This is a genomic window from Rhodoferax sp. GT1R46 (genome assembly GCF_056521285.1).
Genome location: NZ_JBWMBC010000014.1, coordinates 1 through 47,174 on the forward strand (window position 1 = coordinate 1; position 47,174 = coordinate 47,174).

45 protein-coding genes and 3 pseudogenes are annotated in these 47,174 nt (G+C 58.1%); 19 read left to right on the forward strand and 29 right to left on the reverse strand.

The genetic code is table 11. The annotated features are described in order from the left end of the window. Window positions 1–142 precede the first annotated feature (142 nt). Window positions 143–445 carry a DUF2007 domain-containing protein gene (locus AC097W_RS20205; RefSeq protein ID WP_479604438.1) on the forward strand — a complete coding sequence of 101 codons (303 nt, stop codon included), beginning with the start codon at window positions 143–145 and terminating at the stop codon, window positions 443–445. A gap of 76 nt (window positions 446–521) precedes the next feature. Further along, a complete protein-coding gene (locus tag AC097W_RS20210; RefSeq protein ID WP_479604439.1) occupies window positions 522–1,094 on the forward strand; it encodes a DUF427 domain-containing protein in 573 nt (190 codons plus the stop codon). Window positions 1,095–1,219: 125 nt separating this feature from the next. On the opposite strand, the gene AC097W_RS20215 is transcribed toward AC097W_RS20210, so the two are convergent. Both AC097W_RS20215 and AC097W_RS20220 read right to left on the reverse strand, forming a co-directional pair. Further along, window positions 1,220–1,441, reverse strand: coding sequence for a TIGR02450 family Trp-rich protein (locus AC097W_RS20215; RefSeq protein ID WP_479604440.1), 222 nt, complete (start codon window positions 1,439–1,441; stop codon window positions 1,220–1,222). Window positions 1,442–1,501: 60 nt separating this feature from the next. Next, window positions 1,502–2,152, reverse strand: coding sequence for a hypothetical protein (locus tag AC097W_RS20220; RefSeq protein WP_479604441.1), 651 nt, complete (start codon window positions 2,150–2,152; stop codon window positions 1,502–1,504). A 211-nt stretch (window positions 2,153–2,363) separates the two neighbouring features. Here AC097W_RS20220 and AC097W_RS20225 point away from each other — a divergent pair, with 211 nt between their 5' ends. After that, a complete protein-coding gene (locus AC097W_RS20225; protein WP_479604442.1) occupies window positions 2,364–2,840 on the forward strand; it encodes a DUF2244 domain-containing protein in 477 nt (158 codons plus the stop codon). A gap of 427 nt (window positions 2,841–3,267) precedes the next feature. On the opposite strand, the gene AC097W_RS20230 is transcribed toward AC097W_RS20225, so the two are convergent. Beyond that, window positions 3,268–3,789 (reverse strand): histidine phosphatase family protein, encoded by a 522-nt coding sequence (locus AC097W_RS20230; RefSeq protein WP_479604443.1) that lies wholly within the window; start codon window positions 3,787–3,789, stop codon window positions 3,268–3,270. A 366-nt stretch (window positions 3,790–4,155) separates the two neighbouring features. On the opposite strand from AC097W_RS20230, the gene groES reads away from it, so the two are divergent. Together groES and groL are read left to right on the forward strand one after the other, a co-directional pair. Further along, entirely contained in the window at window positions 4,156–4,446 is a 291-nt protein-coding gene (groES, locus tag AC097W_RS20235; protein WP_479604444.1) for a co-chaperone GroES, read from the forward strand. Window positions 4,447–4,474: 28 nt separating this feature from the next. Further along, entirely contained in the window at window positions 4,475–6,127 is a 1,653-nt protein-coding gene (gene groL, locus AC097W_RS20240; RefSeq protein ID WP_479604445.1) for a chaperonin GroEL, read from the forward strand. 124 nt (window positions 6,128–6,251) lie between these two features. On the opposite strand, the gene pgi is transcribed toward groL, so the two are convergent. Both pgi and tal read right to left on the reverse strand, forming a co-directional pair. Further along, the gene (pgi, locus tag AC097W_RS20245) at window positions 6,252–7,847 is read right to left on the reverse strand and encodes a glucose-6-phosphate isomerase (RefSeq protein WP_479604446.1); all 1,596 of its coding nucleotides are present in this window, start codon (window positions 7,845–7,847) and stop codon (window positions 6,252–6,254) included. 5 nt (window positions 7,848–7,852) lie between these two features. After that, window positions 7,853–8,800, reverse strand: a complete 948-nt coding sequence (gene tal / locus AC097W_RS20250) for a transaldolase (protein ID WP_479604447.1) — start codon at window positions 8,798–8,800, stop codon at window positions 7,853–7,855. Window positions 8,801–8,897: 97 nt separating this feature from the next. Here tal and zwf point away from each other — a divergent pair, with 97 nt between their 5' ends. Further along, window positions 8,898–10,364, forward strand: a complete 1,467-nt coding sequence (gene zwf, locus AC097W_RS20255) for a glucose-6-phosphate dehydrogenase (RefSeq protein WP_479604448.1) — start codon at window positions 8,898–8,900, stop codon at window positions 10,362–10,364. Window positions 10,365–10,366: 2 nt separating this feature from the next. Beyond that, window positions 10,367–11,215 (forward strand): MurR/RpiR family transcriptional regulator, encoded by an 849-nt coding sequence (locus tag AC097W_RS20260; protein ID WP_479604449.1) that lies wholly within the window; start codon window positions 10,367–10,369, stop codon window positions 11,213–11,215. A 68-nt stretch (window positions 11,216–11,283) separates the two neighbouring features. Here AC097W_RS20260 and AC097W_RS20265 read toward each other — a convergent pair whose 3' ends face one another. From AC097W_RS20265 to AC097W_RS20280, 4 genes are all read right to left on the reverse strand, one after another. After that, window positions 11,284–12,453 (reverse strand): porin, encoded by a 1,170-nt coding sequence (locus AC097W_RS20265; RefSeq protein ID WP_479604450.1) that lies wholly within the window; start codon window positions 12,451–12,453, stop codon window positions 11,284–11,286. A 261-nt stretch (window positions 12,454–12,714) separates the two neighbouring features. Then, on the reverse strand, window positions 12,715–13,698 hold the full coding sequence (locus AC097W_RS20270) for a porin (RefSeq protein ID WP_479604451.1): 984 nt from the start codon (window positions 13,696–13,698) through the stop codon (window positions 12,715–12,717). A gap of 243 nt (window positions 13,699–13,941) precedes the next feature. Next, window positions 13,942–14,928 (reverse strand): porin, encoded by a 987-nt coding sequence (locus tag AC097W_RS20275; protein ID WP_479604452.1) that lies wholly within the window; start codon window positions 14,926–14,928, stop codon window positions 13,942–13,944. A gap of 240 nt (window positions 14,929–15,168) precedes the next feature. After that, window positions 15,169–16,212, reverse strand: a complete 1,044-nt coding sequence (locus AC097W_RS20280; RefSeq protein WP_479604453.1) for a porin — start codon at window positions 16,210–16,212, stop codon at window positions 15,169–15,171. Between the two features lie 238 nt (window positions 16,213–16,450). On the opposite strand from AC097W_RS20280, the gene coq7 reads away from it, so the two are divergent. Next, complete coding sequence (gene coq7 / locus AC097W_RS20285) at window positions 16,451–17,068, forward strand: 2-polyprenyl-3-methyl-6-methoxy-1,4-benzoquinone monooxygenase (protein WP_479604454.1); 618 nt, start codon at window positions 16,451–16,453, stop codon at window positions 17,066–17,068. On the opposite strand, the gene AC097W_RS20290 is transcribed toward coq7, so the two are convergent. Then, window positions 17,065–18,102 (reverse strand): GSU2403 family nucleotidyltransferase fold protein, encoded by a 1,038-nt coding sequence (locus AC097W_RS20290; RefSeq protein WP_479604455.1) that lies wholly within the window; start codon window positions 18,100–18,102, stop codon window positions 17,065–17,067. The two genes, coq7 and AC097W_RS20290, sit on opposite strands and share 4 nt — an antisense overlap. A gap of 79 nt (window positions 18,103–18,181) precedes the next feature. Further along, complete coding sequence (locus tag AC097W_RS20295) at window positions 18,182–18,631, reverse strand: OsmC family protein (RefSeq protein ID WP_479604456.1); 450 nt, start codon at window positions 18,629–18,631, stop codon at window positions 18,182–18,184. A gap of 114 nt (window positions 18,632–18,745) precedes the next feature. Between AC097W_RS20295 and ilvA the strand changes: the two genes are divergently transcribed. The 5 genes from ilvA (at window position 18,746) to AC097W_RS20320 (ending at window position 26,199) form a co-directional block, all read left to right on the forward strand. Then, a complete protein-coding gene (gene ilvA, locus AC097W_RS20300) occupies window positions 18,746–20,386 on the forward strand; it encodes a threonine ammonia-lyase, biosynthetic (RefSeq protein ID WP_479604457.1) in 1,641 nt (546 codons plus the stop codon). A 17-nt stretch (window positions 20,387–20,403) separates the two neighbouring features. After that, entirely contained in the window at window positions 20,404–21,297 is an 894-nt protein-coding gene (locus AC097W_RS20305; protein ID WP_479604458.1) for a 5'-nucleotidase, read from the forward strand. Between the two features lie 337 nt (window positions 21,298–21,634). After that, window positions 21,635–23,089 carry a DUF1800 domain-containing protein gene (locus tag AC097W_RS20310; protein WP_479604459.1) on the forward strand — a complete coding sequence of 485 codons (1,455 nt, stop codon included), beginning with the start codon at window positions 21,635–21,637 and terminating at the stop codon, window positions 23,087–23,089. Between the two features lie 12 nt (window positions 23,090–23,101). Continuing rightward, entirely contained in the window at window positions 23,102–24,436 is a 1,335-nt protein-coding gene (locus AC097W_RS20315) for a DUF1501 domain-containing protein (RefSeq protein WP_479604460.1), read from the forward strand. Continuing rightward, a complete protein-coding gene (locus AC097W_RS20320; protein WP_479604461.1) occupies window positions 24,433–26,199 on the forward strand; it encodes an ABC transporter ATP-binding protein/permease in 1,767 nt (588 codons plus the stop codon). Before AC097W_RS20315 ends, AC097W_RS20320 begins: the two co-directional genes overlap by 4 nt. On the opposite strand, the gene queC is transcribed toward AC097W_RS20320, so the two are convergent. From queC to AC097W_RS20340, 4 genes are all read right to left on the reverse strand, one after another. Then, complete coding sequence (gene queC, locus AC097W_RS20325) at window positions 26,181–26,882, reverse strand: 7-cyano-7-deazaguanine synthase QueC (protein WP_479604462.1); 702 nt, start codon at window positions 26,880–26,882, stop codon at window positions 26,181–26,183. The two genes, AC097W_RS20320 and queC, sit on opposite strands and share 19 nt — an antisense overlap. A 74-nt stretch (window positions 26,883–26,956) precedes the next feature. Further along, window positions 26,957–27,454 carry a hypothetical protein gene (locus AC097W_RS20330; RefSeq protein WP_479604463.1) on the reverse strand — a complete coding sequence of 166 codons (498 nt, stop codon included), beginning with the start codon at window positions 27,452–27,454 and terminating at the stop codon, window positions 26,957–26,959. A gap of 172 nt (window positions 27,455–27,626) precedes the next feature. Further along, on the reverse strand, window positions 27,627–29,366 hold the full coding sequence (locus AC097W_RS20335) for a diguanylate cyclase domain-containing protein (protein ID WP_479604464.1): 1,740 nt from the start codon (window positions 29,364–29,366) through the stop codon (window positions 27,627–27,629). A gap of 342 nt (window positions 29,367–29,708) precedes the next feature. Beyond that, the gene (locus tag AC097W_RS20340) at window positions 29,709–30,737 is read right to left on the reverse strand and encodes an HD-GYP domain-containing protein (protein WP_479604465.1); all 1,029 of its coding nucleotides are present in this window, start codon (window positions 30,735–30,737) and stop codon (window positions 29,709–29,711) included. 92 nt (window positions 30,738–30,829) lie between these two features. Here AC097W_RS20340 and AC097W_RS20345 point away from each other — a divergent pair, with 92 nt between their 5' ends. Further along, the gene (locus AC097W_RS20345; RefSeq protein ID WP_479604466.1) at window positions 30,830–31,141 is read left to right on the forward strand and encodes a putative quinol monooxygenase; all 312 of its coding nucleotides are present in this window, start codon (window positions 30,830–30,832) and stop codon (window positions 31,139–31,141) included. An 18-nt stretch (window positions 31,142–31,159) separates the two neighbouring features. Here AC097W_RS20345 and AC097W_RS20350 read toward each other — a convergent pair whose 3' ends face one another. After that, window positions 31,160–31,444 carry a DUF5710 domain-containing protein gene (locus AC097W_RS20350; RefSeq protein WP_479604467.1) on the reverse strand — a complete coding sequence of 95 codons (285 nt, stop codon included), beginning with the start codon at window positions 31,442–31,444 and terminating at the stop codon, window positions 31,160–31,162. Then, on the reverse strand, window positions 31,434–31,997 hold the full coding sequence (locus tag AC097W_RS20355) for an ankyrin repeat domain-containing protein (RefSeq protein WP_479604468.1): 564 nt from the start codon (window positions 31,995–31,997) through the stop codon (window positions 31,434–31,436). Before AC097W_RS20355 ends, AC097W_RS20350 begins: the two co-directional genes overlap by 11 nt. Before the next feature lie 413 nt (window positions 31,998–32,410). On the opposite strand from AC097W_RS20355, the gene AC097W_RS20360 reads away from it, so the two are divergent. Further along, entirely contained in the window at window positions 32,411–32,680 is a 270-nt protein-coding gene (locus tag AC097W_RS20360; RefSeq protein WP_479604469.1) for a DUF2934 domain-containing protein, read from the forward strand. A 25-nt stretch (window positions 32,681–32,705) separates the two neighbouring features. Here AC097W_RS20360 and AC097W_RS20365 read toward each other — a convergent pair whose 3' ends face one another. The 4 genes from AC097W_RS20365 to AC097W_RS20380 form a co-directional block, all read right to left on the reverse strand. Then, a complete protein-coding gene (locus tag AC097W_RS20365) occupies window positions 32,706–33,176 on the reverse strand; it encodes an RES family NAD+ phosphorylase (protein ID WP_479604470.1) in 471 nt (156 codons plus the stop codon). Further along, window positions 33,173–33,673 (reverse strand): antitoxin Xre/MbcA/ParS toxin-binding domain-containing protein, encoded by a 501-nt coding sequence (locus AC097W_RS20370; protein ID WP_479604471.1) that lies wholly within the window; start codon window positions 33,671–33,673, stop codon window positions 33,173–33,175. Before AC097W_RS20370 ends, AC097W_RS20365 begins: the two co-directional genes overlap by 4 nt. Before the next feature lie 93 nt (window positions 33,674–33,766). Next, window positions 33,767–34,012, reverse strand: coding sequence for a hypothetical protein (locus AC097W_RS20375; RefSeq protein ID WP_479604472.1), 246 nt, complete (start codon window positions 34,010–34,012; stop codon window positions 33,767–33,769). A gap of 86 nt (window positions 34,013–34,098) precedes the next feature. Next, a complete protein-coding gene (locus tag AC097W_RS20380; protein ID WP_479604473.1) occupies window positions 34,099–34,668 on the reverse strand; it encodes a cytochrome b in 570 nt (189 codons plus the stop codon). Window positions 34,669–34,805: 137 nt separating this feature from the next. Here AC097W_RS20380 and AC097W_RS20385 point away from each other — a divergent pair, with 137 nt between their 5' ends. Together AC097W_RS20385 and AC097W_RS20390 are read left to right on the forward strand one after the other, a co-directional pair. Further along, window positions 34,806–36,104, forward strand: coding sequence for a lytic murein transglycosylase (locus AC097W_RS20385; RefSeq protein ID WP_479604474.1), 1,299 nt, complete (start codon window positions 34,806–34,808; stop codon window positions 36,102–36,104). 202 nt (window positions 36,105–36,306) lie between these two features. Next, window positions 36,307–36,696 (forward strand): GNAT family N-acetyltransferase, encoded by a 390-nt coding sequence (locus tag AC097W_RS20390; protein ID WP_479604475.1) that lies wholly within the window; start codon window positions 36,307–36,309, stop codon window positions 36,694–36,696. Between the two features lie 114 nt (window positions 36,697–36,810). Here the strand turns inward: AC097W_RS20390 and AC097W_RS20395 are convergent, their stop codons facing one another. Further along, window positions 36,811–37,041, reverse strand: a complete 231-nt coding sequence (locus AC097W_RS20395; RefSeq protein WP_479604476.1) for a c-type cytochrome — start codon at window positions 37,039–37,041, stop codon at window positions 36,811–36,813. A gap of 618 nt (window positions 37,042–37,659) precedes the next feature. Here AC097W_RS20395 and AC097W_RS20400 point away from each other — a divergent pair. Beyond that, window positions 37,660–38,580, forward strand: coding sequence for a diguanylate cyclase (locus AC097W_RS20400; RefSeq protein ID WP_479604482.1), 921 nt, complete (start codon window positions 37,660–37,662; stop codon window positions 38,578–38,580). A gap of 98 nt (window positions 38,581–38,678) precedes the next feature. Here the strand turns inward: AC097W_RS20400 and AC097W_RS20405 are convergent. The 3 genes and pseudogenes from AC097W_RS20405 to AC097W_RS20415 form a co-directional block, all read right to left on the reverse strand. Then, window positions 38,679–39,114, reverse strand: a pseudogene (locus AC097W_RS20405) (IS3 family transposase); the annotation flags it as partial. A gap of 92 nt (window positions 39,115–39,206) precedes the next feature. Next, window positions 39,207–40,046, reverse strand: a complete 840-nt coding sequence (locus AC097W_RS20410) for a carbon-nitrogen hydrolase family protein (RefSeq protein WP_479604477.1) — start codon at window positions 40,044–40,046, stop codon at window positions 39,207–39,209. A gap of 26 nt (window positions 40,047–40,072) precedes the next feature. Further along, a complete protein-coding gene (locus AC097W_RS20415; RefSeq protein WP_479604478.1) occupies window positions 40,073–41,773 on the reverse strand; it encodes a flavin monoamine oxidase family protein in 1,701 nt (566 codons plus the stop codon). A gap of 150 nt (window positions 41,774–41,923) precedes the next feature. On the opposite strand from AC097W_RS20415, the gene AC097W_RS20420 reads away from it, so the two are divergent. Then, window positions 41,924–42,373, forward strand: a complete 450-nt coding sequence (locus AC097W_RS20420) for an Lrp/AsnC family transcriptional regulator (RefSeq protein WP_479604479.1) — start codon at window positions 41,924–41,926, stop codon at window positions 42,371–42,373. A 294-nt stretch (window positions 42,374–42,667) separates the two neighbouring features. Here the strand turns inward: AC097W_RS20420 and AC097W_RS20425 are convergent, their stop codons facing one another. The 4 genes and pseudogenes from AC097W_RS20425 to AC097W_RS20440 all read right to left on the reverse strand — a co-directional run. Beyond that, window positions 42,668–43,327, reverse strand: coding sequence for a hypothetical protein (locus tag AC097W_RS20425; protein WP_479604480.1), 660 nt, complete (start codon window positions 43,325–43,327; stop codon window positions 42,668–42,670). A 610-nt stretch (window positions 43,328–43,937) separates the two neighbouring features. Beyond that, window positions 43,938–45,851, reverse strand: coding sequence for a diguanylate cyclase (locus AC097W_RS20430; protein ID WP_479604481.1), 1,914 nt, complete (start codon window positions 45,849–45,851; stop codon window positions 43,938–43,940). Between the two features lie 676 nt (window positions 45,852–46,527). Further along, window positions 46,528–47,055, reverse strand: a pseudogene (locus tag AC097W_RS20435) (IS91 family transposase); the annotation flags it as partial. Between the two features lie 4 nt (window positions 47,056–47,059). Then, window positions 47,060–47,174, reverse strand: a pseudogene (locus AC097W_RS20440) (IS1595 family transposase); the annotation flags it as partial.

Sequence of the window (47,174 nt, forward strand, 5' to 3'; positions counted from 1 at the left end):
AAGGGGCGTTTAGCGTTTCGTCTCGTCGATGGGTGAACTTTAAAATTTCTACAGACAAAGAGAAATAGCCTTTTCAGCATCGATACATTGCGGAATTAGAAACAATAGGGCAGCCTGCTGGATATGGGGTAACCTGAGCACCATGCTGCGTATCACCCAAGCTCCCACACTGGCCATGGCGACACTGTGGACGGATGTACTCAAAGGCGAGGGCATTGATGCCAATGTTCAACGTCAATACCTGGGTAGCGCTTCTGGCGAGTTGCCGCCCGATCAGTGTCTGCCGGAGGTCTGGATCAAACATCCGGAACAGGAGACGCGAGCCCGCCAGGTGCTTTTTGACTTTCAGCATGTGCGCCAGCGACGCTGGACTTGCGCATGCGGCGAAATCGTGGAAGGCGGATTTGAGGAATGCTGGAGTTGCTCCACCCCCATGCCGCAGTAGACAGCATGCCGAGGCCGCCTAAGCCCAACGGTTAGACAATGGCTGCTTCAACTGCAACTAGAAAGCGTGGCTTCTTATGGCTGATAGCTCCACGGTTACCCCAACCCCCAACTGGCTCCAATCCGCCCGCGACCACTGGCAGTGGCGCGGCCAAGCCCGCCCACCATTTGCGCAGACGCCTCGGCCCGGTCAAACCTCCGTATGGGACTTTCCCCGACCACCGCAGCTCGCGCCTGACACGCGGGAAGTGGTCATCCGCTGGGGCGAGCTCGAGGTTGCCCGCACCCGCCGCGCAATCAAAGTGTTGGAGACATCCCACCCACCCAGTTTCTATCTGCCTTGGGCGGATGTGGCTGAACACCTGCTGCAGCAACAGTCCGGTAGCTCTTTTTGCGAGTGGAAGGGGCCTGCGCAGTATTGGTCGCTGGTCAATGGCAACAATCGCCTGGACGGCGTCGCTTGGAGCTACCCGCGCCCGCTGGCAGGCGCTGAGGCGTTGGCAGCTTGCGTCGCTTTTTACCCTGGTAGTTTGAGTTGCACGGTAGACGGGGCGGTGGTGCGGCCACAACCCGGCGGCTTCTATGGCGGCTGGATTACGCCGGACTTGGCGGGACCGTTTAAGGGCGACCCCGCAAGCAGTGCCTGGTAGCGGTCCCTGGATAGACACATCTCGCTTCGACCGTCGGCGTCTGAAACACGACGTTTGAAGGTCGATAAACCACTTGGCTGCCATACCCGCGATAGTGCAGAAGAACGACCAGCGGGGTCAGGCCATCAAACCCAGCCGCGAAGCCACTGGGTTTCATCCTGAAGTTCTCGCCATTTGATCCGGCGTGTCAATCTGGAGTGAACAGCCTCCAAGTCAATCCACTCGAACTTTTCTCCATCGAGTTCAGGTTCGACCACTTTTGAAACCAGAAAGTGCTTTTCCTTTGCGACTGGCTTCACTGCAGTCCACTTCGACAGCAGCAATTTGTTTGATTGCAAAATATTCATTTATAAGTGATCGGGTGTCGATTGGAATGGGTGGTGGATTTCGCTGGAATCTGCACTTGGTCAGGGCAATAAACGGTAGCGTCCCTGGTCTCCCTTGCTGACCAACCCATGCGCAACCAGCCTATTCAAAGACACTCCAACGCTGCCCAGAGCCATACCAGCGCCCCGGGCAATCGTGGAGCCAGTCAATTTCGTCCAATGATCTGCACGCAATGATTTTTGCAAGTACCGCAGCAGCGTGTTGTCGTTTGCGGTCAGGTGCTGCGCTTTGTCTGGCTTGGACACTTTGCGCTTGCCGTTGCTCTTGACCTTTCGTGTTGTTGCCACCTTCACCACGGCATCTTCGGCTTCCTGAATTTGATTCGCAGCGGCAGATGAGGTTTTTTCAACCATCTGCACCTTTTTGCGGCCGCGACCAGTTGGGTCCGGCAAGGCCACCAAGACATCCAGATCTTGTGATACCAGCTCTGAGGCGGTGTTGTACAGGGTGCGCAACTGCTCTTCCAATGACTGAAGGTCATGTGCTAGTTTCGCCAACGCCCGGAATCTCGCGAAAGCCCTGTCGCTATCAGAATGGAATGGCTGATTGGCGATGGTGGCCACCATGCGCTTAGCACCGTCACGCACGCTGTCGCCGACCGCGAGCGTTGCATCGTGCAGGGCTTGACCCGCTTGTTGGATGGAAGAAAGAGTGGCAGGGGAAAGAGACATAACAACTCCGACGACTTTGTTGCAAAACCGTATTTGACCCACACGCTTGCAGTTTACAGACGAGGTGTCAGTTTAGGCTAACGCCGTTGGATGCGCTATGTCCTACCGCCAGGCAGGGTGAGGTCGTTTGACTAAAATCCGCGATCAAGACCATGGCATATCCCTGGGTCTGTTAAACGCCCGGCGGGTTAGGGCGATGCAGGTAAGACGCATGACAAATCTGGTTTTCCGGTTTGCAACCGTTCAGGGGCACCACGTTCAGTGGTTTTTACGGCGCAACTGCGCAGTTACGCCGGCACAGCTTGGTGCCGTATTTTTGTCACTCTCTGCCATATCCCTGGGTATTTCAGGATTTTTTTGGTCCCAGGGTGCCACGTTGATCTTCCCTTTCGCACTGTTGGAGCTGCTGGTTTTGGCAGTGTCCTTTGTGATGGTGGTACGTCACGCAACCGATGGTGAAACCATTGTGTTGCACGATGGTCGACTGGTGGTCGAGTTGGAGCGTGGAGGTAAGTTGGAGCGATCGGAGTTCCACAGCAGTTGGGTGCGCGTAGAGCCCGGGGCCTGCGAGCGGTCTTTGATCCAGTTGTCGGGCCAAGGCAAGACCGTCAGGATAGGTCGTTATGTGCGGCCCGAGCTGCGGCAGGTGCTGGCACGCGAGATTCGAATGGCGTTGCGCACGACTTGAATGCGGGACGGACTTGTCCTGCCAACGCATGAAACTGATCGACAAATGCTACACAACCAGCGCGTTAACGTATTGCTGGTGTGATGCCAGGTTGATTGAAGACAAAATCGGGCTATAGCCCCCGTGCAATATGCGTAAGACGCTATCTAATGAATAGCGAAAAGCGCAGATAGTATGCCTCGCAGTCGTCCGTGTGGCGTCGCGCATGGATGAGCGAAACATCCCATCGGTATGCAGCCCCTCAGTCACAACGCTTCGCGGCATGTTCTGGCATGAACGAAGTTTTACCCATCTCCGCGTCTGCACCCCGCACTACAACCACTGGGACTATTCCTTCTGTAACAAGAGGGCAGGGCATGCCCCATTGGCAGAGGTTCCGTCGTGGGCGTGTGGTGGGCAAAACGGATGTGAGTTGTCCGGATGCGCGCTAAGGTGAAATGCGCCCCACGGTCGCCCAGGCGCCGGCTTGTCGGCGAAGCACCACCGCCTCGCCGGACGCTGGAACGACGCCGGTTAAGGCAGTAATGTTCACTTGGTGGGTTACCACCACCAAAAGCCCGTCGCCACGCCACGCGTCCAGCAGGGCCCGCGCCTCGCGCGTTTGGGCAGGCGCGGCATCGGGCTCTCCGAAGAATGAATTGAAGGCGGCTTGGTCTACCCGTTTTCCGGGGAAGGCCAGGTCTGCCGTTTCCCGGGTTCGGCACCATTGCGACGACCAGACCCCACTCACCGGCACGCCTTGTTGCCGAAAAAATGCGCCAATTCGCTGCGCTTGCGCGCGTCCCTCTTCGCTCAGGTTGCGCTGGGTACGGCAATCATTGAGGTCCAGATGCTCGGGGTCGCCAACCCCGGGTGCCAAGGCATGGCGCAACAAGATGACGCTACCGGACGAAAGGCGGGCCTCGACGCTCTGGGCAACGACGGGCAGAGCGCCCACAATACCCAACATAAAAGTGGCCAAGCAGCGAAGCAATGGGTGATAAATAGTCATCCCCGCATTTTTTCAGAGCTGGAAAGGGCTGCTTCTGCAGGGGTCTATTCCCCTTCAAAAATACTTTGAGTCAACGCGGCGCCGCGGATGCGGTGGTCAATCGTGGCGTGGCGGTGTCGAACAAGCTGTTCTGACTGCTGGGGGCGTCCAGCCTTTCGCAGTGGCTCGCAGCGACAACCGCCAGGGACTTGAAATCGCCTGAAAAGGCCTTATCATTAGCACTCGTAGGAGTTGAGTGCTAACAGCGCTTGGCCCCACAAGTTAATGTGCACCAACTTCTTCAGGTTGGCGCGCGACCCCTGTTTTAAACCAAGGAGATTCCTCATGAAACTGCGCCCTCTGGCAGACCGCGTGATTGTCAAACGCGTCGAAAACGAAACTAAAACTGCCTCTGGCATCGTCATTCCTGACAGCGCTGCTGAAAAGCCTGATCAAGGTGAAGTCTTGGCTGTTGGCCCAGGCAAGAAGAACGACAAGGGTGACCTGATTGCCATGAACGTCAAGGTCGGTGACCGCGTTTTGTTCGGCAAATACAGCGGCCAGACCGTCAAGGTCGACGGCGACGAGTTGTTGGTCATGAAAGAAGACGACCTTTTTGCAGTGGTCGAGAAGTAATTAATTAACTGAATTCGGAGTCATAAACATGGCAGCAAAAGACGTAATTTTCGGCGGCGAAGCCCGCGCACGCATGGTTGAAGGCGTGAACATTTTGGCCAACGCGGTCAAAGTGACCCTGGGCCCTAAAGGCCGTAACGTGGTTCTGGAGCGCTCGTTCGGCGCCCCTACCGTGACCAAGGACGGTGTGTCCGTTGCCAAAGAAATCGAACTCAAAGACAAGCTGCAAAACATGGGTGCGCAGATGGTCAAGGAAGTTGCTTCCAAGACATCCGACATCGCTGGTGACGGCACTACCACTGCTACCGTGCTGGCCCAGGCCATCGTGCACGAAGGCATGAAGTACGTGGCTGCTGGCATGAACCCCATGGACCTGAAGCGCGGTATCGACAAAGCGGTTACCGTTCTGGTTGCCGAGTTGAAGAAGGCTTCCAAAGCCACCACCACGTCCAAAGAAATCGCGCAAGTTGGCTCCATCTCCGCTAACAGCGACGAGACCATCGGCAAGATCATTGCTGACGCAATGGACAAAGTCGGCAAAGAAGGCGTTATTACCGTTGAAGACGGCAAGTCGCTGGAATCCGAACTCGAAGTGGTTGAAGGCATGCAGTTTGACCGCGGCTACCTGTCGCCTTACTTCATCAACAACCCAGAAAAGCAAGCCGCTTTGCTGGACAACCCGTTTGTTCTGTTGTTCGACAAGAAGATCAGCAACATCCGTGACCTGCTGCCTACCCTGGAGCAAGTTGCCAAGGCTGGTCGTCCCCTGCTGATCATTGCTGAAGATGTCGATGGCGAAGCCCTCGCAACTTTGGTCGTGAACACCTTGCGCGGTATCCTGAAGGTTGTGGCTGTCAAGGCTCCAGGCTTCGGCGATCGTCGCAAGGCCATGCTGGAAGACATCGCCATCCTGACTGGCGGCAAGGTTATTGCTGAAGAAATCGGCCTGTCGCTGGAAAAAGTGACTTTGGCTGACCTCGGCTCTGCCAAGCGTATCGAAGTGGGCAAAGAAAACACCATCATCATCGACGGTGCTGGCGCTGCTGCTGACATCGAAGCCCGCGTGAAGCAAGTTCGCGTGCAAATCGAAGAAGCGACTTCCGACTACGACCGTGAAAAACTGCAAGAGCGCGTGGCCAAGTTGGCTGGCGGTGTTGCCGTGATCAAGGTTGGCGCTGCCACCGAAGTCGAAATGAAAGAGAAGAAAGCCCGCGTTGAAGACGCCCTGCACGCTACCCGCGCTGCAGTGGAAGAAGGCATTGTTGCCGGCGGCGGCGTGGCTCTGTTGCGCGCCAAGCAGACTGCTGGCGTGATCAAGGGTTCCAACTCGGACCAGGACCACGGCATTGCACTGGTGTTGAAAGCCATCGAAGCGCCACTGCGCGAGATCGTGTTCAATGCTGGCGGCGAAGCGTCTGTGGTGGTGAACGCTGTGATGGCCGGCAAGGGCAACTACGGCTTCAATGCGGCCAACGACACCTACGGCGACATGATCGAAATGGGTATTTTGGACCCCACCAAAGTGACCCGCACGGCTCTGCAAAACGCAGCGTCTGTGGCCTCTTTGATGTTGACCACCGAGTGCATGGTTGCTGAAGCCCCAAAGGCTGAAGGAGCTGGCGGCGGCATGGGTGGTGGCGATATGGGTGGAATGGGCGGCATGGGCGGCATGGGCATGTAATTGCTTCTTGCCTGAGGGCGCGAGCCCTCATGCCAAAAAAAAACCCGCAAGGTGCGAACCTTGCGGGTTTTTTATTGCTCTCTTTTTTATAGCTGCCTGCGCATATTCCGCGGGGGCTAGCGGCCTATTTGGCTCTTAATTTCGCCAGCAAACCGGCGGTGGAGCCGTCCAGCCCTGCTGCGTCACCACTGACAAGCCGGGCTTCCACATCCTTGGCCAGCACCTTTCCCAGCTCAACCCCCCACTGGTCAAAGCTGTTGATACCCCAGATGGCACCGCTCACAAACACGCGGTGCTCCTGCAGGGCGATCAGCGCGCCCAGGCTGGCGGGTGTCAGATCGTCGAGCAACAAGAAGGTGCTGGGGCGGTTGCCGGTAAAACGCCGAGGGCCTTCGCCGCCCCCCTCACCCACCGTATCCGGGTCACTCTGGCCCACCATCAGTGCCTGTGCCTGCGCCAGCACGTTGGCCAGCAGCAGGGTGTGGTGCCCGGGCAGATCGTGCCGGGGTTTCTTCACGGCAACAAACTCTACCGGGACCACGTCGGTGCCCTGATGCAGCATTTGAAAGTAGGCGTGCTGTCCGTTGGTACCGGGCTCGCCCCACAACACAGGCGACGTGCCATACGGGAGCGGCTGGCCTTGGGTATCCACCCGCTTGCCGTTGCTTTCCATCTCCAGTTGCTGCAGATAGGCCGGCAGGCGGCGCAAGGCGCTGTGGTACGGCGCAATGCTGCGGCTGGTAAAGCCATGAAAGTTGCGGTACCAGACGTCGATGAGCGCCAGGCGCACGGGCAGGTTGCTCTCCAGTGGCGCCGTGCGGAAGTGCTGGTCCATGTCGTGCGCGCCGCCCAGAAATTCGCGAAACCCTTGCGCTCCAATGGCAATGGCCAGTGGCAGGCCAATGGCCGACCACAGCGAGTAACGCCCGCCCACCCAATCCCAAAAACCAAAGGTCGTGGTAATGCCAAATACATTGGCCGCCGCCACATTGGTGGTCAGCGCGGCAAAGTGCCGTGCCGTATCGGTGCCGCCATTCGCCGCAAACCACGCCTTGGCGGACTGCGCGTTGGTCATGGTCTCGATGGTGGTGAATGTCTTGCTGGCAATCAGGAACAGCGTGCTCTCGGGCTTGACGCGCTTCAAAGTGGCGGCCAGTTCGTGCCCGTCCACATTCGAGACAAAGTGAAAACGCTTTCCAGCAATCGCAAATGCGTCCAGCGCCAGCACCGCCATTTGCGGCCCCAGGTCGGAGCCGCCAATGCCGATGTTCACCACGTCGGTGATGGCGTCGTCGGCGCGCACCTGCTCGGCATAGGCCAGCATCGCGTCCAGCGTGGCATGCACCTGCGACAACTGCGGTGCTACGGTTTTAATAGCTGACTGCGCAATATCTGCGGGGGCTACAGCCGGATAACGCAACAACCAGTGCATGACGGCGCGTTGCTCGGTGGTGTTGATGGCTTCACCCGCAAACAGGGCATCGCGGTGCGCTTCAACGCCGCACTCGCGTGCCAGTTGCAAGAGCAGTTCTTGTGTTGCCGCATCGACCCGGTTTTTGGACAGGTCGGCAAACACATGGGGGGCGCTTTGGCTGAAGCGCTCGAAACGGGTTGCGTCGCCCGCAAAGGCGGTGCGCAGGTCAAATGCCTGGCCCTGGGCGTCAAACGCAGCCTGGAGTTTGCCCCAGGCAGGGGTACGGTCACAACGGGTACGTGTCATGGCGTTCAGACCCCCCGCATCAATTGTTCCAGCTTCACCGCATCGGCGCAAAATGCGCGAATGCCTTCAGCCAGTTTTTCGGTAGCCATAGCGTCTTCATTCAGGGCCAGTCGGAAGGCGCTTTCATCGAAATAGACGTGCTCCAGCGTGCTCTGCTGCGCGGCTGCACTGCTCAAAGCGCGTTGCAGCGGTGCATCGGAGGCGGCCAGCGTGGCCAGCAGATCCGGGCTGATGGTGAGCAGGTCGCAGCCGGCCAGTGCCGTGATCTGGCCTGCGTTGCGAAAGCTTGCACCCATGACCTCGGTAGCGATGCCGAACTTCTTGTAGTAGTTGTAGATGTGCTTGACCGACTTCACCCCGGGGTCATTGGCCAGTGCGTTGTCGGCCTCCACCCAAGCCGGCCCGGCTGATTTCTTGTACCAGTCGTAAATGCGGCCCACAAAAGGCGAGATGAGCCGCACATTGGCCTGACCGCAGGCCACCGCCTGGCAAAAAGAGAACAGGAGCGTCAAATTGGTGTGAATGCCCTTGCGCTCCAACTGCTCTGCCGCTTGAATGCCCTCCCAGGTCGCCGCGACCTTGATCAGGACCCGGTCAATGTGGATATCCTGCGCCTGGTACAGCTCAATCAACCGCTCGCCTCGTGCTACGGTTGCACTGGTATTGAAGCTCAAGCGCGCGTCCACTTCGGTGGAGACACGCCCGGGAATCAGCGCCAATATTTCACAGCCAAAGCGCACCAGCAGCCGGTCCATCACCTCGTCCATTGGACGACCCCGAAACTGGTCGACAGTGTCACGGAGCAAAGGCGCGTAGTCCAGCTTTTGCACCGCCTTCAGGATCAGCGACGGGTTCGTCGTAGCGTCCGTTGGTTGGAATTGGGCCAGCTGCTTGAAGTCGCCTGTATCGGCCACCACGGTGGTGAATTGTTTGAGTGCGTCGAGTTGGTTCATGTGGGCAGCGCCAGACAGTCGAAGTTAAAAATGGAACTTGAATTATCGATGAAACAAAGTTACATTACAACGACCTTTTTTATGTAACTATGAAACCATGAGCTTTGATCTTGTCTTGTTTGGTGGTACCGGTGACCTGGCGTGGCGCAAATTGATGCCCGCGCTGTTTCAGGCCTTTCGCCATGGCTCACTGCCTGAAGGCGGCCGCATTATCGGCGTGGGCCGCGACGACCTGAGCGACGACCAGTACCGCACGCTCATGCAGTCCCGCTTCGACAAGGTGGAGCTGGCCAAGCGCCCCAGCAGCGAGGAATTCGCCCGCTTTGCGGCGCTGATCGAGTTTGTTCGCATGGACCTCTCCAAGCCCGACGACTACACCCGCCTGGCCACCCGTCTGCAAGCCCGCAATGCCGATACTGTGGTCATGTACCTGGCCACTGCGCCCGCTTTGTTCACCACCATATGCGAGCAGTTGGCCGCCTCGGGGCTGAACACACCCAAGACCCGTATCGTTCTGGAAAAACCCTTGGGCCACGACCTGGCCTCCAACCGGGCCATCAACCGCACGGTGCGCCAGTTTTTTGAAGAGAAGCAGGTCTTCCGCATCGACCATTACCTGGGCAAACCAGCCGTTCAAAACCTGTTTGCGCTGCGTTTTGGCAATGCTTTGTTCGAACCCCTGTGGCGGCGCGAACACATTGCCAATATTCAAATCACGATTGCCGAAGACCTGGGTGTGGAGAGCCGCGGCGCCTTCTACGAAACCACTGGCGCCCTGCGGGACATGGTGCAAAACCACGCATTGCAATTGCTCTGCGCCATTGGCATGGAACCGCCCATCAACTCGCATGCGGACGCCATTCGCGACGAGAAGCTCAAGGTGTTGCGCTCGCTTAAGCCGTGGACCCAGGAATCGCTTGCGCAGGATGTTATCCGGGGCCAGTACACCAGCGGAACCAGCGGTGGCATCAAGGTGCCCGCCTACAAGGAGGAACCGGGCGTCAATCCCCAGAGCCATACCGAAACCTTTGTTGCGCTGCGTACGGAGATTGCCAATTGGCGCTGGGCCGGTGTACCGTTCTACATCCGCACGGGCAAGCGACTGGCGGGCCGCGACGCGCGCATTGTGGTGAACTTTCGGCCCACGCCACACGCAATTTTCAACTCGAATATCGATGTCGCCAATCGCCTGGTCATCAACCTGCAACCCAAAGACGGGCTGGAGCTGCACCTGCTGGCGCAAGGTCAAACCAACCGCCAGAGCCGCCCTGCGGCAGCGCAGTCACTCGCTCCGGTGCAACTGGACCTGGACTTTGACAAACGCTTTGGCTCGGAACGTGTAGGCGCCTATGAGCGCCTGCTGCTGGACGTGATTGACGGCCGCCTGAACCTGTTTGTGCGCAGCGACGAGCAGGAAGAAGCCTGGCGTTGGGTGGAACCCATACTGGATTACTGGGCCAACGATGCACAAGGCCCACGCCCCTACGCGGCCGGCACCTGGGGGCCAAGTGCTTCCAGCGCCATGATTGCACGCGATGGTTTTTGCTGGTCGGAAGAAAATTAACCATGTTGGACCGAATCCAGGCCGCGCTGCCATCCCTTGCCCCTGCCGAGCAACGCGTGGGCAGGCTGTGTCTGGCCGACCCGCGTGCTTTTGCCAAACTGCCGGTGAGTGAACTGGCGGACCGGTCGCATGTGAGCAAGCCAACCGTGGTGCGCTTTTGTCGCAGCGTGGGCTACGACGGCCTGTCAGACTTCAAACGCAAGCTGGCCGGCACGGTGAACGAAGGTGTGCCGTTCATACACCGCAGCGTGGATGTGGATGACAAAACCAGCGACATCATGGTCAAGGTTATCGACAACACCGTGGCGGCCTTCTTGAAGTACCGCAACGATGCCAGCAGCGTGTCAATTGAAAAAGCCGCAGCCGCACTGGTGGCGGCCTACCAGGCCAAAAAACAGATCCAGTTTTTTGGGGTGGGTAACTCGGGCATCGTGGCGCAAGACGCGCAACACAAGTTTTTTCGCCTGGGCATCAACGCCAACGCCTACAGCGACGGCCACATGCAGGTGATGAGCGCATCCATTCTGGGGCCCGGTGACTGCGTGGTCGTCATCAGCAACTCCGGGCGCACGCGTGACCTGATGGACGCCTGCGATATTGCCCGCAAGAACGGCGCAACCACCATCGTCATTACCGCCAGCGGCTCACCACTGGCCAGCGCTGGAAATATTCACCTCAGCGCAGACCACCCGGAAGGCTTTGACAAATACAGCCCCATGGTTTCGCGCCTGCTGCACCTGCTGATCATCGACATTCTGGCCACCTGCGTAGCGCTGCGCATTGGTAGTGCTACTCTGCAGCCGTTTTTGAGCGAGATGAAGCACAACTTGCGCAACAAGCGGTACGCATAAAAAAAGCCCGGACCGTTTTCGGTCAGGGCTTTTTCGCTGTCACATGCTGGCACAAGCCAGCGGCGGTGTTAGAAGGAGTGCGACAGCAAAATGCTGGCTTCGTTCGCATTGGCTGTGTAACCGAACTCACCCAGATTGCCAGTCTTGCCAAACGCTTCAAACTGCTCATATCCGCTACGCGTCCACGTGGCGTAGCGCATGGTCAGATTGGTACGCTTGCTAAAGTCATACTTGGCCCCGACGCTCATGCTGCTCGCGGTTCCGTCCGCCAGTTGCATAAATGACTTGATACTTGCCTGACTCAAGAATTGGGCGGGGGCAGATGGAAACACAGTCGTTGCAGCGTCAGCAACGCCAGAGGCTGTAGCCCGTCCCAAAGTCATACCCAATGTCCAGGCGCCCACCGGCACCGAAACGCCCAGCAGCATGTCCGCAACTTTGGGACCGATTGAAGCGGTTGCGTAGTTATAGCCAAACCCAAACTTGGCAACGCCGGCATCGTAACCCGCCTGAAAAACATACACCGTGTCTTTGGTCAGCCCATCCGCAGACGCGATGGTTGCAGAGTTGCGGTTGTCATATGAGCGGTAGGCTCCCACCAATTGCAGAGGACCTTTGCCATAGACCAAAGCAAAATCGCTGGAGCGCTGGCCAACCGGGTTTCCCGCTGTTCCGCTGGTGCCTAGGCCAAGCCCAATGCCTTTAGACGATTCAGCGAGTTTGTAAACAAAAATGACGGGGCCAATCGGCGCTGCGTAGCTGATGTAGTCGCTGCTGGTGCGTATTTCGAACAGCTTGCCATCCATATCGATCACCGGCGCGCCCGCAGAGGGAATGCCACTGTGAATCGCCGCGGCCATGGTGGTACCCATTTGGATACGGCCAAAGGAATTATTGGTGTACGACAGGGTCGCGTCGCGGCCAGTCACATTTCCATTGCCTGATTCGCCACTGCGATCAGCACCCGCAAATGCCAGCTTGGCCTCAATTTTCTGCCCGCCGCCCAAATCCTCGTTAACCGTGAAGTCGATTTCGGAGGTGTCAACACCCAGGCCGGAAGCATCTACACCTGAAGTTGCGGCGTTGATCACCACAGGAAAGAGTGGATGAACGACACGGCTGGTACCGCTGGAGGTGGTGGCCTTGTAACCCATGACCAGCGTACCTGAAATGGTGACCTGCGCAAAGGAAGCGCCAGAAAGCGCCATGACAGCTAGCGCGGTGAGTGTTTTTTTCATATCAGTTTTCGCAAAATGGAAGTTCGGGAATCACAAAACAAAGCAGCAGAAAACTGCTTCGCTTGGGGCCAGGTGCATTCTCCCGGTGTACTAGCCAAATCGCATTGGGGTAAGTGTGGATGACGTTAAAAATCTGCACTGCAAGTTGCTGCTGAACAACGATCTTTTCTTCATGTTGTCCACCATGAAAAAAAGCCCCGCTGCATTGCTGCAGCGGGGCTTTTAGATCTAGTCGACAAGCTAGCTTACGCTAGCGTCAGATTAGAAGTTGTGGATAACCAGAACGCTGGCTTCGGTCGAAGCGGAAGCAGCAGCAGGCACGTCCCAACGAGCATACATGCCAACGATGCTGGTGCGCTTGCTCAGTGCGTACGCTGCATTCAGGCCTGAGCCGTTAAAAGTTCCATTTGGAATCGCAGCTGTTGTTGAATCATCAACTTTGCGCTGACCCCACTGCGCGCCAAGTGTCACAGCACCCAAAGGCACGGACACGCCAACCAAGGCTTCTTTGGCAGTTCCGCCATTAGAGTAATTGGCTTGGGAGTAGCCCAGACCCAGCTTGGCCATGCCGAAGTCGTAGTTACCGTTAGCACGTGTCACGTAATCAGCTGTAGTGCTACCAACGCCGTTGATGCGGTTGTCATACGACAGATACTGGATGTTCGCAGCCAACTTGCCAGGAGCGTAGGTGGCGCTGATGACATTCAGGCGCTGAGCGGAAGAACCAGTAGCACCGATGCCCAGACCACCAGAACCGGGGGTGGTAGCGATGTTGTTCTCTTGGTGTTGCAGAGTCAGGCTGACAGGACCAACTGGCACAGAGTAGCTGATGGCGTCAGCACTACGGCGAGCGCCAAAGACTTTTTCGTCAAAGCCAATGCCAGCCACGCCGGACAGGCCGCCAGACAGGTAGTCAGCGGAACGAGTAGCTGTCAGCGCAACTGCACCAAAACCACCGGTCAAGACCAAGCTGGCATCACGGCCACCAACGGTACCGTTGCCGGACTCACCGCTACGGTCAGCGCCAGCCAAGCCCATCTTTGCAGTGGCCTTCATGCCGCCGCCGAGGTCTTCGGTAGCCATGAAGTCGATTTCGGAAGTATCAACACCAAGACCAGATTTGTCACCAGCAGCTGATGATGTAGTGGCTTTGTAACCCATGGCCAAAGAGCCAGTGATGGTCACTTGAGCGAAGGAAGCGCCGGAAGCAGCCAGAACGGCCAAAGCGATTAGTGTCTTTTTCATTTAAAAATACTCCAAGGTTAAACAAAGGGCTCCGGTACGAAGTGTTCGGGACCCCGGGCCAACCTCCTAGTTCAGGAAGTTAGGTGTATTGCAACAGACGTCTTGGGGTTTGGCAAAGGAAAGCCCTACGCAAACGCAAAAAAGGGACGCAAGCGCCCCTTTTTCGTTGTCCAAATGCAACAATTTGTTAACCTGTCCTCGGTAGCCATGCCTGCCCACGCAGGTCCTGGCTACGCGTCGTCTTTAGAACGAGTGCGACAACAGCACTTGAGCTTGGGTAGATGCGTCGTTGCCGTTAACAGCAGTCCAACGAGCGTAGTTAGCAATCACCTTGGTGCGCTTGCTCAAAGCGTAGTCAGCTTCGATAGCGGTACCAGTGATGGTGCCTGTACCTTGGCCAGTGAACGCGTTGTCGTCGATCTTGCGCGACACGAACTGTGCACCCAAAGTCACAGCGCCCAAAGGAGCCGACACGCCCAACAGGTAATCGGTAGCTTTGCCACCAGCATTCAGACCAGAGTTGGTAACAACAGCACCCAAGCCGACCTTGGCAACGCCGAAGTCATAAGAACCAGACGCGCGGGTCTCGTCCTTGTACTTGGCGTTGGCATTGGCGCTGTACGACAGGTATTTGATGTTCGCAGCGATAGGACCCTGGCTGTAAGTGCCAGACAGGCTCGAACGGCTTTGGCCAGTGATGGCTGCGTCGCCCGTGGTGCCCAAGCCAAGGCCGAGACCGGTTGCGGCTTCTTCGTAAGCAGCAGCCAGAGTGAATGCGCCAACTGGGACTGCGAAGGTCACGGAATCACGGCTGCTGCGTGCATTCAGAACCTTACCGTCAAAACCGGAGTAGTACGCGCCCACACCAGCAATGCCGGCCGACAGGTAATCAGCACCTTTGGCAGTAGCCAAAGTGAATGTGCCAACGCTGGAAGACAGAGCCAGGGAAGCGTCACGACCAGTAGCCGTACCGTTGCCGGACTCACCGCTGCGATCAGCACCGGCCAGAGCCATCTTGGCAGTGGCTTTCATGCCGCCGCCGAGGTCTTCAGTAGCCATGAAGTCGATTTCGGAAGTATCAACACCGAAACCAGCGGAGTCGGTAGAAGAATTCACACCACCAGTGGTGTTGGCTTGGTAGCCCATGGTCAGGTTACCAGTGATGGTGACTTGAGCGAAAGAAGCGCCAGAAGCAGCCAGAACGGCCAGGGCGATAAGTGTCTTTTTCATTTGAAAATACTCCAAGGTTAAACAAAGGGCTCCGGTACGAAGTATTCGGGACCCCGGGCCAACCTCCCTGTTGAGGAAGTTAGGCCTATTGAACCAGACCCGACTTAATTTTCAAAGCAAACACTATGAAAAAATGCAAAAGAATAGGTGTAAACCCGTTTTTGTAGCTAAAAAGTAACACCCATCGTCTTATTCAAGCTAGCTCGGCCTGCCCACGCAGGTCCAGGCTACGCGCGGTGCTTAGAACGTGTGCGCCAACAGCAACGCAAAGGATGTGGACGGATTGGCCATGCCCACCGTGCTGCTTGCACCAATGGTCTGGGCTACGGAAGCTGCGTCCCAACGAGCGTACTGACCAATGATGCTGGTGCGTTTGCTAAGGGCATAATTGGCGCCCAAGATGTAACCGTTGCGGGTTCCGTTGTTGGCAACTGTCGTGTAGTCGTCTGACTTGCGGACACCCCAGTTAGCACCCAACTGCAGGCTACCCAACGGCACGCTCACACCCAACAGAGTCTGGGTGTCTTTTGCGCCGGCAGTGCCATCACTGGAGGTGACCTGGTAGCCCAAACCGACTTTGGCCATGCCGAAGTCGTACGCACCTTCCAGACGGGTCTGGTCTTTGGCGGTAGCTTGCGTGCCATCCCGGTTGTCGTAAGTGGAATAGGTCAGGTTGCCCGCAATCGCGCCAGCCTTGTAGGCTGCGTTGTAAATGTTGGCGCGTTGACCTTTGGAACCAGTAGCGCCAATACCAAGACCGTCCGCTTTGGGTTCCCCGTGCGCCACTCCCAGTGTCACAGGGCCCATAGGTAAAGCGTAAGACACGACGTCGCGTGTGGCGCGCTTGTAGAAAAGACCGTCGGTTATTGCGTTGGCGTTGTCACTCAGGTCATCAAACTGCCAGTAGGTCGCGCCAACGCTGGCAATGCCATTGGCCAGATCGCCCAGCTTGATAGCGCCCAAAGTCAACACACCGTAACCGTTTGTAGTCAAACGCAGAAAAGCGTCTTTGCCGACCACAGCACCGACAGTAGCACCGCCGTTGCTGCGATCCGCGCCATCAATACGCATTTGCGCATCCAGCTTCATGCCGCCACCGAGATCTTCCGTGGTGTTGAAGTTGATTTGCGATGTTTCCACGCCAAAACCGGAAGTATCTGCAGTGGTTGCGCCACCCTTGCTGTAGGCCAAATAACCCATAGTCAAATTGCCGCTGATGGTTGCTTGTGCAAAAGAAGCGCCAGAAGCAGCCAGAACGGCCAAGGCGATGAGGGTCTTTTTCATTGTGAAGTTACTCCAAGGACAAATTAAAGGCTCCGGGTCGAACAACTCGACGCATCGGGCCAACTTCCCAGTCTGGGAAGGTGTAAGGAGTAAACCCATATTTGATGTCATTTCTATGACGAAAAAAAGCCAATCCAGAAAAACCCGCGGTTGTTGTTTTGTTACTACAATCCACAAGCCATCCAATGACAATCCGGCTGGAACTAGACTGCGAACAAGCCAAAACGGGAAATCTTTAATGGATGCACTGCTCACCTCATTCGACACCGCCCTGCGCACGCTGTTTGCCAAGCCCCACGCCGCACAGGCGTGTCCTACGCTGCCAGACCTGCCCACCGAGTTGACCGCGGAGGAAAAACGCCACTCGGCCGGACTGATGCGGGTGAACCACGTGGGCGAGGTGTGCGCGCAGGCGCTCTACACCGCGCAAGCGCTGGCAACGCCCAACCCGGCGTTGCGCAAGCACTTTACCGAGGCGTGTACCGAAGAAACCGACCATCTGGCGTGGACGGCACAACGACTCGAAGAGTTGGGTGAACGCCCCTCCCTGCTGAACCCGCTGTGGTATGCCGGCGCCTTTGGGCTGGGCCTGCTGGCCGGCCGCTTGGGTGACAAAGTCAGTCTCGGCTTTGTGGTGGAAACCGAGCGCCAGGTGGGCGCGCACCTGCAAAGCCACCTGGACACGCTACCCGAAGGCGATCACGCCTCTCGCGCCATCGTGGCGGAGATGCGTGACGACGAGTTGCGCCATGCAGAAGCGGCACAAGCTGCCGGTGCCATGGAGCTACCTCGGCCCGTCAAAGACCTGATGCGCGCCGCGGCCCGGGTGATGACGACTGTGGCGCAGCGGGTTTAATTGAGCGCAACTTCCAGACGTTGAGCGAATTCTTGTTCGGGAAAACTCCCGACCAAAGCATCCCAGCCTTTCTTCAGGCGGCTATTCCAGCCTGGCCCTCGGGACAAGACGTCTTGCCATGATTCCTTGACAAGATCCGCGTCGTTTTCCATCAGATAGTCCAACAGGCATGCGGCCTGAACCAGGTCTTTATTGGCCTTGACCCGCTGATCCCTGGGCCGCTCGCCATGCACTATCAGCTTGTGCAATGCAAAACGCTGTGGCCGCGGAATATTGACCACCAATGGACCGTTACGCAAGAGCAGCGTGGCCTTCATGGGATCTTCCAGTGAGAGTTCCAGGAATTTAAGCGGTTGGAGCGTCAAATTCAGCGCAGGCAAATAAACGGGCTTATCGCCACTGCGCCCGTAGGTCGTCAAAAAATCAAGGTCGAAATCAGGCTCATCGGGCTTTTTGAAAGTGGTCTTGCTCATAACAGGGATGAACCCCATCTCAAGAGAGTCAATCGCTTTGACGGCATCCATTTGAATGTTTGACGCAATGGCCAAGGACAGATTTTTCCCGGCATGGGCAAAGTAAGGGTCCACCGTGAAGGCGCCAGCATCCCAGCGCACCCCAAACATATTCTGGTACGCCAGAAACGCATGCGTTCCCACGAGTAGGCCACCCGCTTTAAAAAAGCCGTGGTCGAGCAAGCGACCTATCACCCGACCGTGCTTCAAAGGGATGTCGGCACAACCCAACTCCAGCGCAGCGCGGGTGAGTTTTTGAAGGGACTCCTTGGCATTTTCCGCGGAATGCCGAAGAATCAACGCGCGGGTGGGTGCGTCGTCTGGCCCCACGAAGATTTGCTGCGGCGCGCCACCCGGACTTTTTATCTGGTAGTACCAATACCCTTTGCCTTTGACTTGTTTGGAAGTAAACCCGCCAGGCAGGTTAGCGATGCTTCTTCGAATTTCAGCATCTTTGGCTGCAATGTCCAGTCCGGCATAAGACGCCTGAGCCGCTAGCGAAAGGTCGGTGTAGAGCGCCACTATACTTCCTTTTTCAAATAGGTAGTATAACCAACCTCGATATCAATCGCACGGAACGAGCCGGGCGTTTCATGGATTTTCAGGCCTCCACCAGCTCAAAACTGGTCGTCATTTCCGCCGTTTTGGCCAGCATGATGCTGGCGGAGCAGTATTTCTCGTGGCTCATGGCGATGGCGCGCTCCACAGCGGTGGCGGGAACGCCCTTGCCGGTTACCGTGAAGTGCATGTGGATTTTGGTGAACACCTTGGGGTCCACCTCGGCACGATCGGCCGTTAGCTTGACGGTACAGCCTTGCACCGCGTGGCGGCCACGCTTCAAAATCAGCACCACGTCATAGGCCGTGCAGCCACCAGTGCCCGCCAGCACCACTTCCATCGGACGGGGAGCCAGGTTTTGCCCTCCGTTTTCAGGCTTGGCCGCATCGGGGGCGCCGTCCATCATCAAGGTGTGGCCGCTGCCGGTTTCGGCCACAAAACCCATACCGGATAGGGTGTTCAATCCGCCGGTCCAACTGACTGTGCATTCCATATTCAACCTTTTCTTGGTGCTCCGCGCGGGGCCAAAACCCGTGCGCTTACAATGTGTCTTCGTTACTCCGCGCGGAGTAAATTATTTGAAGCTTGCCAACCCGAGTGTAGCCCCATGAGCCCCAAACCGTCTTCCTCCATCCGCCCAGCCCTCAGCCCGGAGGATTACCTGAAGAAGATTCTGACCGCGCGCGTGTACGACGTGGCCGTGGAGACCGCACTGGAGCCCGCACGCGTGTTGAGCCGCCGGCTTCACAACACGGTATTGCTCAAGCGCGAAGACCAGCAGCAGGTGCGCAGTTTCAAGTTGCGCGGTGCCTACAACAAGATGGCGCACCTCACCCCCGAGCAGCTCAAAAAAGGGGTGATTTGCGCCTCGGCTGGCAACCACGCGCAAGGTGTCGCCCTGAGCGCCAGCAAGCTGGGCACCCGCGCCGTAATCGTCATGCCCACCACCACCCCGCAGGTCAAGGTGGATGCGGTACGCGGCTTTGGTGGCGAAGTGGTGCTGTTTGGCGAGAGCTATTCCGACGCCTACAACCACTCGCTGCTACTGCAGAAAAAGGAAGGTCTGACTTTTGTGCACCCCTTTGATGACCCGGACGTCATCGCAGGGCAAGGCACCGTGGCCATGGAAATGCTGCGCCAGGTGCAAACCCTGGGTGCCGACAAGGCGGCCAAGTCGGGGCAAAAATCCGGCAACATCCAGGGCCCCCGGCTCGACGCCGTGTTTGTGGCCATTGGCGGTGGCGGCCTGGTGGCGGGTGTGGCTAATTACATCAAGGCGGTGGACCCGCGCATCAAGGTCATCGGTGTGCAGATGAATGATTCCGACGCCATGATCCAGTCGGTAGCCGCCCACCAGCGCGTCACACTGCCCGACGTGGGCCTGTTCTCCGACGGAACTGCCGTCAAGCTGGTAGGGGAAGAAACTTTCCGCATTGCGAGCGACCTGGTGGACGAGTTCATGACCGTGGATACCGACGCTGTGTGCGCCGCCATCAAGGACATCTTTGTGGACACCCGCAGCATTGTGGAGCCCGCTGGTGCGCTGGCCGTTGCCGCCATCAAGCAGTATGTGGCTAAAAACAAGACCAAGGGCGAAACGTACGCGGCCATTTTGTGCGGTGCCAACATGAACTTTGACCGCCTGCGTTTTGTGGCCGAGCGGGCCGAAGTGGGCGAAGAGCGAGAAGCCCTGTTTGCGGTCACCATCCCCGAAGAGCGCGGCAGCTTCAAGCGCTTTTGCGAGCTGATTGGTGAACTGCCTGCATTCGGAGGCGGTGCAGGCCCGCGCAACGTAACCGAGTTCAACTACCGCATCAGCGACGCCGCGCTGGCGCATGTGTTTGTGGGACTGACCACGCAAGCCAAGGGTGAATCCGAAAAGGTCGCCAAAAACTTCAACAAGCATGGTTTCAAGACCCTGGACCTGACCCACGATGAACTGGCCAAAGAGCACATTCGCCACATGGTGGGTGGTATCTCCGCACTGGCGCAGGACGAACGGCTGCTGCGTTTTGTGTTCCCTGAACGCCCCGGCGCGCTGATGAAGTTCCTGAGCCTGATGCGCCCGGGCTGGAACATCTCTTTGTTTCACTACCGCAACCAGGGCGCCGACTACGGCCGCATTCTGGTCGGACTGCAAGTACCGCAAGCCGACGACAAGGCCTTTGCCCAATTTTTACAGACGCTGGACTACCCGTATGTGGAGGAAACGGCCAATCCGGTGTACCGTCTGTTTTTGCAGCGATAGTTTCTTAAAAGGCAGCCATGAGCGTTTCTCTGGACGGTAAATTGGTGGTGGCCATCTCCAGCCGGGCCCTGTTCGACTTTGAAGAAGAAAACGAAGTCTTTGAGCAGGGTGATGACACAGCTTACATGCGCTTGCAGCTGGAGCGTCTGGACGTTCCCGCCAAACCGGGCGTGGCGTTTTCCATGGTGCAGAAGCTGCTGGCCTTCAACACCGAAGCCTCGCAGAACGTGGAGGTGGTCATCCTCTCCCGCAATGACCCGGTCAGCGGCCTGCGCGTGATGAAGTCGGCCGCGCACTACGCGCTGCCTATCATCCGGTGCTCGTTCACCCGGGGCGAGGCGCCCTGGCGCTACTTGAAGCCCTTGCGCGCCAACCTGTTTTTAAGTACGCATTTGAGCGACGTGCGCGCCGCACTGGAAGCAGGCGTACCCGCCGCACAGGTGTACCCCCAGTCGGCCCATGCCAGCGACGCGCACCCCACCGAAGTGCGCATTGCGTTTGACGGGGATGCGGTGTTGTTCAGCGACGAAGCGGAGCGCGTGTACCAGTCGCAGGGTTTGACGGCTTTCCAGCAGCATGAGATTGACAAGGTGGCGCTGCCACTGCCGGACGGCCCTTTCAAACCGTTGCTGGTGGCGTTGCACCGCCTGCAGCAGGCCGCCACACCCCGGATGCGCATTCGCACGGCGCTGGTGACGGCCCGCAGCGCCCCGGCCCACGAGCGCGCCATTCGCACGCTGATGAACTGGAACATTGAGGTGGACGAGGCCATGTTCCTGGGCGGGCTGGACAAGGGCGAGTTTTTGCGCGAGTTTGAGCCCGATTTTTTCTTTGACGACCAGACGGGGCACATTGAATCGGCCGCGCGGCATGTGCCTTCGGGGCACGTGGCCAGCGGCGTGCGCAACTAGGCTTGCAGCGGTGTGGTGGTCGTGGGCGGCTGGGGTGGGCTAAATCGCTCGTGTCCTCCGGCCTGCGGCCTCCTCCTTTACCTCGCCATTTTTCCCACCCCAGCCGCCCGCCGCCCCGGCTCATGTTGCAACGGGCGTTAAGGCGGTGTAAAGACCGGGCGGGTTGGTAAGCCGCCAGTCGTGGCCGTTCGTTGGAGTTGCTACAACCAAAGAGAAACTGACTATGCCGCATGCAGCCCAGCCACCCGTCACCAACCCTCGCAGAGACGCTATTAAAATCATAGCTGCTTGCGCACTATCCACGGGGGCTACAGGCACTTTTCTTGCATATGCACAGGTGAAAGGGCCTGCCGGGCAGGCGGACTTGGCACAAGAGTGGCGCGCCATGTCCCGGGTCGGCTACGGGCCTACCCCGCAGCTGGTGCGTGCCGTACATGCGGCACCCAACGCCAAGGCCTGGGCTCTACAGCAGATTGACCTGGCCTATACCGCCAGCCAGACACCCCCGCAGATCGCGGCTGATCTGGCTGACTTCAATGCGCCTTTGCCCACTATTTTTGAAGGCGGGCAGCGTGAACGCCAGGCCCGCTCGGCCGTCAAGGCCGGCGCCATGGACATGGACAAGGACGACGCGTCGGCGGCCCGGCGCATGGAGTTTGCTGCGCCCACTGACCCCCTGCACTTCAGCCGCAGCATGGTGCAGAAAACGGCGGCCTGGCGTCTGGGCGCCAGCAGCCAGCCTGATTGGGAGAATCCGCTGCTGGCACGCATGACCGAATTCTGGTTCAACCACCTCAACATCTACTCCGGCAAGGGTGCGGTGCGGCCGTTCACCGGGCACTATGTGGTGAACGTGGCGCGCGCCCACGCGCTGGGCAAGTTTGAAGACCTGCTGCTGGCCAGCGCACGCCACCCCGCCATGCTGCTGTACCTGGACCAGGCGCAAAGCGTGGCCGAGGGCTCTGGTGGTGGCCAGGGCCGCAAGCGGGGCCTGAACGAAAACTACGCCCGCGAACTAATGGAACTGCACACCCTGGGTGTCGCCGGTGGCTACAGTCAGACCGATGTGCGCGAACTGGCCCGCGTCCTCACCGGCTGGACGGTGGGGCCCCAGGCGCCCGATGGCTTCCGCTTTGCGCCGCGCCTGCATGACACCGGCAACAAAGTGGTCCTGGGCCACAAGATCCCTGACGGGCTATTCGGTGGTGGTGAGCGCGAGGGCGAGCAGGCCATCCGCATGCTGGCTCGCCACCCCAAAACCGCGCAGCGCATCAGCCTGAGACTGGCACAGTTCTTTGTGAGCGACAGCCCGCCGGCCGAACTGGTGGCACAACTGGCGCAAACCTTCCAGAGTAGCCAGGGCGACATGCGCGTGGTGATGCGTACGCTGCTGGAATCGACCGCGTTCTGGAACCCCGACAACAAGCTGTTCAAGACGCCGATGGACTTTGCCTGCTCCTCCCTGGCCGCCGTGCAGGGCAGTGCGCGCAGCGGTGATGCCGCACCCGAACGGCGCGCCCTGGTGCTCACCGCCGGATTTCTGGCCCAGGCCGGCCAGCCCCTGCACGGCTGGCAAACACCGGACGGCTACAAAACGGATGCCGCCACCTGGCTGGCACCCGAAGCGCTGACGCGGCGCGCCGACTACGCGCTGGCCGTGGCACGGCAGGCGTATGACATGGAGTTCTTGTTGCCTTTTCTGAGCGCCGCTACCCGCGCGTCGATTGTCCAGGAGAAGCCGGCACTGCGTGCCGGGCTGATGCTGGCCAGCCCCGACTTCCAGTACAAATAGACGGAGCGCCCCATGCCATCCCACCCCCACTCCACGGAATTGAACCGCCGCCACGTACTGCAAGCCTTGCTGGGCGCATCTGCCGCCTGGGCCGCGCCCATGGCCTTCGCCCAGAACGCGCGCGAGGCGCAGAGCGACGGCCGCCTGATAGTGGTGTTTCTCCGCGGTGCCTACGACGGCCTGTCGGCGCTGGTGCCACATGGCGATGCCAACTACTACGCACTGCGCCCGTCCATCGCCCTGCCCCGGCCCGATGGCACTGTGCAAACCACCTTGCGGCTGGACGACGCCTTCGGCCTGCACCCCGCCCTGGCACCATTGATGCCACTGTGGAAGCAAGGCGTGTTGAGCGCCCTGCCCGCCGCCGGCTCGCCGGACCCGACGCGCTCGCACTTTGACGCCCAGCACCACTGGGAAATCGGCACACCGGGCAAAAGCAGCAATGCGGCTGGGTGGATGAACACGTTGGCTGGCACTTTATCGGGGAATTTCGCAGGTTTTAAGCCTGTAGCCCCCGACAGCACTGCGCAAGCAGCTACAAAATCCATAGCAATCGGGGTCGGCGAGGCGAACCCGCAAATCCTCTCGGGCAGCGCCCCGGTGCAACTGGTAGCCAAGGGACAGGCCGCGACGCGCCAGGGCGCGGTGGGCGACGAGCGCACCCGCGACGCGGTGATGCGCCTGTATGCAGGGCAGGACGACTTGTCCAAGGCGTTTCGCGCGGGGGCGGACAGCCGCATGCAAACGGCCAAGACGTTGAGCGAAGCGATGGGTGGCAACGAGATCGGCAAAGACATCAGCCGCGAAATGCAGGCCGCCAACAACGGCGCCGGTACCGCGCAGGGCCTGCTGCTGGACGCCCAGCATCTGGGCACGCTGATGCGCCAGGACCGCCGCTTGCGCCTGGGCTTTTTGTCCGCGGGCGGATGGGACACGCATGCCAACCAGGGCAGTGTGACCGGCAGCCTGGCCAATAACCTGGGCAACCTGGCCGCCACCCTGGTGCAGTTGCGCCGCGATTTTTCACAGACCAACGACGTCGTGGTGGTGTGCAGCGAATTCGGGCGCACCAGCGCCGAGAACGGCACCCGTGGCACCGACCACGGCCACGGCAACGCGATGTGGATCATGGGGAACAAGGTCAACGGCGGCCGTATGCACGGCGGCTGGACCGGACTGGCCCAAGGCAACCTGCACGAGAACCGCGACCTGCCGGTGCACAACGACTTCCGGGGCGTGTTCGCCCAGGTGCTCCGCAGCACCCAGGGGCTGACAGCCGCTGACATCGACACCCTGTTCCCCGGCTTTGCGTGGGACCGATCGTTGGACGGTATGCTGCGGGCATGACCAAACTCGCGACCTTCCAGCTCTTTTTGCGCCGCGTCTGGGCGCTGTCACAGCCCTACTTTGCCTCGGACCAGAAATGGAAGGCCCGCGCCCTGCTGGGCGCCATCATTGCCCTGAACCTGGGCATGGTCTACATGGCCGTGCTGTTCAACGACTGGAACAAGCTGTTTTACGACGCGCTGCAGGACAAGAACGCGGCCGTGTTCTGGGCGCAGCTGGGGCGCTTCACCTACCTGGCCTTCGCGTTCATCGTGATTGCGGTGTACAAGTTTTACCTGACCCAGCTGCTGGAGATGCGCTGGCGCGCCTGGATGACCGGCCACTACCTGGAGCGCTGGCTGAGCAACCACGCGTTCTACCGGCTGGAGCTGGCGCGCTTTACCGGTAAACCGAACGCCAACGGCGACAACCCCGACAACCCGGACCAGCGCATTCAGGAAGACATCAACCAGTTCACCGGCCTGACGATTGGCCTGTCCATGGGCTTGCTGAACTCGGTGGTGACCCTGCTGAGCTTTGTCGGCATTTTGTGGGGGCTCTCCGGCGGGTTTGCGTTCACGCTGGGCGGCAGCGACTACAACATCCCCGGCTTCATGGTGTGGATGGCGGTGCTGTACTGCCTGGCGGGCAGCGTCATCACCCACTACATCGGCCGCCCGCAGATTGCGCTGAACTTCCAGCAGCAGCGGGTCGAAGCCGACTTTCGCCACCACCTGGTGCGGGTGCGGGAATACAGCGAATCCATCGCGCTGGACCGGGGCGAAAAGGTCGAGCGCCAGCAGCTGGACACGCGTTTCGGCAAGGTGCTGGGCAACTACCTGCAACTCATCAACGCGCAGAAGCGGCTCATCTGGTTCACCAGCTTTTTCGGGCAAGCCGCGGTGGTGTTTCCGTTTGTGGTGGCCGCGCCGCGGTTTTTTAGCGGTGCAATTCAGCTCGGTGAGCTGATGCAAATATCGAGCGCCTTCGGCCAGGTGCAAGGCGCTTTGAGCTGGTTTGTGGACAGCTACAGCAGCCTGGCCAGCTGGCGCGCCACAACCGACCGGCTGACCAGCTTTGAGGAGTCATTTCAGGCGCTAGCCCCCGTAGAACCCGCGCAGACAGCTACTGAATTAATAGCAAACAACAACACATTGGGTACGCAGGACCTGCAGGTCGCGCTGCCAGGCGGCACGGTGCTGCTGGCCGGCACCGCCTTGCATGCCGCTGCAGGCGACCGGGTGTTGCTGCAGGGGCCCTCGGGCAGTGGCAAGTCCACGCTGTTTCGCACACTGGCCGGTATCTGGCCGTTCGCCAAAGGCCAGGTGCAGCTGCCCGCGCAGACCATGTTTATTCCCCAGCGGCCCTACTTTCCCAACGGGCCGCTGCGCGAGGCGCTGGCCTACCCGGAAGCCCCCACCCGCTACACCGACGCGCAACTGCAGCAGGCCTTGAGCGACGCCCTGTTGCCCGATCTGGCCGGCCAGCTGGACACGGCGGACGCCTGGAGCCAGAAGCTCTCGGGTGGCGAGCAGCAGCGACTGGCGATTGCCCGGGTGTTGCTGAAAAAACCGCGCTGGGTGTTTGCCGATGAAGCCACCAGCGCGCTCGACGAGGCCACCGAGGCTTCAGTGTACAAACGGCTGCTAGCCCTCGTGGAATCTGCACAAGGCGCTCTCATTTCCATAGCGCACAGGCCGGGTGTGGCGGCATTTCACAACCGGCGCTGGACTTTGCTGCCAGAGCCCAAAGGCGCGGCCGCGCGTTACCGGGTGGAGGACTGAAACTTCTCGAACCCGCGCCAGCGCAATTCGCACGCCGGGCAGGTGCCGCAACCATAACCCCAGGCATGGCGGTGCTCCCGGTCGCCCAGGTAGCAGGTGTGGGTGTGTTCCACGATCAGGTCCACCAGCGGCTGGCCGCCCAGTGTCTGCGCCATGGCCCAAGTGTCCGCCTTGTCGATCCACATCAGCGGGGTTTCGATCAGGAAGCGTTTGTCCATGCCCAGCGACAGGGCCAGCTGCATGGCTTTCATGGTGTCGTCGCGGCAATCCGGGTAGCCCGAAAAATCGGTTTCACACACCCCCGTGACCAGTACCTGCAGCCCCCGCCGGTAGGCTACGGCGGCCGCCAGGGTCAGGAACAGCAGATTGCGCCCCGGCACAAAGGTATTGGGCAGACCGGTGCTTTCCATCTGAAACGCGGTTTGCCGGGTTAATGAGGTCTCGCTGACCGAGCCCAGCACGGCCAGGTCCAGCAAATGGTCTTCCCCCAGTCTGGAGGTCCATTGCGGAAACTGGCTGCGCATCTCCCGCAGCACCACCAGCCGCGCCTCCAGCTCCACGTTGTGGCGCTGGCGGTAGTCAAAGGCAATGGTTTCAACGCGCTCGTAGCGTTCAAGCGCATAGGCCAGGCAGGTGGTGGAATCCTGGCCACCGGAAAAAAGAACAAGGGCAGTCGTATGCATGACCAAGATGGTAGACGATGGCCCGCCCGGCACAGAAGTCGCCCAAAGTCGCCACCGCGGTCGGCGCAGAGCAATCAGATGTTTTCGGGCTTCTTGACCTTGTTGGCGGTGTAGGTCAAAACCTCTTTGGCCAGGGTGCCTGGCATTTGGGACGACGCGGGAGGCGTGATGGGTGTCAACTGGTCCTTCACCTGTTCCAGCTGGATGGCGCTCGCACCCGCCGTCCACATGGTCTTGAGGTGGTCAATCAGCATCTGGTACACCGGTTTGCGCGGTGGTTCTTCCACCTTTTCGGTTACGGGCCGGTGAATGGTCCAGTCTTTTTGCGAGGTATCGGCTTCTGCGCCGCGTTTGGCGGGGTCGGCCACGCTGGTGTACAGCGCCTCGCCCTGGTTGGGCTTGCGCGCCGTATTGACGAGATTGATGACGCTGGGAGCCGGCTCAAGCGGCGGACTCGCGCTGACGGGAGGGTTCACCGGCGCCACCGCAATGACTTTGTTGGCTCCAGACGAAGCCAAATCCGCGCCAGAAATGCGCAAATTAAGGTTTCGATCAAAGGACGGCAACTGCATTTTGGTAAGCCTGAAGGCCCCTCCGGTGACTTTTATCTGTAGACGTACGTTTCTTAACGGCAGATTTAGGGGGTTATTTAGGCCTATTTCAAAAATAATTGCAAAAAAGCGAAAATATTTTGCAGGTTACCCCGTCACGCCCCCTTTTGGAGCCGCCCCAACGATTGGTCGGCTAGCTGGCTCGCCGGTCCGAGAACTTTTGACCGTACATCCTGCGATCCGCTTTTTTGAGCAGCGACTCCGCGTCTGTCCCGTCTTCAGGAAACAGGGCTTCCCCCACCGATCCACCAAAGTCAATGGCGTTGGGTGCTGCAATACCCAAGGCCAGGAGTGGTTCTTTCAAACTGGCCTCAACTTCCTTGCGAACGCGCTCCAGCCCTTCTTCGCTGTCCACCCGGTCCAGCAGAACAACGAACTCGTCGCCAGACAAGCGGGCCACAAAATCCCGGGAGCGGACGGCGCGTTGCAGGCGCTGGGCCACTTCAATCAGGACCCGGTCACCCATTTCATGCCCAAAATGGTCGTTGATGTATTTGAAACGATTCAAATCAATGAACAGCACAGCGAAACGGTCGCCCCCTCGCTGGTTTTCGGCTTCGCCGATTTTTTGCCGCAGGCGCAGCATGAAGGCATCCCGATTGGCCAAACTGGTCAGCCCGTCTGTCTGGAGGCGCCGCTGCATCGTCTCAAAGCTTTGCGCAAGTTGCCCGATTTCATCGGCCCGTTTGATGCCGACTGGCCAGTTGAGTTGCCCTTCGCCAACGCGCAATGCGGCATCCGACAGACGCTTGAGATCGCCAGCGACCCAGTTCAGAATGCGCGTCCCCAGTGCAATGGCCACCACAATGGCCAGCACGCTCAATATCGCCGAGCGCAATACGTTTTCAGTCACTCCCGACATGAAATCACTACGGGGCGAAACCACCACCGTAATCCACTCCAGTCCGGCGTCGTCTCTCAGCCGGTCGTAGGCAGCATGAATGACCTGACCGTCCGGGCCGTCAAAACTGAAGGTCTGTGCGCTGGCCTTGGTATCAGGCTGGGCCAGGCGCTTGAGAACCTCTTCATAAGTGGCTGCAACGAGGGGGTTGCCACTCTCCTTCGCGCTGATTCGGTTCTTGGTGCCGTCAGACAGTATTTTGATATTGGGGCTGGCCGATGAGGCGATCAAATCCCCATCGGGCTCCACGATGAAAGCCAGCCCATGCTGCGAAACCGGTATTTTGGAAACAAAGTTATTCAGGGCACGCAAGGACACATCCGTTGCCACCACCCCTTCAAATTCACCCTGTGCGCCCAAAACCCGCCGCGCGCGCGTAGCGACGAGGTCTCCCGACCCAAAGTCAATATAAACAGAGGTCCAGGTGTGCGCACTCTGGTTTGCTCCGGCCTCGTACCATGGGCGCTTTCGTGGATCAAACAACTTCGCCTCACGGGAACTGAAGTTCAATGGGCCGTCGATTCCAGTGAACCGGTAGAAGGTGCGCAACTCATCGGGTTTGAGTTTGATACGCAGTTCGCCTTCGGTACGGGAATACCGGTACAGGCCAATTCCCTGACCCAGACGATTGCCAAAGTAGACGTAGTTGTGCGGATCCAGGTGCAAGGAAGTCGCAATCCAGAAACGGGTGCGAAGACTCTCAAGCTCGGCATCAATGGACGGTGCCACCGGCATTCCATCCGGAAACGCAGCCTCCAGAACAGCGCCTGAACCCACCACATGGCGATCGACGGCCTGGCCGATACGGCCTACCGTTTCAAGGAGCAAGTGGGAAGCGACTGAATCCACTGCGCGGCTGCCCGTCAGGTAAGAAAGCCCAACAATTGTCAGCGCCAGTACCAGTACCAGCACGACGTAGGGAATCGTCAGAACCTGGCGCAAGGACAAACGGAAGTTTTCTTGTTTCAGCATGCAAGCATTTCCAATCCAACGTGTGAAGGCCGTCTCTGCGATGCTCCGCACGAGTTGTCTCACCGCTGATCTTTTTGATTCTTGGCAGCGTAACGGCGAAGAAATTATAGGTGGCAGCCCCATTGAAGCCGCACAGAGCGAGCCTCATGCCGGTGACGTCTGCACCACATCGGCACGCAATCCGACTGAAGCTTTTAAACAAACTGACATGGCCATCCATGTCAATGAACCTCAACCCCACGTTACCGTTGAGGCGATTGCGAAAGCGCCCGGGTATGAACAGCTGAATGCCGACGCGGCTCTGCAGAAACGCGCGCTTAGGCTACGCGCTGCCCTTGCAATTCAAAAGGCACATGCAAGTGTGCGACGATGCTCAAACATAACTCGTACCCGACTGGGCTCGATTCCCCGCTTGACCGTCATTCCGGATCGCAAAGTATCTCTGCGCAACGGCTGCATCAGCACTCCGCCATCTTCACGACGAACGCTGGCCACAATGGGCGTATGGGCCTTTTTTCCACGCTCAATCACCACAGCGGTCTCACCATTTGCCAGCTCAACAAAAGTGCCTGGTGGATACAGTCCGACGACTCTCAGCAACGTGGCGCCAGTGCTGTCCGGGTGCCCCCCTGCGCCAAGGCAGGCGTCACGGGCGGCCATTGCTGGAGTAATGGACGCGCGTGACCCCCGGCTGCTCAGTTTTGCCGTGTAAACATCCACACGCCTTAGCAACTCGGCCAGACGAGGCCCGGCGCCCGCGGCATCGCCCGAATCTGATTCATGAATCTTATGGTGATGTTGCACCACATAAAGCCAGACGGGTTCAACGACACCCGCTTTGATCAGCAAGTCGGCGCTTGCGTCGGCATGGGCGCCCACCAATTCGCGTTGCCCCTCTGACAAGGCGGTGCTCTGCTTGGCAAGCGAATCCTGCAGCGCAGTCATGCTCACATTCATGCTGAGTGCCGCCAGAGCAAGCGACTGTTTTTCCTCTTCCGGCCATTCCATCCATTCAGCCGCCAGTTCTGCAATAACCTGGCAGATCATTGCGTGCTGGGCACTGTAATGGTCAAGGCCCCGCCCATTGGCTTGAATCAATACGTAAAGCGCCATATCAGCGTTGCGCCTGGCCAGTGTGCGAACGCTGAGTGCCAAATCAGTTAAACGCCCAACCCACGCACTGTCGATCACACTTTCCCGCAACAGTCGCGCAGCCCTGGCCAATAATTGGTCCCATTCCTCCAGCCCCTCGGCAACAGGAAAAGGCCGCAAGCTGACGTCAGACGTGGCAACCAGCGATGCCAAGTCGTGCCGATCCGAGTCGCCTTGTGCCTTACCGTCGACCGGCTCAGTGGGTTCTATTTCGCTCATAGGTTGTTGGTTTGTTTTCGGACACAGCCGCCCGCGTAACAGTATTGTCCAGTGATTTACTGACCTTTGATTGACATCTTCCAAGAAAAACCATGATCCACGTCATCGCCGTGATTACCGCGCAACCCGGCCAACGCAGCAAAATTCTGGAAGCGTTCAACACCCTAACGGGCGCTGTGCATGCTGAAGCGGGTTGCCTCGAATACACCGCGACGGTCGACGCCCAGGGCATGCCGCCATCTACCGGCAGCGTCGGTTCAGACACCTTTGTGGTGGTGGAAAAATGGGCAAGCCTCGCAGCCTTGCAGGCACATGGCGTCGCACCCCACATGCAGGCCTTCTCGGCACAAGTCAAAGACTGGCTTGTTTCAGTGGTGGTGCATGTGCTGGAACCCGTAGCCTGAAACCAGCAACCGGCCTGATCACTTGATCAGGGAGTGCTCGCAATGCTCCCACGGGAGAACCTGGCACCCGCAAAGCAACTGAGTGTCCTTCGGGCCTGTCAGCACGCCATGCCCGGCGCTCGGCTTTGCACTGGTGGTGATCTTTTCTGCAGTGGCCGACTGCACCCCCGGCATCCAGTCAGAAAATACGTCCACGCACTCCGGATCGATGACATACCAAATCTTTCGGGTCGCATCCCAACGTGCACCCAGTTCCTTGGCCGCATCTTTTTGGGCAAATGGTACTTTCAGGTTAATTCGCATGGGCTACTGACCTCCTTGGCGCCCTGGACTTTGGTGTGGCAAGTGCAGGCTTCAGTTGCTGTTCGGTCAAATTCTTGTGTCCGACGACCGCAAAAATAGCTTCAAAATTCGCACTGTCTTTGAGGTAATCCTGGGCACTGCGTCCAACCATGTCGTGCGCAACCACGTCGACACCGGCGTCCATCAAGGCGGACACGATGGCGAGATCACCTTTCTCACACGCCACCATCAGCGCAGTGCGGTCCAGAGTGTCTTTGGCGTTAAGCCATTCCATCGCGCCGCTCCCCATGGAGCACCACTGGGCAATGATCCAGACCGCAATGTCAACGTGACCCATCCTGCAAGCAACCATCAAAGGCGTCTGGGATGCATGATTCCTGCAGGTTAACGAAGCCCCATTGGCAATCAACTCCTGCATTCGCGCCAGATCTCCGGCAAAGATGGCAAGCATCAATTTTTCATTGATCTCGTTTTGGGCTTTGGAAACACCTGCCGTGCTCTTCTTTGCTGGAATCTCTTCACCGGCTTCGGGTACTGCATTCAACTCTGTCACGCGTTGTTCCTTGATGGGCGATCACTGATCATGCAATTATCCGTTTGATTCCCTATCCGGTTCTCGGCAGAACTGGAGTTCGGAGAATGGCGTGCGCAAATAAAGTATGCATATTTGAGAAATCTCAATAAGAAATCCTCAGCGGTGAATATATTGAAAACGTGTCTTTTGTGGATCGCGACAGCAGGTCCTGAGAGGCGCAGAGCTGGGGGGTTCAATGATTTGGACTGAGTCTTGATGTTCAACATTGGGACGGAGGGGAACGTCCCCAGACGTGTCAGCGTGACGACCTGGCCCGGGGTTCCCACCACAACCGCCAGCCCCTGAAAAGGCTGGCGGGTCTATTTCAGGTCTGGCTACCGCAGGAGCTTGCTCGCCAGAGATCACATTGGCTAATGTTCAAAAGGCACGACATGAAACATCACCACGCCGCAATTCAATCCGAGCCAGACGTTGCGCCAAGCAAAAAGCGCTCATCTTCGGCATCAAAGGGCGGCAAAGCAGCGAGCCGAGACGACAATCAGTCCGTCGATTGGCGAATTGATATGGTTCGACAAGCCGCGTATTCTTTCTACGAGGCACGCAACTTTCAAGACGGACATGAACTGGATGACTGGCTGCAAGCCGAAGCACAGGTGGACCAGAAGTTGAACGATTCAGCGGCGGCGACGCAAAAGCACTGAGTACACCGATTATTTTGTATCGCAACTACCTGAAGACTGCTCCATAGGTCACAGGCCGCACCTTCATAGCGGTGAGTTGGCTGGCCATGGGGTGTGCCGGATTGATGAGGGCAATGGACTCCTCTGGCACGATGACCGACGGCACGCACAGCAGCAGGCTGCTCTGGCGCGACAGCCACTGCGCGCCCACCTCGACACTGCTCAAACCGGCAGGTATGGCCGACCACCCGACTGGAAGTTGGTCCACGGGAATGTCCTGACGCTGCGCCCACAGGGCGTCAGGCACGTCAATGGCAACCAGAAAGCGATTCATTGGCAACCCGAGCGAATTGATGTGGGCAGTGGTTTCCAGCATGGCCAAGGCCGCCGTGGGTGCCGCATACATCACGGGTTGGCCGGGGCCGTTCCAACGGCCGGGGTTGATGGCCGCGCCTTTGCCGCTGAGGTCCTGGGCTGTGAATAACCGAGTTTCAGTAGCGATGCGCCACAGCCTCACAGGTAGGCACCGCTTTCCATGGCACCCAGCACCTGGTGAACCATTTGGGTACCGGTTTCGGTATCCAGCAGATCAGCAGGGCGCAGGCCGCCCAGTGCAGGCTGGGGCACCTCCAGCCACTGGCCCAACCAGTGTGCAGCATCGAACCCCTCGGCCTGATCGCTGGTGCTGTTGTCCACCATGCGCTGCGCTTGTGCCAGCAACTTGACCATTTTGATGGTGGCCTGCCCCTCGCGACCTTTAAGCGGCGCCTTTGACTTGATTTTGCTAGCGAGCGTGGAACGGGGAAACTTGAAGATCTCAACCATGCGGGCGGACGACAGGCCCATTTCGGCCCGCAGGTCATTGAACAACCGGGGAGATACCCCCTGCCTTTCCAGTTCCACCAGCGTGAGGGGCGAGGCACGGGCAACATCGGCCGTGAATGACCGGATGGCCCCCTTGCCCGGGTGATACGTCAAACCCTTGGGTGTGCTTGCTGCAGTTGTCGTGGCCATGGTGATGCCCCTAAAGAGTCTTGAATTGGACAGATATTAGTCTAATTCTGGACTTGCGTATAGCGAGGGCGCTTGCGCGGGTTGCGGCGCAAACTAGGTAATTTTAAAAACCGTGCGAACGGTTTTGGAGCCCGCTTTTTCCTCGTAAGCGGCCCATTGCTTGATGCCCTTGACCAGCACCTGCGTGCTCACGTCTTTCACCGCCTTCTTGGCCTTGAGTTGGGCCGTGAGCCAGTCCTGGATATGCGCAAAGTGCGCCCCCTCTTTCCCGGTAGGAATCAGCATTTCTTTGCCTGCCAGGCTTCCAGCGGAGGTGACAATAAGTTCGGTTGCGGGCATTTTTTGAGTTTGAAAGTGAGGACACCTGCGCCAGCAGCCTATCCTATCCGGCGTTTCTGTACGTCGGGCGACTGCGAGAGAGTGCCTTAGCGCGTATTTTTCCAGGGAAGCATGGATGAGAGCACGCCATCTTTGAGCACCAGGTGATGGAAGATGGCGGCAGCGGCATGCAAACCCGCGAACCACATGATGGCGTCGCCCAGGAATGTATGAACGTCGCCCCAGTCCGCCATTTTTGCGATGCCGGATTCAGCAATTAGGGGCATCTGGTCAAAGCGGACACCACCCAGCAGCGTCAGCGGATGTCCCTCACTGCCCAGGGCCAGAAGCGCAGTCATGGGCAGCGCAAGCATCAGCCCCCACAGTGCGATGTGCATCAATTTGCCCGTTGCTTGCATCCACCCGGCCATCTGGAACGCCGGCGCGGCTGGCCGTACCGATACCCAAATGAGGCGCAACACGGTCAACGCAAAGACCAGTAACCCCAGGGATTCGTGCCAGACGATATCGCTTCGCGTGGCGGGGTCTACCCCTTCACGCATGAGGCGGCCAAAGCCACCCGGACCAAGGATGAAGGCGATGGTCACCAATATGGCCGTGACCCAGTGAAATGCCCGACTAAGAGAGTCGTATTGGGGTGTAGACCGCAGATTCATATATTTCCCTGGAAAGTTGAAGGGATTATGGAACGCGTTTGTTAACGATTTATGAAGGCAAGGGTGTCAGCGGCGACTTGAGGATGCACCGGGTCGAGGGCAGCGTCCGATCACTCTGGCTTCAAAGAACGACGAGAATGGCAGAAATGCAAAAACCATCCCGTTTTCAAGCGTCCGCCCGCAGCTGGCTTGTTCCCGCATCGCTGGCAGTCTTCGCGGTTGCGGGTTGCGCCTCCGCACCAGCAATCGCACCCCAGGTATCGGCTCCATCGACGGCCGGAACCCACGCGACGCAAGCCGGATCCAACGAAGCAGAACACAGCCAGAAGTTTGCCCGATGGGTCGACGCGTTCAGCAGAAATGCCCTCGCAGCCGGCATCGACGAGGCCACGCTCCAGGTTGCCTTCGACAATGTCCGCTTCGTCCCGCGTGTCATCGAATTGGATCGCACCCAGCCGGAGTTCACACGCAACGTATGGGACTATCTCGACAACGCGCTGTCAACGCAGCGAATCGCCCGTGGGCAGGAAAAACTGCTTCAACTGCGGCCTGAAGTCGATGCCATTGCAACGCGCTACGGCGTCCCGGCGGAGGTCCTCGTCGCGATCTGGGGCATGGAGAGCAATTACGGCGGCAACGTCGGCGACATCCCGACCATCGACGCCCTGGCGACGCTCGGTTTCGAGGGGCGACGCGAGGAGTGGGCGCGTGCCCAATTGCTCGCTGCCTTGAAAATCCTGCAGAACCGCGACATTGACCGCGCGCAGATGATCGGTTCGTGGGCCGGTGCAATGGGCCAGACGCAGTTCCTGCCCTCGAACTTTCTGGCCTATGCGGTCGATGCCGATGGCGATGGCCGACGCGACATCTGGGGCAGCGTAGCCGATGTGATGGCGTCGACCGCAAACTTCCTCTCAAAGTCCGGATGGCAGGCTGGCCAGCCGTGGGGGATTGAAGTGCTCTTGCCCCCGGCATTTGACTATGCCCATGCCGACGCCGACATTCGACAACCGGCTTCGGCATGGACAAACGAGGGGGTGCAGTCGATGGACCGCGCGCCGTTGCCAGCGCTGGCCGACAGTTCTATCCTGCTTCCGGCCGGCGCGCGTGGTCCAGCCTTTCTGGTTGGCCCCAACTTCAGAACGATCCTTCGCTACAACAATTCGACCAGCTATGCGCTCGCCGTCGGCCTGCTGGCGCAACGGCTGGCCGACGGCCCTGCGGTGCAGACAACCTGGCCACGCGATTTGCAGGCCCTGACCCGAAGCCAGTTGCTGGCGCTGCAGACGGCGTTGAACGCACGTCGCTTCGACAGCGGCACGCCCGACGGAATGATGGGTCCGGCCACGCAGCGCGGCGTTCGCCGATACCAGCGCAGCCTGGGCCTGCCAGCGGACGGCTATCCGACCTTGGATCTTCTGCAGCGCCTGCAGTGACGGGATGGCGCCACGCTGGCGATGGGGGAACCACTCCGCCGACTGCTGTGGGCCCTACACCGCCGACAGTGCGGACGCAATGAATACATGCTATGAATTAAATAGCAAGTTGTGCATATTCCACGTGGGGCGCGGGCCTAAATCATTCTCAAAACTCCATGCGAATGACTAGGCATGGAGGGAGGCAGCATGAAAACGATCAATGGCTTTGTCCGATACCCAACCCACTTGGAACCAAGCTATCCTCTTGGAAGGAAAAGGAGAAGCTGTTTTTGGGGATTACGAAGGACAGACCGTTGGCTTCGTTTATTTCTGCCAGAACTCTTCCGCGTTCATCGGACAGTCGGGGCTGTACATTGACGGGTTCCTGATCGATGAAGCCGCGCGCTCCAAGGGACTTGGGGAAATCATGATGGCATTCATGTCAAAACTTGCCGTGGAGCGGGGCTGTGAACGGTTGGAATGGGGCTGCCTGGATTGGAACGAACCGACGATCAGGTTCTATCGGAATATGGGTGCCTGCAGCGTGGATGCCATGACGATTTTTCGCTTTTCGCCAGATCAGTTGAAAGTGAACGCAGGTCGTTTTTAATCCCTCCGCCTGAATGAGCCTGGCGACATTTCCACCAATCCAGTCCAGTGACCACTTTGGAGTCGTTTCGCCAATGCGCTTTGAGGGCCATGTATAGCGTTTTCGGGAACTCCATCAATAGTCCAAGGCGTTAGATCGGTAGTAGGCGGCATTGAGGTAGCGCCCAACCTCCGCAATGTCTTCGCTGCTCCAGCGAAGGCCTGAAACCTCCATCCAGCGGCGTATTTCTGACTGCAGGCTTTTCCCGTCAGTGACGAGTTTTTTGTCACGCCAATGCACTTCGTCGCTGTGGCAAGCAATGCAATGTGTTCGGTAGAGCAACTCGCCGCGTGTAGCGTCGGGCATTGGCTGTGTTTCAGCATGAGCAAGGCTGCCGAGCGAAATGAACAGGACAACGATTTTCCATCTTCGAAGCATGCTCTCTCCTTTAGGACTTGCCATCAAATTTAGTGTATTCCGCAAAGGACTCTTTCGCAACCGTCATGTCGGGTTCACTGTCTATGCAAATATCCCGCGCAATTACAGTCGTAAACGCATTTGCGTCACTGGCTCCCACCCGCCGGCTGCTGTAGGCCATTTGCAGCCATTGGCGAACGACCGCAAGGGATCGACAGATCAACCGACTTCCCCCGCTTGGATACATTTCTGGCCGACTCGGTTTTTCAGAAGTCCGTTTGTGTTTCATTTCCACATGTAGCGGCACTTGTTGCCGTGTAAATGCATGGGCCTGGCGCGGCTAGCATTGCAGCCAGTTTTTTGCTTGGTGACTTCGGATCAAAATAAACTGCATGGGCGTCTTTTAGCTGGTAGCATTTCCATTGGCAAATCCATGTGGGGGCGCTGTGGCACGAGTTGAATTGATCTATCTCAATGCGCGTAAGATCCCACTCCAATCGGCTATCTGCGCACCATCTCAAGCCCTTAAACACACCGATTCGTGACGCCAGACGCTGATTCGTGACGATGCAAAACTCCCACTCCCTCGAGGATTTTTCGATGCACGTCCTGCGGCTGCAAGAGGACTCGCCGGTGCTTATCGGTTTGTATGACCCGAATGAGGTATTGCGCTATGCCAATAAGGCTTTTCGCAAAGCCTACGGCATCGGGACTTACGAGGTAATTTCGTGGGACGATATTCTGCGGCGCAACTACACCGAAAAAGTAGGCTCGAAAATCGAAACGGATGATTTTGAAGCCTGGTTGGCGTCGGTCCGATCGCGGCGCGGCAAGCAGGCATATAGAAGCTTTGAGGTCGATCTCTGCGATGGACGATGGTTCTTGATGACGCAGACCCAGGACGAGCAAGGTTGGATGCTGGTGATGTCCAGCGACATATCCGGCTTGCGCGCGGGGGAACGGGGCTTGCGGGTAGAGCGTGACTCAGCATTGCTCGCTGCGCTCTCCGATTCACTGACCGGCATCAGTAACAGGGCGCACATCCTGCAACTTCTTGAAGAGCAGGTCAAACTTGTTAATCTGGGGCGCAAACTCGGCGTGCTGGTATTGATGGACCTAGACTTTTTCAAGAAAGTCAACGACACCTACGGACATAGAAGCGGGGATGAAGTGTTAAAGCATTTCGCCAGCGTCGTGTGCAACACGCTGCGCCGCGTTGACGGTTTTGGCCGAGTCGGGGGTGAAGAGTTCTTACTGCTGCTGCCAGAGACTGACAGATCCCAGGCCGAGGCTATCGTGCAACGCATCCTCAAATTATTGGCGCAGGGGAGACCCTTGCCAGAGCATCCGGAATTCAGCTACACCTGTTCGGCCGGTTTGGTATTGTTAAGTCAGGGGATGAGCGCAGACATGGCTTACCAAAGGGCCGACCAATCGCTCTACGAAGCCAAGCGGGGAGGCAGAAATCGGGCAGTTTGGGCGACGTAGTCGAGGGAAATCGAGCAGACACACTGAATGATTCAGCGAACAGTTGACGCCGACCGAAAATTGACCACTTGGGGATGCGGCGTAAAACTTGGACTGGCTTATGCCGTAAGTCCGAGGCTCTCTCCGTATTCAAGGGGACTGAGTGAGCCAAGAGGGATTTTCATCCTCATTTCGTTATACCAGCGAATGTCAGTGTCAATGACCTGCATGAACTGGTCAATGGTTGTAGCCTGCCAGTCTCGAGAATAGAACAGCTCCGTTTTCAGCCGTCCAAAGAAGCCGTCACAGGCTGCGTTATCAGGAGAGCATCCTTTGCGCGACATCGAGCAGATCAGCGTCTGGACGCGTGCCGATTGTCCAGCTGATAACCAGCCCATCGAAGCAGTCGATCATGGGCGATAGATACACCTTGCCAGCTGGGATTTGGAACTCCGTGATGTCCGTGAGCCACTTCTCGTTTGGGGCTACAGCGTGGAAGTCGCGGTTGATGAGATTCTCTGGCGCAGAGCTGATTTCTCCCAAGTAGGAGCCGTAGCTGTGTGCGCTTTTCCAGATTCGAAAACACGCGCCCGGGGCCGTTGGAGTAACTTTGTGGGAGGGTGCTTCTCTAGCTTGCTATCAAGCTGCTAACGGTTGCCGTTTGTTGGGCCACCGTTTGAAATCTGCCATGCCCGCAGGTCTTGCAAATGAGTTTGTTGCTGACGCGCGCGGTCCAGCGCTTCGGGTTCCAGTGTGGCCACAATGAAATCCGGGCTTCGCCCGGCCTGGGATAGCACGACGCCGTCCGCACCACAGATCAAGCTTTGTCCGTTGTAGATCAAGCCTCCCTCGGTCCCTGCGAAATTGGCATAGGCCAATGCGATTTGATTTTCAAAGGCTCGTACTGGCACTAAGCGCTGCGGCACAAAATCATTTGGTTCCATATTGGCCGTTGGCACCAGCAACACATCCGCGCCAGCCAGCGCGGCAAGACGCGGCGCTTCAGGAAACTCCACGTCATAGCAAATCATCAATCCAATGTGCCAACCCCGGAGTTCGGCCAGGGCAGCGCTCGCAGGTGCGGGGCTGAATTGCTGCGCATCCAGCTCGCCGTAAAGATGACTTTTGCGGTAATTCAACCTCACGTGACCTTGGACGCTCATCCATTGCGCGGCGTTGTACACGGCCCCTTCATCGCTGCGTTCAGGGTAGCCATAGACGATGTCCATAGAGGTCTGTTGCGCAATCTGCGCCACTGCAGCGGCGTAGCTCCGCTCCTGGGCTGGGTCGGCCGAGCGAGCCAGCGCATGCACCGCTGCAGCGCCAATGGCGTAGCCGGTGAGAAACATTTCCGGACAGACCAACAGCTGCGCGCCTTGGGCTCGGGCGCGTTGGGCTGCGTCATGCAGACGCTGCAAATTGCCGGCCACATCCATCGGCTGCGGCGCACACTGGTACAAGGCGAGCGTCAGGGACAGACGTGGCATGGTGATGGGTTGGTTTGTGGGTACGATTATTCTGGCAACTCAATCGGACCCAGGGTAGCAAACATATCCCCAGGCCCTGGATTATCTGCATGGCAGGCGCCGCCCAAATGATGCAGGATGCCCCACACAGCGTTGAGCGCAGTCTGCACCGCGCCCTCGACCCAGGCGGGGGTGAATGACACATCGTCGCCTGCTATGAAAATGCCTCGCTGCTCCGTGGGCGTCGTGTCCTGTATGAAGTGCGCGTACATGCGCTGGTTGTAGCGATAGTGCCCGGGCAATGCGCCTTTAAATGCGCCCAGAAAATACGGGTCCGCCTCCCATGACACGCAGATAGGGTTGCCCACGATGTGGCTGGCAATGTCTACTTTAGGATAGATTTTTTGCAAGGCCCCAAGCGCCAATTGCACACGCTTTTCGACCGGCTGGGGCAGCATTTTGAGCGCATCGCCCATCCAGGCGTAGGACAAGCAGATCACCCCTGGCTTGCCCGGCCCGTTGTCAAACAGATAGGTGCCCCTGGTCAGGCGGTCGGTCAACGTCATGCTCATGACGTCACGGCCCGTTTCCGGGTCGGTGTCTTTCCAAAAAGGGCGATCCACCATGACAAAGGTTTTGCTCGATTGCATGTAACGGGTGCGGTCCAGGGCCATCCACATTTTGTGTGAGAACAGGCTTTCTTCGCACGTGATTTGGGTACTCAGTAGCCAGCTTTGGCAAGTGACCAGAACGGCACCGTAGTGTTGAGTTTGTCCCCAGCTGTCAGTGACAGCGATGCGACCGTCGGCTGCACGGGCAAGTGCGGAAACACCGGCCCGGGTGGCACCACCGTGCAAACTACACACGCTGGTGCCTGCCGGCCAATGGGCCAACTGGGGCGGGGCCTGGGTCCACAATGCGAGCGGAACCTGGTCAGCCCCACCAACGATCAGGTGTTGATGGTCGTCACACTCGGTCATCACCACACGCAAAATTTCCAACATGGAATTGGGGAAATCCGAGTCCCAACCGCCCGTGCCAAAGCCGACTTGGCCAAACACTTCGCGGTGTTTAAAGGAGAGCGCTGAAAACGCTTGAGAGCTGGCCACGAAGTCGTAAAAGGTCCGGTCATCCCACTGCGTCACCAACGTGTTCCAAATCGCCTTGAGCGCGTGGGGGTCGCGTGCCCGAATGGCCGTTTGCATGGCAGAAAACTGCGCGTCTTGTTCTAAAGCGTGGCCCCACGCTTGGGCCACTTCTTGAAAAAGCGGTGGCAAATCGGCCAAACTGCGGGCGTAGAAGGTTTCGCCTTCGAGATCGATCACGGTGCTGCCCGCCGCTGCAGTGAGCGGATTCGGAAAGGGCTGGGTTTGCAGGCCCATACGGTGCACATAGTGATAAAAGGCGGTGGATGACTGAGGAAAGCGCATACCGCCCAACTCTGCAACCACGCCCTGCCCGCCCTCAAAGCGCTGCGAGCGCAGACGTCCACCCATCTTGGAGGCTTCATACAGCACCGGCTTGAGCCCCAGCCGCATCAGCTCATAGGCCGCCACCATGCCCGCCATGCCCGCGCCAACAATGGCCACCTCCTGCCCGAGGGCGCTGGTCGGTAGCTGACCCAAGCCCCTGGGGTGGGCAATCCAATCATCAAAGGCAAACGGAAAATCGGGGCCAAACAGGGTGATGGGCCTTGCTGCGGGTGCTGCGGGTAAGGTGGGGCTGAGTGCAGCGTGAGTGGGGTTCATACAAGTCCTATCAAAGCAGTGCGGACATTGTCTGAATATTGGGTGACGAAAGCTATTATGAAATCGTCATAATGACTTTAAAAAACATTCACTATGACCAAATTTATATCTAAAACGTCAATTTCAAGCCCAGCGTCTTCCGATAGTCCCGTGTCTGCCCCCTTGCTGGGCCCGCGCGATGCGCTGGACCGCCAATTGATTGCCTTGCTGCAAACCAATGCCCGCACCAGCACCGCGCAGCTAGCGCGTAAGTTGGGTGTGGCACGCACGACCGTAGTCGCGCGCTTGGCGCGGCTGGAGGCGGACGGTGTCATCCTTGGCTATGCAGTTCGCTTGGGGGCGGAGGCTTTGGACCGCGGGGTGCAGGCCTACGTGGGTATCAGCATCAGCCCCAAAGCGCAGCGTGAAGTCATCCGCCGTCTGAGCCAATTGCCCGAACTCAGCCGTCTGGCTTCGGTGAGCGGAGGCTTTGATCTGTTCGCCCAAATCAGCGCACCAACCACGAGCAAGCTCAACGCCATCCTGGATGAAATAGGAGAATTGGAGGGGGTCATCAAAACCAACACCTTCGTGGTGTTGGCCCTGCGGGTAGACCGTTAGCATGGAGGTCTCGGATCTACCGCTATGGACGACCCGGTTCGGATTGACCGGCACAGTAACCATGACAGACAGCGGGTTCCAGTGGTTCTACCAATCGCAACCTCCCGCTTTGGGTCGAAAGTGATGATAGTTTGCGAAGGACCCAACAAACTGCGGATGAAAGCCCAGACAACCGGACATTCAATGGAATCCCGAAACTGGACATTAAAAGACGTGTTCAGACTGAAAGCAGCCACCCCATGTCGCTCTAAAGTTGTCATTCGAAATGCAGGTTTTACGCCTCTCGATTAAAGGTTAGGCCGAACTCGTCCTACCCGGACGGCTGAATCGCTTGGCCATGAGTACAGCTGCGAGAGGAAAGACCAGAACGTAGCCGATGATGCCGATGTTGCGAATCTGCATATTGGCAAGCGGAACCCCGGCGAGGCCGACGAAGGCGAGCAGCCCACTTGCGAGAATCAACCAACGCACCAGAGTAGCTTGGCTGCCGCCGAGCGAAGCGCCTGCAAGCAGCGCCGCGATTGGGAAGAAGAAGTCCCAAGCGAGGATGTCGAGCGCGTACACCACCGAGGGCCACTGAAACGCAAACACTGCCCGGGCGATGCTGGGTTCGGCGAACGTAGGCAGCCGACTTAGCGTGAGGACGGCGAAGTGCACCGTGCACGTAACAATGGCGCACATTGCCATGAACACAACGGCGGACAAGGACAGAGCCTGGCGCTCCTGAGGCACCCATTGGTGGAGCGCGACGGTAAAAGCCACCATGGTGGGAGCTATGGCCAGGATGAGGACCTCCATGAGTGTGAACCAAGGGTCCTGTATTGCGTGACTTGGCGAAGGCAGTGTGAGCAGACCAATCGCCAGGACGATGGCATACGCAAGCGTGAGCAACGCCAGTGCCAGAGCAGTGACAATGCCGAAGCGATAAGCTGTCGGCGCAGTAGTGAGGTTCATGTTGCTAGGGCCATAGAACGAATGTACATCTCAAAACGTGCGGATTAATCTGGGCGCGGCGGGATAACCTAGCCATCAATTCCTCGTGGAAGTGGCGTTCAGCCTTACTTGCGCCGGGATTACCTGAAAGTTAGACAGGCATAAAAAATACCGACAGACCCCGCAGCCTGCTTATTTTTTATTCTAGGGTCTAGAAACGCCAATCTCGAAACTGTGCGTCCTTCTCGAAGGGCTGCTAACAACGCTTAGCTGAGGTCGCCAACAGACTGTCAGCGGAAATTCGACTTGCTGATCTGCCCGCCAGATAGCCGACATTGGGTGCTCTGCTTAACCAAGGGTCGTGCCTGTCATACACGACGGGGGGTATGTTAATGAGTGCATCCCTCTGGATGCCAGTTCACGCTGCTGAGCCAGCAGAAGCTTAACCTGCCTGGATGTTTCGACGCCCTCGGCAATGACGCATTTCATCAGTCCAACAGGCTTGATTTGGACCCGCCCGCCATAGAATTTTGCCCCATAGAACCCATCAGCGTCCCTTCGCCAACACCTCCAGCGCACCCGGTGGCAGCGGCTTGCTGAAGAATACAGTCGTCAGCCAGCACAGCGCCACTCAATTGTTCAGATCACAAAAATGAACCTGGTTGCGTCCTTTTCCCTTGGCCAGGTACATCGCTTTGTCGGCACATTTGAGAATCTCGTCCTGACTGAGCTGGTCGCCGACAAACACGGTCACACCAATGCTCGCCGTGCAATGGTGCTCAATGGTGCCGGCGACGCTGGTGAGTAGGTAGGGCTGTGATAGTTTGAATCGGACTTTTTCAGCGACGAGTGCGGCCTGTGCCATGGACGTGGTCTGTTCTTCATTCAAATCACTCAACAGCAGCACAAACTCATCACCCCCCAGGCGCGCCACGGTGTCGATGGCTCGAACACAGCTTTGCAAGCGGCCTGCCACTTCCAGTAGCAACAAATCGCCAGCCTCATGGCCCTGTGTGTCGTTGAGTGACTTGAAATTGTCCAGGTCAAGAAGGATCAGGGCCGCGTACTGGCCGTTGCGCTGGCTGGCTAACCTGGTCTGGCTCAATCGGTCGGCCAGCATCCGGCGGTTGGGAAGTCCAGTCAGTGCATCATGAAACGCCAATTGGCGAACTTGTTCTTCCAACAGTTTGCGTTGGGTGATGTCGTCGTAGACCCCAAGCAAACCGATGATTTCATTTTTGGTATTGCGTAGCGGAACCTTGGATGTGCGCAGCCAAATGGTCTTGCCCATTGGTGTGGTTTGTTGTTCGTCGTAAGACAGTTTGGCGACACCCGACGCCATAACCTCCCGATCATCCGCACGATAGGCCTCAGCATGTGTCACCCACCACAACTGATGGTCGTCTTTACCAATAAGATCCTCGGGGTGGGTCATGCCGGCATCGCTGGCAAATGCGGCGTTGCAACCGAGGAAACGCAAATCGAAATCTTTCCAAAATATTCGGGTGGGTGTGCTGTTAATAACCGTCAGCAAGAAATTGCGGGACTCGGCCACGGCGGTCAGCACCCGGTGACGCTCCACTTGCCAGCGATAGAAAAAATACCCGGCGATCAAAGACAACAGGATGAACACAGGCGCAAGATACGTGAGCAGGTCACGCCAATGCATGTCCTTCGCGTCGTAGACACCAAACGACTTTTCGTACAAGGTGTCGTAGATTCCATTGGCCTTGGTGAGTGCCAGGCCTTCATTGAGTGTGGCCAATAATTCGGTTGCGCCAGGGTGTGTGGCAAATGCAAATTTCTGTGAGAACCCTGCCTTTTCCTTATGTACTTCAACATTGATCAAACCCAGTGTCTGCAGCGTTTGCAAGCCGGTCAATTTGCTCAGCAGCATGGCGTCGTGTTTGCCGGAGGATAGCAACCGCAAGCCATCGGCTGCGGTGTCCACCAGCACCAACTGTTTGGCCCATCCTTTGGACCGGGCGTAGTCCTGAGCCAGATCCGTGTTGATCACAATGATGGATTTGTCAGCAAGGTCATTGGCAACCACGATGCCAGTCTGATCCTTGCGCACGAAAATGGCGCCATTGATCACGACATGGGGCACCGTGAAATCGGCCAGCTTGCGGCGTTCATCTGACTGTGCCAGGTTGAGCAGGACATCAATCTTCCCGGCTTTGAATTCCTGAAGGAGCAGATGGAAAGGCAGCACCCGAATGCGGTAACTCAAGCCACTCTCTGCTGCCACCGCTTTCCACAAGTCAACCGTAAACCCACCTGCCGTGTCGTCGGCCATACCGGTGGAAAAAGGCGGGTACTCTTGCTCGCTGCCAACGATCAGTGTGGCTTGTTGACCCGGCGTGTCAGAGAGATAGGTTTGCGAAATGCCGTCAGTTGGACTGGAGGTGCCTAGGGCAGATGCAGCCCCACTTCCAAACCATGAGAAAAGCGCGACGACGACAAGACGTGCCAACGCCCGGATGGAAATCGGTAAGGAAACAAGGGAGAGTAGGCGACCCACATTGCGCAGTGGCGTGAGCATCGTGAGGTATTTTACGCCCGGAAGTTGTCGTTGCCTGACGTTTAGGTTGACTAAAAACGCTGTATGTATGGCGAACTATCTGTTCTCAATCATCGACCTTGTTGTTTTTAGTCTACGATGCACTTCACATGGTGGGATGATCACCATGGCGCTTGAACAAAACACGTTGTAGCTTGGACTGGTATGCACATCACCATCTGGAGCGGTTCGTGTTCATCAAATCATTTGCCAATCAAAGTCAAGTAAACGTATGAGTTGGCAATTCACCAAACTGGACTTCCCGTAACCTGCCGGTCGTGGTGGACGGCTTCTGTTAAGGGTTGTAGGATGCCCGCCCGCAGCGGCGTGCCACCAGAATATCGATAACTCGTAAGGGCGGGCATCCTACAAGCCCCGAGGGAGGAAACCGCGGGGCCAGAGACGGCCCGCGCGCAGACCAAGTCGTTATAGAGCTATGGCGATTTGAAGTAGCCAGCCACCGCAACCCAGCGATACAGACGTGCGAGTCGGGCGTGCAATTGACTGCAAGGCGTTCCCGATGGCGAGAATTGCTTGCGATTGGCAATGCGCGCGTGCATCCAAATACCTGCCAAATCCGCAGCAGTCAAGCTCATCCCAGCTGACGTTCCGGATAGCTTTGTCAGTTGCCTGTGCCGCTGCCGGGACAAGCGTGTGATCATGGTGACCCCCGCGCTAAAGGTGGCGCTCGAATCGTCTGACCACGCAGGAACGATTCCACAACAAGCATGCGTGCGCCGCAGTGCGTGCATACAAAGTTCGGCCGCACCGGCTCGTCGGATGCGGCATTTGCATCCGTAACCTGGACAGATGGAACCGCAGTCACCACGTTTAAGAGTTCACGCGCAAGTGCCAGCTTCTCCTTGCGAGCGTTGTTGGCGATCAGGCCGAAGTGGCGGATGCGGTGAAACCCCATGGGGAGCACATGCAGCAGAAATCGGTGCATGAACTCGTCAGCCGTGAGCGTCATGGTCTTGTGCTTCGGCCTATCCGGATTGCTCTTGTCGCGGTAGTCCTTCCAGCGGAAGGTGACACCTCGCTCATCCATGGCCAGCAGACGGGAGTTGGCTATGGCCACACGGTGGGTGTAACGTGACAGGTAGGCCAGCACCGCTGCCGGCCCTGCAAATGGGCGTTTGGCATACACCACCCACTCACATTTGCGAAGTGGTGCCAGCCATCTGGCAAGGCTATGTCACAGTTAAATGTGGAAATTTCCCAAGAGCCATGGCCAGGACGGCTTCCCGAGAGTTGGCGTGGTGGTTGTCCAGGGAACGAAACCAGCCCAGGTAATTGTCTAGGTAG

Bases quoted from the DNA above. Each gene is read 5' to 3' on its own strand.
- AC097W_RS20205 (WP_479604438.1), top strand. From the start codon at position 143: ATGCTGCGTATCACCCAAGCTCCCACACTGGCCATGGCGACACTGTGG.
- AC097W_RS20210 (WP_479604439.1), top strand. From the start codon at position 522: ATGGCTGATAGCTCCACGGTTACCCCAACCCCCAACTGGCTCCAATCC.
- AC097W_RS20215 (WP_479604440.1), bottom strand. From the start codon at position 1,441: ATGAATATTTTGCAATCAAACAAATTGCTGCTGTCGAAGTGGACTGCA.
- AC097W_RS20220 (WP_479604441.1), bottom strand. From the start codon at position 2,152: ATGTCTCTTTCCCCTGCCACTCTTTCTTCCATCCAACAAGCGGGTCAA.
- AC097W_RS20225 (WP_479604442.1), top strand. From the start codon at position 2,364: ATGACAAATCTGGTTTTCCGGTTTGCAACCGTTCAGGGGCACCACGTT.
- AC097W_RS20230 (WP_479604443.1), bottom strand. From the start codon at position 3,789: ATGTTGGGTATTGTGGGCGCTCTGCCCGTCGTTGCCCAGAGCGTCGAG.
- groES (WP_479604444.1), top strand. From the start codon at position 4,156: ATGAAACTGCGCCCTCTGGCAGACCGCGTGATTGTCAAACGCGTCGAA.
- groL (WP_479604445.1), top strand. From the start codon at position 4,475: ATGGCAGCAAAAGACGTAATTTTCGGCGGCGAAGCCCGCGCACGCATG.
- pgi (WP_479604446.1), bottom strand. From the start codon at position 7,847: ATGACACGTACCCGTTGTGACCGTACCCCTGCCTGGGGCAAACTCCAG.
- tal (WP_479604447.1), bottom strand. From the start codon at position 8,800: ATGAACCAACTCGACGCACTCAAACAATTCACCACCGTGGTGGCCGAT.
- zwf (WP_479604448.1), top strand. From the start codon at position 8,898: ATGAGCTTTGATCTTGTCTTGTTTGGTGGTACCGGTGACCTGGCGTGG.
- AC097W_RS20260 (WP_479604449.1), top strand. From the start codon at position 10,367: ATGTTGGACCGAATCCAGGCCGCGCTGCCATCCCTTGCCCCTGCCGAG.
- AC097W_RS20265 (WP_479604450.1), bottom strand. From the start codon at position 12,453: ATGAAAAAAACACTCACCGCGCTAGCTGTCATGGCGCTTTCTGGCGCT.
- AC097W_RS20270 (WP_479604451.1), bottom strand. From the start codon at position 13,698: ATGAAAAAGACACTAATCGCTTTGGCCGTTCTGGCTGCTTCCGGCGCT.
- AC097W_RS20275 (WP_479604452.1), bottom strand. From the start codon at position 14,928: ATGAAAAAGACACTTATCGCCCTGGCCGTTCTGGCTGCTTCTGGCGCT.
- AC097W_RS20280 (WP_479604453.1), bottom strand. From the start codon at position 16,212: ATGAAAAAGACCCTCATCGCCTTGGCCGTTCTGGCTGCTTCTGGCGCT.
- coq7 (WP_479604454.1), top strand. From the start codon at position 16,451: ATGGATGCACTGCTCACCTCATTCGACACCGCCCTGCGCACGCTGTTT.
- AC097W_RS20295 (WP_479604456.1), bottom strand. From the start codon at position 18,631: ATGGAATGCACAGTCAGTTGGACCGGCGGATTGAACACCCTATCCGGT.
- ilvA (WP_479604457.1), top strand. From the start codon at position 18,746: ATGAGCCCCAAACCGTCTTCCTCCATCCGCCCAGCCCTCAGCCCGGAG.
- AC097W_RS20305 (WP_479604458.1), top strand. From the start codon at position 20,404: ATGAGCGTTTCTCTGGACGGTAAATTGGTGGTGGCCATCTCCAGCCGG.
- AC097W_RS20315 (WP_479604460.1), top strand. From the start codon at position 23,102: ATGCCATCCCACCCCCACTCCACGGAATTGAACCGCCGCCACGTACTG.
- AC097W_RS20320 (WP_479604461.1), top strand. From the start codon at position 24,433: ATGACCAAACTCGCGACCTTCCAGCTCTTTTTGCGCCGCGTCTGGGCG.
- queC (WP_479604462.1), bottom strand. From the start codon at position 26,882: ATGCATACGACTGCCCTTGTTCTTTTTTCCGGTGGCCAGGATTCCACC.
- AC097W_RS20330 (WP_479604463.1), bottom strand. From the start codon at position 27,454: ATGCAGTTGCCGTCCTTTGATCGAAACCTTAATTTGCGCATTTCTGGC.
- AC097W_RS20335 (WP_479604464.1), bottom strand. From the start codon at position 29,366: ATGCTGAAACAAGAAAACTTCCGTTTGTCCTTGCGCCAGGTTCTGACG.
- AC097W_RS20340 (WP_479604465.1), bottom strand. From the start codon at position 30,737: ATGAGCGAAATAGAACCCACTGAGCCGGTCGACGGTAAGGCACAAGGC.
- AC097W_RS20345 (WP_479604466.1), top strand. From the start codon at position 30,830: ATGATCCACGTCATCGCCGTGATTACCGCGCAACCCGGCCAACGCAGC.
- AC097W_RS20350 (WP_479604467.1), bottom strand. From the start codon at position 31,444: ATGCGAATTAACCTGAAAGTACCATTTGCCCAAAAAGATGCGGCCAAG.
- AC097W_RS20360 (WP_479604469.1), top strand. From the start codon at position 32,411: ATGAAACATCACCACGCCGCAATTCAATCCGAGCCAGACGTTGCGCCA.
- AC097W_RS20370 (WP_479604471.1), bottom strand. From the start codon at position 33,673: ATGGCCACGACAACTGCAGCAAGCACACCCAAGGGTTTGACGTATCAC.
- AC097W_RS20375 (WP_479604472.1), bottom strand. From the start codon at position 34,012: ATGCCCGCAACCGAACTTATTGTCACCTCCGCTGGAAGCCTGGCAGGC.
- AC097W_RS20380 (WP_479604473.1), bottom strand. From the start codon at position 34,668: ATGAATCTGCGGTCTACACCCCAATACGACTCTCTTAGTCGGGCATTT.
- AC097W_RS20385 (WP_479604474.1), top strand. From the start codon at position 34,806: ATGGCAGAAATGCAAAAACCATCCCGTTTTCAAGCGTCCGCCCGCAGC.
- AC097W_RS20390 (WP_479604475.1), top strand. From the start codon at position 36,307: ATGGCTTTGTCCGATACCCAACCCACTTGGAACCAAGCTATCCTCTTG.
- AC097W_RS20395 (WP_479604476.1), bottom strand. From the start codon at position 37,041: ATGCCCGACGCTACACGCGGCGAGTTGCTCTACCGAACACATTGCATT.
- AC097W_RS20400 (WP_479604482.1), top strand. From the start codon at position 37,660: ATGCAAAACTCCCACTCCCTCGAGGATTTTTCGATGCACGTCCTGCGG.
- AC097W_RS20410 (WP_479604477.1), bottom strand. From the start codon at position 40,046: ATGCCACGTCTGTCCCTGACGCTCGCCTTGTACCAGTGTGCGCCGCAG.
- AC097W_RS20415 (WP_479604478.1), bottom strand. From the start codon at position 41,773: ATGAACCCCACTCACGCTGCACTCAGCCCCACCTTACCCGCAGCACCC.
- AC097W_RS20425 (WP_479604480.1), bottom strand. From the start codon at position 43,327: ATGAACCTCACTACTGCGCCGACAGCTTATCGCTTCGGCATTGTCACT.
- AC097W_RS20430 (WP_479604481.1), bottom strand. From the start codon at position 45,851: ATGCTCACGCCACTGCGCAATGTGGGTCGCCTACTCTCCCTTGTTTCC.